At 62.3% G+C, this 56,555-nt stretch carries 57 protein-coding genes and 1 tRNA gene (2 of these 58 cut by a window edge); 20 read left to right on the top strand and 38 right to left on the bottom strand.

Annotated elements, in window-relative coordinates; translation table 11 throughout:
• The 5 genes from LOZ77_RS02815 to LOZ77_RS02835 form a co-directional block, all read left to right on the top strand.
• A protein-coding gene (locus LOZ77_RS02815) for a sterol desaturase family protein (protein ID WP_230280692.1) crosses the window boundary here: on the top strand, positions 1-427 show its 3' portion. 560 nt of this gene lie to the left of the window's left edge; only the last 427 of its 987 coding nucleotides appear in the window; its start codon lies beyond the left edge, outside the window; it ends in the stop codon at positions 425-427.
• 37 nt (positions 428-464) lie between these two features.
• Entirely contained in the window at positions 465-1,127 is a 663-nt protein-coding gene (locus LOZ77_RS02820; RefSeq protein WP_230280693.1) for a hypothetical protein, read from the top strand.
• Between the two features lie 175 nt (positions 1,128-1,302).
• Positions 1,303-2,249 (top strand): IS630 family transposase gene (locus LOZ77_RS02825; RefSeq protein ID WP_230279141.1). Its coding sequence is split into 2 segments (ribosomal slippage): positions 1,303-1,639 and positions 1,639-2,249, totalling 948 coding nucleotides; the frame shifts between segments, so codons are not numbered across the junction.
• Between the two features lie 104 nt (positions 2,250-2,353).
• The gene (locus tag LOZ77_RS02830) at positions 2,354-5,041 is read left to right on the top strand and encodes a hypothetical protein (RefSeq protein WP_230280694.1); all 2,688 of its coding nucleotides are present in this window, start codon (positions 2,354-2,356) and stop codon (positions 5,039-5,041) included.
• Positions 5,038-5,913: a mechanosensitive ion channel family protein gene (locus tag LOZ77_RS02835; RefSeq protein ID WP_230280695.1), complete on the top strand. Its 876-nt coding sequence runs from the start codon at positions 5,038-5,040 to the stop codon at positions 5,911-5,913. Before LOZ77_RS02830 ends, LOZ77_RS02835 begins: the two co-directional genes overlap by 4 nt.
• A 49-nt stretch (positions 5,914-5,962) precedes the next feature.
• Here the strand turns inward: LOZ77_RS02835 and LOZ77_RS02840 are convergent, their stop codons facing one another.
• A complete protein-coding gene (locus LOZ77_RS02840) occupies positions 5,963-6,775 on the bottom strand; it encodes a ferredoxin--NADP reductase (RefSeq protein ID WP_304506007.1) in 813 nt (270 codons plus the stop codon).
• Between the two features lie 470 nt (positions 6,776-7,245).
• Between LOZ77_RS02840 and LOZ77_RS02845 the strand changes: the two genes are divergently transcribed.
• Both LOZ77_RS02845 and LOZ77_RS02850 read left to right on the top strand, forming a co-directional pair.
• A complete protein-coding gene (locus LOZ77_RS02845) occupies positions 7,246-7,737 on the top strand; it encodes a (2Fe-2S)-binding protein (protein ID WP_230280696.1) in 492 nt (163 codons plus the stop codon).
• Positions 7,734-9,911 carry a xanthine dehydrogenase family protein molybdopterin-binding subunit gene (locus tag LOZ77_RS02850; protein WP_230280697.1) on the top strand — a complete coding sequence of 726 codons (2,178 nt, stop codon included), beginning with the start codon at positions 7,734-7,736 and terminating at the stop codon, positions 9,909-9,911. Before LOZ77_RS02845 ends, LOZ77_RS02850 begins: the two co-directional genes overlap by 4 nt.
• Positions 9,912-10,266: 355 nt before the next feature.
• On the opposite strand, the gene LOZ77_RS02855 is transcribed toward LOZ77_RS02850, so the two are convergent.
• Positions 10,267-11,511 (bottom strand): multidrug effflux MFS transporter, encoded by a 1,245-nt coding sequence (locus tag LOZ77_RS02855; protein WP_230280698.1) that lies wholly within the window; start codon positions 11,509-11,511, stop codon positions 10,267-10,269.
• Positions 11,512-11,633: 122 nt separating this feature from the next.
• On the opposite strand from LOZ77_RS02855, the gene dinB reads away from it, so the two are divergent.
• On the top strand, positions 11,634-12,764 hold the full coding sequence (dinB, locus tag LOZ77_RS02860) for a DNA polymerase IV (protein WP_230280699.1): 1,131 nt from the start codon (positions 11,634-11,636) through the stop codon (positions 12,762-12,764).
• On the opposite strand, the gene LOZ77_RS02865 is transcribed toward dinB, so the two are convergent.
• From LOZ77_RS02865 to typA, 5 genes are all read right to left on the bottom strand, one after another.
• Complete coding sequence (locus LOZ77_RS02865; RefSeq protein WP_230280700.1) at positions 12,746-13,249, bottom strand: NUDIX domain-containing protein; 504 nt, start codon at positions 13,247-13,249, stop codon at positions 12,746-12,748. The two genes, dinB and LOZ77_RS02865, sit on opposite strands and share 19 nt — an antisense overlap.
• Positions 13,250-13,873: a 6-phosphogluconolactonase gene (locus tag LOZ77_RS02870; RefSeq protein WP_370638039.1), complete on the bottom strand. Its 624-nt coding sequence runs from the start codon at positions 13,871-13,873 to the stop codon at positions 13,250-13,252.
• An 82-nt stretch (positions 13,874-13,955) separates the two neighbouring features.
• On the bottom strand, positions 13,956-14,348 hold the full coding sequence (locus LOZ77_RS02875) for a VOC family protein (RefSeq protein WP_230280701.1): 393 nt from the start codon (positions 14,346-14,348) through the stop codon (positions 13,956-13,958).
• A gap of 111 nt (positions 14,349-14,459) precedes the next feature.
• Positions 14,460-15,938 (bottom strand): sodium/proline symporter PutP, encoded by a 1,479-nt coding sequence (gene putP, locus LOZ77_RS02880; RefSeq protein WP_230280702.1) that lies wholly within the window; start codon positions 15,936-15,938, stop codon positions 14,460-14,462.
• A gap of 113 nt (positions 15,939-16,051) precedes the next feature.
• Positions 16,052-17,875 carry a translational GTPase TypA gene (typA, locus tag LOZ77_RS02885; protein ID WP_230280703.1) on the bottom strand — a complete coding sequence of 608 codons (1,824 nt, stop codon included), beginning with the start codon at positions 17,873-17,875 and terminating at the stop codon, positions 16,052-16,054.
• Positions 17,876-18,194: 319 nt separating this feature from the next.
• Between typA and LOZ77_RS02890 the strand changes: the two genes are divergently transcribed.
• Entirely contained in the window at positions 18,195-20,912 is a 2,718-nt protein-coding gene (locus tag LOZ77_RS02890; protein WP_230280704.1) for a TonB-dependent receptor, read from the top strand.
• 269 nt (positions 20,913-21,181) lie between these two features.
• A complete protein-coding gene (locus LOZ77_RS02895; protein WP_230280705.1) occupies positions 21,182-21,592 on the top strand; it encodes a DUF805 domain-containing protein in 411 nt (136 codons plus the stop codon).
• 81 nt (positions 21,593-21,673) lie between these two features.
• On the opposite strand, the gene LOZ77_RS02900 is transcribed toward LOZ77_RS02895, so the two are convergent.
• Complete coding sequence (locus LOZ77_RS02900; RefSeq protein ID WP_230280706.1) at positions 21,674-24,217, bottom strand: ABC transporter permease; 2,544 nt, start codon at positions 24,215-24,217, stop codon at positions 21,674-21,676.
• Positions 24,214-24,957 (bottom strand): ABC transporter ATP-binding protein, encoded by a 744-nt coding sequence (locus LOZ77_RS02905; RefSeq protein WP_370638040.1) that lies wholly within the window; start codon positions 24,955-24,957, stop codon positions 24,214-24,216. The genes LOZ77_RS02900 and LOZ77_RS02905 overlap by 4 nt, the downstream gene beginning before the upstream one ends.
• Before the next feature lie 60 nt (positions 24,958-25,017).
• Between LOZ77_RS02905 and LOZ77_RS02910 the strand changes: the two genes are divergently transcribed.
• Positions 25,018-25,689 carry an arylesterase gene (locus LOZ77_RS02910; RefSeq protein WP_230280707.1) on the top strand — a complete coding sequence of 224 codons (672 nt, stop codon included), beginning with the start codon at positions 25,018-25,020 and terminating at the stop codon, positions 25,687-25,689.
• A gap of 11 nt (positions 25,690-25,700) precedes the next feature.
• Here the strand turns inward: LOZ77_RS02910 and recF are convergent, their stop codons facing one another.
• Positions 25,701-26,792, bottom strand: coding sequence for a DNA replication/repair protein RecF (gene recF, locus LOZ77_RS02915; RefSeq protein ID WP_230280708.1), 1,092 nt, complete (start codon positions 26,790-26,792; stop codon positions 25,701-25,703).
• A 58-nt stretch (positions 26,793-26,850) separates the two neighbouring features.
• On the opposite strand from recF, the gene LOZ77_RS02920 reads away from it, so the two are divergent.
• Genes LOZ77_RS02920 through LOZ77_RS02930 form a run of 3 tightly spaced genes read left to right on the top strand, consistent with a single transcriptional unit; the run spans position 26,851 to position 27,542 of the window.
• The gene (locus LOZ77_RS02920) at positions 26,851-27,162 is read left to right on the top strand and encodes a hypothetical protein (RefSeq protein WP_230280709.1); all 312 of its coding nucleotides are present in this window, start codon (positions 26,851-26,853) and stop codon (positions 27,160-27,162) included.
• Positions 27,163-27,195: 33 nt separating this feature from the next.
• Positions 27,196-27,336: a hypothetical protein gene (locus tag LOZ77_RS02925; protein ID WP_230280710.1), complete on the top strand. Its 141-nt coding sequence runs from the start codon at positions 27,196-27,198 to the stop codon at positions 27,334-27,336.
• On the top strand, positions 27,333-27,542 hold the full coding sequence (locus tag LOZ77_RS02930; protein ID WP_230280711.1) for a PspC domain-containing protein: 210 nt from the start codon (positions 27,333-27,335) through the stop codon (positions 27,540-27,542). The genes LOZ77_RS02925 and LOZ77_RS02930 overlap by 4 nt, the downstream gene beginning before the upstream one ends.
• A gap of 8 nt (positions 27,543-27,550) precedes the next feature.
• Here LOZ77_RS02930 and LOZ77_RS02935 read toward each other — a convergent pair whose 3' ends face one another.
• On the bottom strand, positions 27,551-28,360 hold the full coding sequence (locus LOZ77_RS02935) for a queuosine precursor transporter (RefSeq protein ID WP_230280712.1): 810 nt from the start codon (positions 28,358-28,360) through the stop codon (positions 27,551-27,553).
• Positions 28,361-28,421: 61 nt separating this feature from the next.
• Between LOZ77_RS02935 and LOZ77_RS02940 the strand changes: the two genes are divergently transcribed.
• Together LOZ77_RS02940 and LOZ77_RS17915 are read left to right on the top strand one after the other, a co-directional pair.
• A tRNA-Arg gene (locus LOZ77_RS02940) sits at positions 28,422-28,498 on the top strand.
• Positions 28,499-28,717: 219 nt separating this feature from the next.
• A complete protein-coding gene (locus LOZ77_RS17915) occupies positions 28,718-29,080 on the top strand; it encodes a PilZ domain-containing protein (protein WP_370638095.1) in 363 nt (120 codons plus the stop codon).
• On the opposite strand, the gene LOZ77_RS02945 is transcribed toward LOZ77_RS17915, so the two are convergent.
• The 10 genes from LOZ77_RS02945 to LOZ77_RS02990 all read right to left on the bottom strand — a co-directional run bounded on the left by LOZ77_RS02945 (position 29,077) and on the right by LOZ77_RS02990 (position 36,928).
• Entirely contained in the window at positions 29,077-29,304 is a 228-nt protein-coding gene (locus LOZ77_RS02945) for a hypothetical protein (protein ID WP_230280713.1), read from the bottom strand. The genes LOZ77_RS17915 and LOZ77_RS02945 overlap by 4 nt on opposite strands.
• A 339-nt stretch (positions 29,305-29,643) precedes the next feature.
• Complete coding sequence (locus tag LOZ77_RS02950) at positions 29,644-30,228, bottom strand: hypothetical protein (protein ID WP_230280714.1); 585 nt, start codon at positions 30,226-30,228, stop codon at positions 29,644-29,646.
• Between the two features lie 24 nt (positions 30,229-30,252).
• Positions 30,253-32,898: a phage tail length tape measure family protein gene (locus LOZ77_RS02955; protein ID WP_230280715.1), complete on the bottom strand. Its 2,646-nt coding sequence runs from the start codon at positions 32,896-32,898 to the stop codon at positions 30,253-30,255.
• Between the two features lie 255 nt (positions 32,899-33,153).
• Positions 33,154-34,251, bottom strand: a complete 1,098-nt coding sequence (locus LOZ77_RS02960; RefSeq protein WP_230280716.1) for a phage major capsid protein — start codon at positions 34,249-34,251, stop codon at positions 33,154-33,156.
• 244 nt (positions 34,252-34,495) lie between these two features.
• Entirely contained in the window at positions 34,496-34,735 is a 240-nt protein-coding gene (locus LOZ77_RS02965) for a hypothetical protein (protein ID WP_230280717.1), read from the bottom strand.
• A gap of 131 nt (positions 34,736-34,866) precedes the next feature.
• Positions 34,867-35,550 carry a hypothetical protein gene (locus LOZ77_RS02970; RefSeq protein WP_230280718.1) on the bottom strand — a complete coding sequence of 228 codons (684 nt, stop codon included), beginning with the start codon at positions 35,548-35,550 and terminating at the stop codon, positions 34,867-34,869.
• A gap of 135 nt (positions 35,551-35,685) precedes the next feature.
• Positions 35,686-35,994, bottom strand: a complete 309-nt coding sequence (locus LOZ77_RS02975; RefSeq protein ID WP_230280719.1) for a hypothetical protein — start codon at positions 35,992-35,994, stop codon at positions 35,686-35,688.
• Positions 35,987-36,214, bottom strand: a complete 228-nt coding sequence (locus tag LOZ77_RS02980; protein WP_230280720.1) for a hypothetical protein — start codon at positions 36,212-36,214, stop codon at positions 35,987-35,989. Before LOZ77_RS02980 ends, LOZ77_RS02975 begins: the two co-directional genes overlap by 8 nt.
• On the bottom strand, positions 36,211-36,462 hold the full coding sequence (locus tag LOZ77_RS02985; protein WP_230280721.1) for a hypothetical protein: 252 nt from the start codon (positions 36,460-36,462) through the stop codon (positions 36,211-36,213). Before LOZ77_RS02985 ends, LOZ77_RS02980 begins: the two co-directional genes overlap by 4 nt.
• A 289-nt stretch (positions 36,463-36,751) precedes the next feature.
• Positions 36,752-36,928, bottom strand: a complete 177-nt coding sequence (locus LOZ77_RS02990; protein WP_230280722.1) for a helix-turn-helix domain-containing protein — start codon at positions 36,926-36,928, stop codon at positions 36,752-36,754.
• A 111-nt stretch (positions 36,929-37,039) separates the two neighbouring features.
• On the opposite strand from LOZ77_RS02990, the gene LOZ77_RS02995 reads away from it, so the two are divergent.
• Together LOZ77_RS02995 and LOZ77_RS03000 are read left to right on the top strand one after the other, a co-directional pair.
• Positions 37,040-37,624: a hypothetical protein gene (locus tag LOZ77_RS02995; RefSeq protein ID WP_230280723.1), complete on the top strand. Its 585-nt coding sequence runs from the start codon at positions 37,040-37,042 to the stop codon at positions 37,622-37,624.
• Positions 37,611-38,750 carry a site-specific integrase gene (locus LOZ77_RS03000; protein ID WP_230280724.1) on the top strand — a complete coding sequence of 380 codons (1,140 nt, stop codon included), beginning with the start codon at positions 37,611-37,613 and terminating at the stop codon, positions 38,748-38,750. The genes LOZ77_RS02995 and LOZ77_RS03000 overlap by 14 nt, the downstream gene beginning before the upstream one ends.
• Positions 38,751-38,955: 205 nt before the next feature.
• Here the strand turns inward: LOZ77_RS03000 and LOZ77_RS03005 are convergent, their stop codons facing one another.
• The 4 genes from LOZ77_RS03005 to LOZ77_RS03020 all read right to left on the bottom strand — a co-directional run bounded on the left by LOZ77_RS03005 (position 38,956) and on the right by LOZ77_RS03020 (position 42,480).
• On the bottom strand, positions 38,956-39,129 hold the full coding sequence (locus LOZ77_RS03005; RefSeq protein WP_230280725.1) for a hypothetical protein: 174 nt from the start codon (positions 39,127-39,129) through the stop codon (positions 38,956-38,958).
• A 124-nt stretch (positions 39,130-39,253) separates the two neighbouring features.
• Positions 39,254-40,738, bottom strand: coding sequence for a glycerol kinase GlpK (locus LOZ77_RS03010; protein ID WP_230280726.1), 1,485 nt, complete (start codon positions 40,736-40,738; stop codon positions 39,254-39,256).
• Between the two features lie 12 nt (positions 40,739-40,750).
• A complete protein-coding gene (locus LOZ77_RS03015) occupies positions 40,751-40,981 on the bottom strand; it encodes a 3,4-dihydroxy-2-butanone-4-phosphate synthase (RefSeq protein WP_230280727.1) in 231 nt (76 codons plus the stop codon).
• On the bottom strand, positions 40,963-42,480 hold the full coding sequence (locus LOZ77_RS03020; protein WP_230280728.1) for a glycerol-3-phosphate dehydrogenase: 1,518 nt from the start codon (positions 42,478-42,480) through the stop codon (positions 40,963-40,965). Before LOZ77_RS03020 ends, LOZ77_RS03015 begins: the two co-directional genes overlap by 19 nt.
• A 384-nt stretch (positions 42,481-42,864) precedes the next feature.
• Between LOZ77_RS03020 and LOZ77_RS03025 the strand changes: the two genes are divergently transcribed.
• Entirely contained in the window at positions 42,865-43,773 is a 909-nt protein-coding gene (locus LOZ77_RS03025; RefSeq protein WP_230280729.1) for a YdiY family protein, read from the top strand.
• On the opposite strand, the gene LOZ77_RS03030 is transcribed toward LOZ77_RS03025, so the two are convergent.
• The 6 genes from LOZ77_RS03030 to LOZ77_RS03055 are packed head-to-tail and all read right to left on the bottom strand — an operon-like array spanning position 43,751 to position 49,724.
• Positions 43,751-44,179, bottom strand: coding sequence for a Na+/H+ antiporter subunit G (locus LOZ77_RS03030; protein ID WP_230280730.1), 429 nt, complete (start codon positions 44,177-44,179; stop codon positions 43,751-43,753). The two genes, LOZ77_RS03025 and LOZ77_RS03030, sit on opposite strands and share 23 nt — an antisense overlap.
• Positions 44,180-44,184: 5 nt before the next feature.
• Positions 44,185-44,463: a K+/H+ antiporter subunit F gene (locus tag LOZ77_RS03035; RefSeq protein WP_230280731.1), complete on the bottom strand. Its 279-nt coding sequence runs from the start codon at positions 44,461-44,463 to the stop codon at positions 44,185-44,187.
• Positions 44,460-44,951 (bottom strand): Na+/H+ antiporter subunit E, encoded by a 492-nt coding sequence (locus LOZ77_RS03040; protein ID WP_230280732.1) that lies wholly within the window; start codon positions 44,949-44,951, stop codon positions 44,460-44,462. Before LOZ77_RS03040 ends, LOZ77_RS03035 begins: the two co-directional genes overlap by 4 nt.
• The gene (locus tag LOZ77_RS03045) at positions 44,948-46,477 is read right to left on the bottom strand and encodes a monovalent cation/H+ antiporter subunit D (protein WP_230280733.1); all 1,530 of its coding nucleotides are present in this window, start codon (positions 46,475-46,477) and stop codon (positions 44,948-44,950) included. The genes LOZ77_RS03040 and LOZ77_RS03045 overlap by 4 nt, the downstream gene beginning before the upstream one ends.
• Entirely contained in the window at positions 46,477-46,833 is a 357-nt protein-coding gene (locus tag LOZ77_RS03050) for a Na+/H+ antiporter subunit C (protein WP_370638096.1), read from the bottom strand. The genes LOZ77_RS03045 and LOZ77_RS03050 overlap by 1 nt, the downstream gene beginning before the upstream one ends.
• Before the next feature lie 2 nt (positions 46,834-46,835).
• Entirely contained in the window at positions 46,836-49,724 is a 2,889-nt protein-coding gene (locus LOZ77_RS03055; protein ID WP_230280735.1) for a monovalent cation/H+ antiporter subunit A, read from the bottom strand.
• Positions 49,725-50,174: 450 nt separating this feature from the next.
• On the opposite strand from LOZ77_RS03055, the gene LOZ77_RS03060 reads away from it, so the two are divergent.
• Entirely contained in the window at positions 50,175-50,324 is a 150-nt protein-coding gene (locus tag LOZ77_RS03060) for a hypothetical protein (protein WP_230280736.1), read from the top strand.
• Between the two features lie 133 nt (positions 50,325-50,457).
• Here LOZ77_RS03060 and LOZ77_RS03065 read toward each other — a convergent pair whose 3' ends face one another.
• The 7 genes from LOZ77_RS03065 to leuD form a co-directional block, all read right to left on the bottom strand.
• Positions 50,458-51,525 carry a phytase gene (locus LOZ77_RS03065; protein ID WP_230280737.1) on the bottom strand — a complete coding sequence of 356 codons (1,068 nt, stop codon included), beginning with the start codon at positions 51,523-51,525 and terminating at the stop codon, positions 50,458-50,460.
• A gap of 29 nt (positions 51,526-51,554) precedes the next feature.
• The gene (locus tag LOZ77_RS03070; protein WP_230280738.1) at positions 51,555-54,440 is read right to left on the bottom strand and encodes a TonB-dependent receptor; all 2,886 of its coding nucleotides are present in this window, start codon (positions 54,438-54,440) and stop codon (positions 51,555-51,557) included.
• Positions 54,441-54,619: 179 nt separating this feature from the next.
• Entirely contained in the window at positions 54,620-55,420 is an 801-nt protein-coding gene (locus LOZ77_RS03075) for an NUDIX domain-containing protein (protein ID WP_230280739.1), read from the bottom strand.
• 14 nt (positions 55,421-55,434) lie between these two features.
• Positions 55,435-55,764, bottom strand: a complete 330-nt coding sequence (grxD, locus tag LOZ77_RS03080; protein WP_230280740.1) for a Grx4 family monothiol glutaredoxin — start codon at positions 55,762-55,764, stop codon at positions 55,435-55,437.
• A 36-nt stretch (positions 55,765-55,800) separates the two neighbouring features.
• Positions 55,801-56,034, bottom strand: a complete 234-nt coding sequence (locus tag LOZ77_RS03085) for a BolA family protein (RefSeq protein ID WP_230280741.1) — start codon at positions 56,032-56,034, stop codon at positions 55,801-55,803.
• 6 nt (positions 56,035-56,040) lie between these two features.
• A complete protein-coding gene (locus tag LOZ77_RS03090) occupies positions 56,041-56,364 on the bottom strand; it encodes a DUF1476 domain-containing protein (RefSeq protein WP_230280742.1) in 324 nt (107 codons plus the stop codon).
• A gap of 44 nt (positions 56,365-56,408) precedes the next feature.
• Positions 56,409-56,555, bottom strand: partial view of a 3-isopropylmalate dehydratase small subunit gene (gene leuD, locus LOZ77_RS03095; RefSeq protein ID WP_230280743.1) — the 3' end only. Its footprint extends 456 nt past the window's final position; the window shows 147 of its 603 coding nt (coding positions 457-603); its start codon lies beyond the right edge, outside the window; its stop codon occupies positions 56,409-56,411.

Consider the following 56,555-nt stretch of genomic DNA (forward strand, 5'->3'; position numbering starts at 1 on the left):
CAAGGGCGCCGTCGGCAATCCGATCGAGCTGTTCCTGATCGGCCTTGGCATCGGCGGTTTCTTCGACTTCCTGCCGCGCGCCTTCCTGCTGGCGGGTACGCTGGGTGTCGCGGTGTCGATCTATCAGCATATCAATGTGCGGTTCAACACGCCCAACTGGTGGCGCTTCGTGTTCAACACGACCGAACATCACAGCGTCCATCATTCGCAGGATTACGAAGCGAGCCGCAGCAATTATTCGGGCACGTGGATCATCATCGACCGCATGTTCGGCACCTGCGTCGACGGAGAGGCAGAGCTGCTGGGCATGGAAGGCGGCCGCGCCATGTCGATCAAGGAAACGATGGTCTTTCCGTTCAAGGATGCGTGGGCGTCGATGAAGATGCGTTTCCAGCGCCGCCTGCCGCCTGCGGTTCCTGCCGAGTGATCGGGCCGGACATGAATCTGATTTCGGGGTGCATAGAGTGATCAAGAACTACTTCGACTGGATCTGGCATGTGCGCGACAGCGTGGAGCTTCCGGCCGGCCAGTCCCCGAAAGAAGCGCTCGACCGGTTGGAGCCGCTGTTCCACGAACGCGGCACCAGTTTCGAACGGCATGGCAATACGATCAGCTTTGGCAAGAAGGGGCAGCCCGCGCAGGACCGCATGTCGGTCTTCGACCGCGGCGAGCTGGTCGTCGAAAGCGACGGCACGGCATCGCGCCTGAGCTATCATCTGGTCAGCCGCGCCTTCCTCTACTGCTTTTTCGCGCCGCTGCTGTTTCTGGCCTTTGCCCAGATGAACACGCTGGTCCGCGATTACGAGCGCGCATCGGCTGCGGCCGAAATGGCGGCAGAGGGCGATAAGGCGAAAGAGGAGAAGGAAGACAAGATCCTTCCCCAAAGCCCGATCGACAAGTTTCTTGGCGCGCCCACGCCTGAAATGCCGGACAAGGACAAGGAAAAGGATCTCGACAAGATCGGCCCTTCGCCTACGCCCGCCTATGTTTTCGCGTGCATTTTCGTCGTGCTCTATATCGGCGGGCGCATTCTGGAAACGCGGCTGGTAAAGCGCCTGTTCCGGCGGCGCATGCGCGGTGAGGACCGCGAACCGGTCGGCCCCGCGCAGGTTGTGGCTTCGGTCTGAAAGGCCGGTCCGGCCCTATCTCCCTATAAGTCCGCATCATTATCAGCATTAACCGCGAGTGTCCGTTGACACGCGCCGGTCTAGAGCGGTTTTCGACCGATTTGAATCGATGAGGGATTCCCACCAGGTGTGATTTCTGATTCAGAATCCGTGCTGGTGAAGGAGGCCAGCATGGATGGGCCAACCTCTTTCGATGGATTTGCGTTCTCGGCTTCTGGCGGCAGTGGATGGCGGTATGAGTTGCCGCGCTGCTGCGGCCCGGTTTGGCGTTGCGCCTTCGACGGCGATCCGCTGGCGGGTGCAGCGGCGCGAGACGGGCGCCTTCGCGCCGAAGCCGCAGGGTGGCGACATGCGATCTCGCCGGGTCGAAGAGCGTGCGGGGGACATCCTCGCCATCTGGGAAGAGCGTAAGGACATCTCGCTTGAGGAACTTCGCCTGGCGCTGACCGAAGTTGGCCTGACCGTCTCCGTGGCCGGGCTGCATCGCTTCTTCGCGCGCAGGGGGATAACGCGCAAAAAAAGACTGGCCATGCAATCGAGCAGGACCGGCCCGACGTCCTGAAGCAGCGCCGGGAATGGTTCGAGAGCCAGATCGATCTGGAACCCGAACGCCTCGTGTTCATCGACGAGACGTGGACCGCCACCAACATGACCCGCAGCCATGGCCGCTGCCCGAAAGGCGAACGGCTGCGGATGGGTTTCCCGCACGGCCACCGCAAGACCACGACGCTCGTCGCCGGTCTACGCTTGACCGGCATGGTCGCGCCGATGGTGCTGGACGGTCCGATCAATGGCGACTGGTTCGAAGCCTATGTCACTCAGGTGCTCATTCCCGAACTGCGTCCCGGCGACATCGTCGTCATGGACAACCTGTCGAGCCACAAACGTGCGGCGGTGCGGGAAAAGATCGAGGCGGCAGGCGCGACACTGCGCTTCCTCCCGCCCTACAGCCCGGACTTCAATCCGATCGAGAAGGCCTTCTCACGCCTCAAGGCCATGCTCCGCAAAATCGGCGAGCGAACCGTCAGTGGCCTCTGGGACCTGATCGGCAAACTCGTCGATATCTTCCAGCCCGGCGAATGCGCCAACTACTTCAGCTCGTGCGGTTATGACCCGGAATGATCGAAAACCGCTCTAGTGTAAACGCTCTGCACATTGGTGAATTTCCGAATCCGGCGTAGCGAACTGCCGGACGGGATCGCCCTGAACGCGGGGGGAATTGCACTATGCATCGGGGCAGTCGGGCAGGCCGGGCAACGCCGCATGACATGATCATGCGGGCGATGGCCGTGCTGTGCCTGTTGGTGCTTGCCGCCCTTTCCCCCGCATGGGCACAGACGCCGGATGCAGCCCCCGGCGACGTCACCCTGGCAGAGCCCCCGCCAGACGAAGCATCGCTGGAAGAAGAGGCCCGCCTGCAACTGGCCGAGGCGGAAGCGGCGAGGGCAGAGGCGGAGGCGGAACGTCGCAGCCTGCTGATCGCCGAATACACCCGTCTGAAAACCGCCCAAACCGCGGTGGCGGCAGAAGCGGCGCGGCTGGAGAACGAGGCTGCCGCCATCGGGTTGATCGAAACCGACGCGCTGGCATGGCGCCGCAAGGCGGAGGCGGTCGCGGGATCGCCGGGCAGCAACGCAGCCGCCGACGCGCTTTACGGCGATCTGATCGTTGCGTTGCGCGGTATCAGGGGCGAACTGGGGGATGCGCTGGGCGGCGCGACCGGCGCCAAAAACCCGCGCCTGCACATTCCGCCCGTCGATCCTGCACTGATCACGTCCGAAGGGATCGGAGAGCGGCTGATCGCCTATCAGCAGGCTCTGGCAAGTCAGGCGGTGCTGTTATCGTCCTATCAGCAAGTGCTGCTGCGCGAGCGGCGCGATGCGCTGTATGATGCGATGATCACCATGAACGAGGCGCGGCTGGCGCTCTTACCCTCGCTCTCGTCGGGGCTCCGGTCGCGGGTCACCGGTTTCGGGGCCGAGGGTCTGGATCAGGTCGGGCGCGAAGTGAAGCAGATCGTGCTGACCGTGCGCTATAATGTGGCGACGGGCTTCGCGGGGCTAAAGGCTTTCACCACCGGCCTGATGGAGTTCAGGGCCAGCTATTTCCTCGTCATATTCGAATTGCTGCTGGCAGTGATGGTGTTCCGTTTCTGGCGCGGCGTGGGCGATACAGTCGTCGGCGATCTGGAACGCACGCAAGGCAGCCGAAAGCCGCCGACCCTGTGGTCTTCGCTCTCCGCCTATCTGCTGCGCCTGTTGCGCCATGCGCTGAAGCCGCTCGACTGGCTTGTGTTATTGCTGGTGCTGAAATGGCTGTTTCCGGTGTTCTTTTCGCCCGCGCCGATCCGGCTGGTCTGGTTGCTGGCATGCTGGATATTTGGCGGGGCGGCATTGGTGCAGGTGATCGACGCGATGGCGCGCGGCCGCGGCGGAGAGGATCCGCGCGCTGCCCTTCGCAAACGCTCGCTGCGGCTGGTCGCGACCGTGGTGATCGGTGTCGGGCTGTTGCTGACCATGACGGCGGGCGTCGTCGGCCATGGCGCGATCTATAGCTGGATACTCACCTTCTGCTGGCTGCTGGCGATACCGGTGCTGTTCGTGATCACCACATGGTGGCGCGAAAGGATCGAGACTCTGGCCCGTTTGGGTGCGCCCAAAAGCACCGTTCTGCGCTGGGTCTCGAACAATCCAAACGGCATCAGCGGCGCGCTGGGGCGCGTGGCGGGCGGTTTCGTGCTGATGGCGCAGGGCGCGCGCGTGATCGTCGCGCGCCGTATCCGCCAGCTGTCGCTGATCCGCGAGATATTGGGCCAGCGCGCGCGCGAAAAGGCGAGCGAGAGGGTTATCGCGGACGAGGAAAGCGGCCGCTATGACCCGCTGAGCGACGCGGAAATGCACCTTCTGGCGCCGCACGGGCGCCCGTTGGCGGATGCGACGGTGCCTGCCGCCGCCGATGCGAAATCGGGCTTTCCGCTGCCGGGCCATGTGCTGGCGGTGGTCGGCGATCGCGGCCATGGCAAGACCACCATCGTCAATCGTCTGGTCGAAGCATCGGGCCTGCCGCCGTTGCAGGTGGAGGCGAAGGCGGGGCCGGACGACGGATTGCTGGCCGCCATGGCCGACGCGCTTGGCTGCGCGGCCGAACCGCGGGCCGTGATCGATGCATTGCAGGCCGCGCCGCACTGCGTGGCCATCGACGATGTCCAGCGCATGATCGTTCCGGCCATCGGCGGGCTGGCGCGGTTTGATGCCTTGCTGGAAGTCGCGCGCCACACGCCGGGGCGCACCAGCTGGATCTTTGCCGTGGGCGGGGCGGCATGGCCGTTTCTGGAACGGGCGAGGGGGGACAGGCCCCTGTTCGATGATGAAATCATGCTGCGCCCGTGGTCGGTAAAGCAAATCCGCGAGCTGATCGAAAGGCGCACTGCCAATGCGGGGATCGATCCCGAATTCGAATATGCTGGCGACGATACGGGCAGCATGTTGTTCGAGGACGAGGTCGCGCCGGAGGAACGCGCGCGGCGCGCGTTTTACGCCGCGCTGACCGAGGAATCGGGCGGCAATCCGGCAGTGGCGCTGGAGCGCTGGCGGCGCAGCCTGTTCCGTGACAGGGAAACGGGGCAGGTTTGCGTCCGCACGTTCAAAGCGCCCGATATCGCGCGACTGGCCGCCATGCCGCCCATGACATTGTTCGTCCTGCGCACCATATTGCAGATGGACATCGCGAGTGCCGCCGATATCGCCAGTGCCACCGATCTGCCGCTCGCCCGCGTGCGCGAAACCTTGCGATCGTGCGAATTGCTGGGCGTGACCGTTCCGCAGGATGGCGGCTATCGCCTGAGCCTGTACTGGTTCGAGGAAGTCAAACGCCTGTTGCGGGCCCAGAACCTTATCGCGGGAGCAAAGCCATGATCGCGGCCCATTCGCGCAGGATCGCCTTGCTGCTGGCGGCGGTTTCGACCGCCACGCCCGCCGCGGCGCAGGCGCCCGATATTGATGTCGCGCAGCTGGGCGATTTCGTGCGGTGGAGCGGGGTGGTCACCTCGTTCTTCGTGCTGGCGGGGGCGTGGTTCCTGCTGAAAGTGCTGACCGGCTTCGTCAACCGGTTCAGCACGCAATTCGCCGCCCGCCGCCTGACGATGCAGAAAGTGGCGACCTTCGCCAAGTTCTTCATCTTTATCGCCACCGCCGTGATCGTGACCGCGCTGTCGTTCAAGATCGACAGCACATTGCTGGCACTGATGGGCGGCACCGCGGCGGTCGCGGTCGGCTTTGCGCTGAAAGACCTTGTCGCGTCGTTCGTGGCGGGCGTGATGATTATCGTCGACCGCCCGTTCCAGGTGGGCGACCGCGTCAGCTTTGGCGGGTTTTACGGCGATATCACGGCGATCGGCCTGCGTTCGGTGAGGCTGCAGACGCTGGACGACAATACGATCACCATTCCGAACAACAAGTTCCTGAGCGACATTACGTCGTCGGGCAATTACGGCGCGCTCGACATGCAGGTGGTGGTCGATTTCCTGATCGGCGCGGGCGAGGATATCGATCAGGCGCGCGAGATCGTGACCGAAGCTGCGCTGTCGAGCCGCTATATCTATCTGCCCAAGCCCATCGTTGTGCTGGTGTCGCAAGTGCCGATGCAGAATTTCGTGGCAGTGCGGTTACGGCTGAAAGCCTATGTCCTAGACACCAAGCACGAAAAACAGTTCGAGACCGATATTACCGTCCGCACATTGCGCGCGTTTCGCGCCAATCGCATCATGCCGCCCGCAGCGGCGGCCTGATCGCGGGTATTTCGACCCGCGCCGGACCTGCTCGGAATGCCGGTCGGGATCAGCCGACGAAGGCGCGCTCGATCACGAAATGGCCGGGCTTGGAATTGCTGCCCTCGATAAAGCCGCGCGCTTCCAGATCGGCGGCGTGATCCTTGATCATCGCCATGCTGCCGCACAGCATCACGCGGTCGTTTTCGGGATCGAACGTCTTGGGCCCGCTGACGGTTTCGAACAGCTTGCCGTTTTCGATCAGCGTGCTGATGCGGCCGGTGTTGCGGAACTCCTCACGCGTGACGGTGGGGACATAGTGGAACTGCAGCAGTGCTTCGTCCTGCACCAGCGGGTCGCCCGCCAGCTGCGATTCCAGCAGGTCGCGATAGGCCAGATCGCTGACCTTGCGCACTGAATGGACCAGCACGATTTCCGAGAACATCGAATAGACGTCGGGATCGCGCGCAAGGCTCATGAAAGGGGCAAGGCCCGTGCCGGTCGACAGCATGAACAGGCGGCGGCCCGGGATCAGCGCGTCGGTGACCAGCGTGCCGGTCGGCTTTTTGCCCAGATAGACGGGATCGCCCACCTGAATATGCTGAAGCCGCGAGGTCAGCGGCCCGTCCTGGATCTTGACCGACAGAAACTCCAGCTCGTCGGCATAGCTGGGGCTGGCGATCGAATAAGCGCGCAGCAGCGGCTTGCCGTTATTGGGCAGGCCGACCATCACGAATTCGCCCGAACGGAAACGGAAGCTGGCCGGACGCGAGATCGAGAAGCTGAACAGACCGTCGTTCAGATGATGTACGCGCTTCACCGTTTCCACTTCGAGAGCGGCGGAGGGGGTGAATTCTTCGCGGGCAATAGGCTGATGGGTCAAGGCTTGGTCCATGTTTCGTCGTCAGGGTCGGGAACGCCTTGGCGCCTTTGATGGCATGCGGCTGCAATTGCAACCTTGGCATGCGCAAAATCGGTACCGTCGGCAGTGCGTTCCTTCTACTCGTCAAAAACTCTAATGCAAGTCATTCGCATTAATTTCGCTACAATCCTGCTTCTGCCGATGTCGCGCGTAAAAGCCAAAGCAGGATATGTTTCACCCCTGTTATGTCAGCTTAGGTCTGGGTTTTTCGGGGGGGGCGGTCCTTTCTGCCCGATGATAGGCGCCAATGGTCTGCACGGGCTCGGCCTGTCAATTCGCAAATCGGGCCCTTTGACTATTCTTTTGCGGCGGCTAGGTTTTCGTTGCGTGCAATCGGCAACGCAGACATTTCTTTCAACGCGCCGACCGTTCGGGTCGGCAGACTATCCTTACCGGACATAGCGGACCGGACAATCCTGACAGGGGGCAGCATGGCGATCGAACTGACCGTCAACCGGCAAAAGCGCACGATCACCGCGGATCCCGAAAAGCCGCTGTTGTGGGCGTTGCGAGAGGATATGAAGCTGCCCGGCACGAAATTCGGTTGCGGAGCGGGCCTGTGCGGTGCGTGCACCGTGCTGATGGACGGGCAGCCGATCCGTGCCTGCCAGACCCCGATCGGATCGGTGGGCGAGGCCGCGATCACCACGATCGAGGATGTCGCATCGCAGCCGGCGGGCCCCGCCGTGCTGGCGGCATGGGGCGATCTGGACGTGCCGCAATGCGGCTATTGCCAGGCGGGCCAGATCATGACCGCGACATGGATGCTGGGCGAATTTCCCGACCCGTCGGACGAGGATGCCGAAGCGATGATGAGCGGGAATATCTGCCGCTGTTCGACCTATCTGCGGATCAGGCAGGCGATCCGGCAGGCCGCCGATGGACGGCCTTCCGCCGCAAACGGGACGGAGGCAGGCGCATGACCATGCTGGATGTATCGCGCCGGTCGTTCCTGACCGCGTCGCTGGCGGGCGGCGTTGCCGTGACCTTTACCGCGCGTTTGGCGCTGGCCGGCGAAGAACAGGATGGGGCGGGCGGGCTGACCGCATTCGTCACTATTCATCCCGACAATTCGGTCACCATCGGTTCGCGCAATCCCGAAATCGGGCAGGGGGTAAAAACCATGCTGCCCATGCTGATTGCCGAGGAGCTGGATGTCGACTGGGATCAGGTGAAGGTGGAACAATTGCCGCTGAATACCGATCTGTATGGTCCGCAATTCGCTGGCGGCAGCCGTGCGACGCCGATGGCATGGCTGCCCATGCGACGGGCGGGCGCGGCGGCGCGGCACATGCTGGTCGCCGCGGCGGCCAGCCAATGGGGCGTGGGCGCCGATAGCCTGACGACCGCGGGCGGCAAGGTGACACATGCGGCTTCGGGACGGACGGCCAGCTATGCCTCGCTCGCAGCGGGGGCAGCGGCACAGACCGCGCCCGATCCGGACAGCCTGACGTTGAAGGACGAAGACAGCTTCAAGATCATCGGCAAGTCCAAGCGCGGTGTCGATACGCCCGCGATCCTGAAGGGCCAGCCCTTATACGGCATCGATACCGACCTGCCCGGCATGGTCTATGCCGCGATCGAGATTTGCCCCGTGTTCAAAGGCACCATCGCATCGTTCGACGATGCGGCGGTCAAGGCACTGGCTGGCGTAATCGCGGTGGTGCCGCTGAACAGCGGCCTGGTGGCCAAGGGTAAGAACGATGCTCTGGCCATTGTGGCGGACAGTTGGTGGACCGCGCAAAAAGCGCGCGAGAAGCTGGCAGTGGAATGGAATACGGAAGGTTTCGACGGATTTTCGACCGAGGGGTATGCGACGGGCGCAGCCGAAGCGTTGAAGGGCGCGCCGCAAGGCGAGATCGTAAAGAAGGGCGATGTCGATGCCGCCATGGCGGGCGCGGCGAAAATCGTCAGCGCGCAATATGATTATCCGACGCTGGCCCATGCCACGCTGGAGCCGCAAAATTGCACGGCCCTGTTTCAGGGCGGCAAGCTGACCTTGTGGGCGCCGTCGCAAAGCCCTGCGGGCGGGGTAACGCAATTATCCGACATTACCGGCATCGCGCCCGAAGACGTCACCGTGAACCTGACCCGCATCGGTGGCGGTTTCGGCCGCCGGTTGATGAGCGATTATATGGTGCAGGCGGCCCAGATCGCGCAGGCGCTTCCCGGAAAGCCGGTGAAGATGATCTATGCGCGGGCCGATGATATGCGGCACGATTTCTATCGCCCCGCGGGCTGGCATGCATTGTCCGCCGCGATCGACGACAAGGGCGCGTTGACGGCGATCCGCGACCATTTCGTCACTTTTGGCGAGGATGGCCAGCCGATCCGCGCGGCGGGCATGGATGCTGACGAGTTTCCTGCTGAGTTGCTCGCCAATGTCGATTTCGGCGCAAGCTATCTGGCGACGAATATGCCCACCGGCTGGCTGCGGGCGCCGACGTCGAACGCAATGGCCTTTGTCTTCCAGTCCTTCCTTGACGAGGTGGCCGAAGCCGCAGGCACCGATCTGCCCACGCTGATGCTGCAGATTCTGGGCGAAGGGCGGCAGTTGCCGCAAACGGGCCGCGATCCCGGTTTTCATACGGGCCGCGCACGCAAGGTGATCGAGGAGGTGGTGAAGCTGTCAGGCTGGGACGGCAAACGTCCCGCCGCGCCCGTCGGCAAGGGGCGCGGCTTTGCCTTCTATTTCAGCCACATGGGCTATTTCGCCGAGGTGGTGGACGTATCCGCCCCGCAGGATGCCAGGCTGTGGATCGACAAGATCTGGGTGGTCGGCGATGTCGGCAGCCATATCATCAATCCCGTCAACGCGCTGCATCAGGCGCAGGGATCGGCCATCGACGGGCTGTCGCAAGCGATGATCGGTCAAAGGATCGATCAGGTGGATGGCGCGATCGTGCAGGAGAATTTCGATACGTTCCCGCTGATGCGGATGGATTCGATTCCGCGCGATATAGAGGTGAAGTTCATCACCACCCCGTTCCCGCCGACCGGTATGGGCGAACCCGCCCTGCCGCCGGTTATTCCGGCGCTGACCAATGCGATCTATGCCGCCACCGGTCGGCGCATCCGTTCGCTGGGTAAAGGATAATTCGAAGGGGGCGGGGTAAGCGCGGGTCTGTTTATTCGCGGGACCGAGGCCTTGCCCAATTGCTTGCTGCGAACGGAATAGCGCGACAGACCGGTTCCGCCGTTTCGCTATCAAATACGGCGGTGATTGAGCGGGTCTCTGCCGGTCCCCTCTGCCTCTACCGTAAGGCTATGGCACAACGGGCAAGAAAGCGCAGCGCTTTTGTTTACACTAAACCATACGGCTTGGAAGGCATGGGGCTTTGAACGACATTAAACGCCGTCATCGAACGCTGGCCGATGGCGGGGGTGGCTGACATGCGTTCCCGATGCCGACCTTGTGATCGCAATGGCACAGCTTGCTCGCGGCCCGTCGTCTATTTGACGATCTGCGGAATCGTGCCCTTGCGCCGTTGGAACAATTTGCCCCTCTCGCTATAAAGAATAAGCAGCAGGCCGCCTAGCGACAGGACGAACAAGGCCATGCCCAAGGGCCGGGCGGTGCCGTCATAGGCTCCGCCCACTATTGCGCCCAAAACCGCACCGCCGCCCACGCGCATCGCCGATTGTAGCGAGGACGCCGAACCGGCAAAATGCTGAAACGGCTGCAATGCGATCGAGCTGAAATTCGCGCCGAGAAAACCGATCAGCGCCAGATTGACCGTCATCAACGGGGCGAATAGCAAGAAATTGTCCGGCTGGAACGTCGCGGCTGCCCATTGCAGCGCGCCGGTCACCACGAACATCAGCAGCGCCGTATGGCTAACCCGCCGAGCGCCATGTTTTTCCACGATGCGCGAATTCACGAAATTGCTGGCCGCCATGCACATCGCCATGCCGCCGAACACATAGGCGAATTTTTCGTGCAGGCCGAAATGCACGGCCACCAGCTGTTCGGAACAATTGATATAACCGTACAGCCCCCCGAACACCAATGTCGCGCCGAATACATAGCCGATGGCGTCGCGGTTGGTGACGATTACGCGAAAATTATGCCCGATGCGCTTTGCGCTTAATGCCTGACGGTTTTCCGGTGCCATGGTTTCCGCCAAGCGGAAATAGACCCACAGGAACATGATGATGCCCATGCCGAACATAACGCCGAAAATCGATCGCCAGTCCGCGAACAACAGGATCGTCTGCCCGATTGTCGGCGCCAGCACAGGTACCACCATGAAAACCGTGGCGATCATGGACACGATGCGGGCCATGGCGTCGCCTTCGTATTTATCGCGTACGATGGCATTGGCGATCACGCCGCCTGCCGACGCAACGATCCCATTGGCGAACCGGAACGCGATCATCGCGGGAAAGCTGGTGATGATCATGCACAGGAAGTCGAACACGCAATAGATTGCAATACCGCCCAGCAGCACGCGGCGGCGGCCGAAACGGTCGGCCAGAAATCCGAAGATCAGCGATCCCACGCCCATGCCGATCAGATAGCTGCCCACGACCAGCTGACGATCGTTCGGGTCCTTCGCGCCCAGATCGGCCGCGATATCGCCCAGCGCGGGCAGCATCGTATCGATGCCCAGCGCTTGCAGCGACATCAGGAAGGCCAGCATGGCGGTGAATTCCGCCCGGCCAAGTTCCCGGGGCGGCGTGGGAAGTTTCAGCATGATGCAGTTCCCTTGCGCCTATTTGCAGGCCCGCTCAATCCCTAATCTTGCTGCAACTGCGAAAACTTTGGTGAACCGACAGCCCCTGCCCAAGCGTGTTGCGGGCGGCTAGAACGCATGGCGTGACTCAGGCAGGCGATCATGACAGCGCAACTGACGGCGGGGGTGAGGCGGCAGGGCTGCGCAAGATCATCCATGTCGACATGGATGCATTCTTTGCCAGCGTCGAACAGCGCGACAATCCGGCCTTGCGCGGCAAACCGGTCGCCGTGGGCGGTGCATCAGGGCGTGGCGTTGTCGCGGCGGCAAGTTACGAGGCGCGCCGGTTCGGCGTGCGGTCCGCGATGCCGTCGGTCACTGCCAAGCGGCTGTGCCCCGATCTGGTGTTCTGCAAATCGCGCTTTGACGTCTATCGCGAGGTCAGCGGCCAGATCCGCGCCATATTCCGCGATTATACCGATCTGGTCGAGCCGCTGTCGTTGGACGAGGCATATCTCGATGTGACCGAGGACCGGCATAATCTCGGCTCTGCCACGCGCATCGCGCAAGCCATCCGCCGCCGCATCCGCGAGGATACGCGTCTGACGGCAAGTGCGGGGGTCAGCTATAACAAGTTTCTTGCCAAGCTGGCGTCGGACCAGAACAAGCCCGACGGACTTTGCGTGATCCGCCCGGGCGAGGGGGCGGCATTCGTCGCGGGATTGCCGGTATCGCGCTTTCACGGCGTCGGCCCCAAGGGCGCGGAAAAAATGAAGCGTCTGGGCATCGCCACCGGTGCCGATCTGGCGGAGCGCGACCTGCCGTTCCTGCGCGCCCATTTCGGCAGTTTCGCAGATTACCTCTATCGCGCGGCGCGGGGTGTGGACCTGCGCGAGGTGCGCGCGCATCGCATCCGCAAATCGCTGGGCGGCGAACGCACGTTTCACGAGGATCTGTCCGCCCCCGATGCGCTGCGCGAGGCGATGGACAATATCGTCGATATCGTCTGGGACCGGATCGAAAAGGGCGAGGTGCGCGGGCGGACCGTGACGCTGAAGCTGAAATACAACGATTTCCAGATCGCCAGCCGCGCGCGGTCGATCCCCCATTTCGTCAGCGGCAAGACGGAGTTCGCGGCAATAGGCCACGCCCTTCTGGCCGAGATGATGCCCCTGCCGCGACCGATCCGTCTGATGGGGCTGACGCTATCGAAGCTGGAAGGGGTGGAGGAAGCGAAGACGCGCGGGCAGGACCGTCAGCTCGACCTGCTCTGACCCGCATGGTCCAGAGCCGCCGCGACATAGCGGCGGGCCCAGTGCGACATCGGGGCGGGCAGCGCGTCGGGCGCGAAAAAGCGTGCCTCGGCAATCTCGCGCATGTCGATCTGCGGTTCGCCGTCGACCTTGGCGATAAAGACGATCACGTCGTTCAGCGCCCCGTGCATCGGCACCGGTTCGCGCAATACGGGCGTCAGTACCTGTGCGGTCAGGCCCACTTCCTCGGCCAGTTCGCGATGCGCGGCCTGTTCGTGGGTTTCGCCCCTGTCCACACCGCCCGTCACCAATTGCCATTCATCCTGCGCGCGATAGGAATGGCGCACCATCAGCACGGCCCCTTGCGCGTTCACGGGCACCAGCGCGCAGCCGCGCAGATCGGGCTTGCGCAGCCGCCACCAGATGCGCCGCGCCCGCTCACCCAGTTTGAGCGCCGCGCGATGCATGGCGGGCGGCATCAGTCCAGTCAGCGGAATGTTCGGCATTTACGAGAAACAGGCGATCCGCATCCGCGCCGCGCCCAGAAGGCGGGCGACGGGCAAATCGTTTTCGCCCCGCGCGGCAGCCTCGAACAGCGCCAGCTTGTCCGCGCCGCGCACCACGAACATCAGCGTTTCGGATGCCAGCAATTTCGACAGGGTCAGCGTCACGCGGTCGAACGGCGCTTCGGGCGGTAGCGGATCGGGGGTGAGGCGCCTGACCTGCGCCGGATCGTCCACCTGCGGGTCGGTATTGGGAAACAGCGAGGCGACATGCCCGTCGAGCCCCATGCCCAGCCATGCCAGCGCGAAATGGGGCGGGTGCTTGTCTTCGGTCAGTTCGACCACTGTCGCGCCCGTTTCGGCCAGCGCGGCGGCCAGTCGTCCGTAATTGCTTGCCTCGTGATCGGCGGGGACGCAGCGGTCGTCGCCCGGCCAGATTTCCAGCCGGTCCCACGCCAGATCGTGCTTTGCCAGTTCCGCAAATATGGGAAAGGGCGTCGATCCGCCCGGCACGGTGATGGCGACGGTGCCCTCCCGCTCGGCCAAAGCCTGTTTCAGCCGGTCCGCCAGCCATGCGGCGATATCGGCATCGCTCCAGCCCTTTTCATAATCGATTTCGGTCAGCACGGGGGGCAGGCTCCTGTTATCTGCGATGATGGGCAGGTGGCGACGCAGCCCGATCTGCGCAAGGGGCCGTAAACCGGCAGCCCTAATCAGCCGGCGGCGCCTCGCATTGTTGCCACAGCTCGATCTTTACCCCGTCGGGGTCGAGCAGCCATGCGAACTTGCCGTAACCCTCGTCCACGCTGTCCAGCACATCGACACCCTTGGCCTTCAGCCCTGCGACGAACCCGTCGAGATCGTCGACCCTGAGGTTGATCATGAAGCTGGCCGTGCCGGGCTTCATATATTGATCGTCCTTGAAATGGCTGATCAGCGAATAGGGCGCATCGCCGGTTTCTTCCGACCAGCGCAGCATCGGTCCGTATTCGCCGTCGATCCCCAGCGTGTCGCGATACCATGCCCGCGTCGCTTCGGGGTCTTTCACGACGTAAAAGACGCCGCCCAGTCCTGTAATCTTAGGTCCGGTAATTCTCGCCATGCCAACCTCCTGCCAGAAGGCGGCAGACTGCCACGCGGCGCCGCCTCTGGCCAGAGAGCTGTTCGGCCCGCTCCGCTTAGTCGGTCCTCTCCCCTAAGTCGGCCCGCCCCCTTATTGAACAGGGCGCGGGACGGGCGCGCTCGACCCCATGCGGCTGACCAGCACGATCGCGCCCCATGCGGCGATGAAGCCGGGGATGATTTCATATACGCCGGGGCCGCCAAGGAAGCTGTCGCCGAAACCGGCGGCGATCCATGCGACCACCACGACCGCGCCGGTCACCAGACCTGCGACCGCGCCCGAACCGGTCATGCGGTCCCACGTCAGCGACAGAACGATCAGCGGGCCGAACGCCGCGCCGAACCCTGCCCATGCGTTGGAGACGAGGCCCAGAACCTCGCTTTCGGGATCGGCAGCAATCGCGATGGCGGCCAGCGCCACCAGCAGCACGCAGATGCGCGATACGTTCACCGTCTCCCGCTCCGACGCGTTCTTGCGCAGGAACAGGCGATAGAAATCCTCGGTCAGAGAGGAAGAGGCGACCAGCAGCTGCGAGCTGATCGTCGACATGATCGCGGCTAGCAATGCGGCCAGCAGGAAGCCGGTGATCAGCGGGTGGAACAGCGTGTCGGCCAGCAGGATGAAGATCGTTTCGGGATCCTCCAGTGTGAGGCCGTTCAGCTCGACATGCGCGCGGCCCAGAATGCCCACACCCAGCGCGCCGATCAGCGAGACGAACATCCAGCTCATCCCGATATTGCGCGCTGTTTTTACGCCGCCTTCCTTCACCGCCATGAAACGCACGATGATATGCGGCTGCCCGAAATAGCCCAGCCCCCATGTCACCGCCGACAGGAAGCCGATGAAGCTAAGCCCCGAGAACAGCGACAGGAAATTCGGGTCCACATTGCGCACAGCCTCTGCCACCGTGGCGCTGCCGCCGTCGCTGGTCAGCACGACGATGGGCATCAGGATCAGCGCGACCACCATGATGCAGCCCTGCACGAAATCGGTCAGCGACACGGCAAGGAACCCGCCCACCATCGTATAGGCCAGCACGACGCCCGCCGTCAGCCAGATGCCGGTCATGTAATCGGACAGGCCCGTATCGCCGAACAGCCCGGCAAAGCTTGACACGAACAGCTTGCCGCCGCCGACAAGGCCCGCCGCGGTATAGACGGTGAAGAACAGCACGATGATGATGGCGGAAACGACACGCAGCGCGATGGCGCGGTCGGGAAAACGGTTGGCCAGGAATTCGGGGATCGTCAGCGCATTGCCATAGGCGACGGTCTGGTCGCGCAGGCGGGGGGCGACGATGATCCAGTTCGCCAGCGCGCCGACGAACAGGCCGATGCCGATCCATGCCTCGACAAGGCCGGTGGCATAAAGCGCGCCGGGAAGACCCAGCAGCAGCCAGCCCGACATGTCCGACGCGCCCGCGGACAGCGCCGCGACGGCCGGGGGCAGGTTACGCCCGCCGAGGAGATAGCCTTCCGAACTGTCGGTCGACTTTTTCCACGCGAACAGGCCGATGCCCAGCATCAGCACGAAATAGAGGGTGAGCGATATGAGTGTTCCAGTAGCCATGGGGCCGCGACATATCGTCGCAGGCCCCGTTTGGCCACCGTCCGGCCCGAATTAGACCGATTTCACCGCTGGTTGCGCAATTTTTCCTTGGATTATTGCGCGGGGTTCACGGCTTACGCGTCAACCTTGCGCTTCGCCTTCTTGCGCTCGTGCGGGTCGAGCAGCGCCTTGCGCAGGCGGATGTTCTGCGGGGTCACCTCGACCATTTCATCGTCGTCGATATAGGCGATGGCCTGTTCGAGCGTCATGCGGGTCGGCGGGGTCAGGCGCAGTGCATCATCCTTGCCGGTCGAACGGAAGTTGGTCAGCTGCTTCGACTTCAGCGGATTGACTTCCAGATCGTCGGGCTTGGCATTTTCGCCGATGATCATGCCTTCATACAGCTTTTCCTGCGGGGACACGAACAATATGCCGCGCTCCTCAAGCCCGCCCAGTGCATAGCCGACAGCCTCGCCCGTGGCGTTCGAGATCAGGACTCCGTTCTGGCGGCCTTCGATCGGGCCCTTGTAGGGGCCGTATTTCTCGAACAGGCGGTTCATGATGCCGGTGCCGCGCGTGTCGGACAGGAATTCGCCGTGGTAACCGATCAGCCCGCGCGAAGGGGCGCTGAACGCGATACGCGTCTTGCCCACGCCCGACGGGCGCATTTCGGTCAGGTCGGCCTTGCGGCGCTGCATCTTTTCCACGACCGTGCCCGAATATTCGTCGTCCACGTCGATCACGACGGTTTCATACGGTTCGGTGCGATTGCCGTCTTCGTCGGTGGCAAAGATCACGCGCGGACGCGAAATGCCGAGTTCGAAGCCTTCGCGGCGCATGGTCTCGATCAGAACGCCCAGCTGCAATTCGCCGCGACCGGCGACTTCAAAGCTGTCCTTGTCGGCCGATTCGGTGACGCGGATGGCGACATTGGTCTCCGCCTCGCGGTTCAGGCGGTCGCGGATCATGCGGCTGGTGACCTTGTCGCCCTCGCGCCCCGCATAGGGGCTGTCGTTCACCGAAAAACGCATGGCCAGCGTCGGCGGATCGATCGGCTGGGCGGCGATGGGTTCGGTCACGGCAGGGTCGGCGATGGTGTTCGACACGGTCGCCTTTTCCATGCCGGCCAGCGCGATGATATCGCCGGCGCGGGCCTCTTCCACCGGAACGCGTTCAAGGCCGCGGAACGACAGCAGCTTGGACGCGCGGCCGGTTTCGATCACCTTGCCGTCGGCATCCAGCGCGCGGATCGGGTCGTTGACCTTGATCGTGCCCGATTGCACGCGGCCCGTCAGCACGCGGCCCATGAAATTGTCGCGGTCCAGCAGCGTGGCAAGGAACGAGAAGGGTGCTTCCTCGTCCAGACCGGGCGAGGGGACGTGATCGCGGATCAGTTCGAACATCGCGGTCAGATCGCCCGAGCGCGCCTCGATATCGGTGCTGGCATAGCCATTGCGGCCCGAGGCATAGAGCGTGGGGAAGTCGAGCTGTTCGTCATTGGCGTCGAGCGATACGAACAGGTCGAAAATCTCGTCCAGCACTTCGTCGGCGCGGCCGTCGGGACGGTCGATCTTGTTGACGACGACAATGGGCTTCAGGCCCAGTGCCAGCGCCTTGCCGGTCACGAACTTGGTCTGCGGCATCGCGCCTTCGGCACTGTCGACCAGCAGGATCACGCCGTCGACCATCGACAGGATACGCTCCACCTCGGCGCCGAAGTCGGCGTGGCCCGGAGTGTCGACGATATTGATGCGCAGGCCTTCCCACACGATCGAGGTCGGCTTGGCGAGAATGGTGATCCCGCGTTCCTTTTCCAGATCGTTCGAATCCATCGCGCGTTCCTCGACGCGCTGGTTGTCGCGGAACGTGCCGGACTGGCGGAAAAGCTGGTCGACAAGCGTGGTCTTGCCATGGTCGACGTGCGCGATAATCGCGATATTGCGAAGGTCGGCGGACATTGGTCCCTCTTCAATAAATCATCTGTCTGCTGGTCGAGGGAAGGCCGGTTGCCCTGCAATATGCCGCGCGCCTTGCCGGTAAAAGCAAGGCCGCGCCCCTAATCACGCGCGCCCCTATAACAGAGTGTGCATTGCAGCAAGTCTTTTACCTGTTGCCGGGGCGACACAGCGTCGTGAACAGGCAGTGGGTATCTCTCTAACAATTATTGCCTGTAACCCGTAGTGTTTCTAGCATTCCGGCATCGTTAGACCCGATCCCCACGGGAAATGCGAAGACGCATGGGGCGGGCGAAATGGTGGAGAGTGGAAGGAATCTCGCATGAAATGCATGGGTCGTGGCCTTATGGCCGTGCGTAGTATCGTGTTGTCCGGCGGCAGCCTTGCCGCCATTGCGGCCAGCCCTGCCATGGCTCAGGATGCCCAAGGCGATATGGCAGACCCCGCCTTTGCCGAGCCTGCCTTTGCCGAACCGGCGTTCGATGAACAGGCGGCGTCCGCCAATGACGAAGGGGCCTATCGGGGCAATGACATCGTGGTCACCGCGACCAAGCGGGCGCAAAGCCTGCAGGATGTGCCCGTTGCGGTCAGCGTGACCACCGAAACCCAGCTGGAACGCGCCGAAATCCGCGATCTGAAGGATCTGACGACCGAGGTGCCGACCCTGCGCGTCACCCAGCTGCAGTCGAGCGCGAATACCAATTTCATCATCCGCGGGTTCGGCAATGGCGCGAATAACGCCGGGATCGAACCTTCGGTCGGCGTGTTCGTCGACAATGTCTATCGCTCGCGCAGCGCCGCGCGCATCAACGATCTGCCCGATCTGGAGCGGATCGAGGTATTGTCCGGCCCGCAATCGACCCTGTTCGGCAAGAACGCCAGCGCGGGCGTGATCTCTGTCACCACGGCAGAACCGAAGTTCCAGTTCGGCGGTCAGGCCGAGGTCAGCTATGGCAATTACGACGCCATGGTCGCCAAGGGCATTATCACCGGCCCGATCACCGACACCATCGCCGCATCGATCGCGGGCGGGATCAACAAGCGCGACGGCTATATCCAGGACGAGGCGCTGGATCAGGACACGAACGAGCGCAATCGCTGGTTCACGCGCGGCCAGTTGCTGTTCGAACCCAATAATCTGTTCAAAATCCGCCTGATCGGCGATTATGAAAAAACGGACGAGGATTGCTGCGCCACCGTGCTGTTGCAGAACGGCTTTACCGGCGCGGCGGTGAATGCGGTGGGCGGACAGTTCACCGACCCGGCCGATCCCTATGCCGATGTGTCCTATTCCAATTTCGCCTCGACGAACGAGATCGAGAACTGGGGTTTCTCGGGCCAGATCGATTACGGCTATGGCCCCTTCGGCATTACCTCGATCACGGCCTATCGCGGGGTCGATGCGGTGACCAATCAGGATTCCGATTTCACCAGCGCCGATCTGATTTCCGAAAACTCGCAGGATCTGGCGATCCGCACCTTTACGCAGGAGCTGCGGCTGACGGGCGAATTCGGCCCCGCCAATATCCTGCTGGGCGCGTTCTATTTCAACGAATCGATCGACCAGACCAATAATGTCCTGTTGGGCAGCGATTTCCGCGGATATGCGGATCTGCTGATCCGGGGCCAGACGGCAGGCGCGTTCACGGCCGACACCGTCGAACAGACCGTCGGCGCGCTGCTGGGCGATCCCACCCAGTTCATCGGCGAATTCTTCGGCGACGGGCAGGGGCTGGACGAAGCCTATACGCTGGATAACGAGGCGATCAGCATTTTCGGGCAGGTCGATTTCGAAGTGACCGACCGGCTGACGCTGACGGCGGGGCTGAACTATACCAAGGATAACAAGAAGTTCACCACCGACACCTATACCAGCGACACTTTTTCGACCATCGATCTGGTCGAAGTGGGCGGTATCGGCATTTACCAGCAGGCCCTGTCCACCACCATCGGCGATGCGCTGATGCTGGGCCGTCCGGCGACGGCGGCTGAAATCGGCGCGTTCGCGGGTGCCAATCCGGCGGCATTCGGGCTGATTTCGGCGGGATCGCAGGCCTATGCCGATGCCAATGCGGCAAACCCCGATGTGAACCCGCTGCTGGCCTTGCAGGCGCTGCAATTCCTGCCGCCGTTCCAGAACGTGCCCAATTCGGTCGAAAGCGGCAAGATCAAGGACGACGACCTCGCCTTTACCCTGCGTGCGGCATATGACCTGTCGGACAGCGTCAATCTCTATGTCTCATACGCCACCGGCTATAAGCCGCCGTCGGTGAACCTGTCGCGCGACAGCCGTCCGACCGCGGCCGACCGGCAGGCGCTGATCGCATCGGGAGAGGCTGTGCCGAACCTGACCGCGGGCGGCCGCTATGCCAATGCCGAGGAGTCGGAGGTTTTCGAATTCGGGATCAAGGGCAACTGGGGGCTTGCGCAGGTCAATTTCGCGGCCTTCCGCCAGTCGATCAAGGATTTCCAGTCGAATATCTTCACCGGCACCGGCTTTCTGCTGGCCAATGCGGGCGAGCAGCGGGTGACGGGTTTCGAATTTGACGGCACCATGTTCCCCGTCGAACCGCTGATGCTGCGCCTCGCGCTCACCTATCTCGATGCCGAATATGTCGATTTCCCCGTTTCGGGCGTGGGCGATCTGTCGGGCACGCAGGTGGCGGGCGTTCCGCCGATTTCGCTGACGGCATCGGCGCAATATACGCATGAATTCGGCAACGGTTCGCAGCTGATCGCGCGCGGCGCCTATCACTACGAATCCGAAGTGCAGGTGGTCGAAGGGCTGCCGGGCTTTATCGATCTGGGTCAGGAAGCCGCCATCGGTGCGGTGCGCCCGTTCCCGCGTCAGGTCGACGATGTCTCTGCCTCGCTGACATGGGTAAGCGACATGGGCCTCGAAATGTCGGTCTGGGGACGCAATCTTTTGAACGACCGCTATCTGCTGTCGATCTTCGACACGCCGATCCAGCCGCTAAGCTTTTCGGGTTATCCCAATCAGCCGCGAACCTATGGTATCACCGCGCGGTACAAATTCTGATTCTTTTGCAGGTCGATTCGGCAAGAAGGATCATCACGATATCTGACCGTGAGTGTCAGGGGAGAGGAAGGGGTCGTATGCCAGTGGCGTGCGGCCCCTTTTCATTACAGCCTATACATTCGCCGCGCGGGCATTCATGTTGCCCGCGACGCTGTCATCATGGCGCCGTCAGGACATACAAGTAATAATCCGGTCGGGAGAGGCCGGTTATGACGAAAACCGGGTCATGCAGGCAATCGGGCCATGCAGATATAAGGGGGAATGCCGATATGGATTATATGCTGATGCCGCTGCGCCGCTATTTCGATTTCGAAGGCAGGTCGCGGCGCAAGGAATTCTGGATGTTCTTCCTGCTCAACACGATCGTCGTGTTCGTGCTGGGCGGCATGCTGCTGGCGACGGGCTTTTCGATGGATCCCTATGGCGGATCGTCGGGCGGGCCGTTCGCATGGCTGCTGATGGCAGTGCTGGGGCTTTACTGGCTGGCGATCCTGATCCCGTCGATCGCGGTGCAGGTGCGCCGTTTTCACGATCAGGACAAATCGGGCTGGTTCGTGCTGATCAATTTCGTGCCCTATGTCGGCGGGTTGATCGTGCTGGTCTTCATGCTGATGGAAGGAACGCGCGGACCCAACAGATACGGTCCCGACCCCAAGGAAGGCGAAGCACGCGGCGTTTGATGCCGGACCGCGCCCTACTGGAGCGAGCGCAGCGCGCTCCAGTATTCGTCTAAAGCGAGCGCAAGGCACTCGCGCATTCGTCTAAAGCGAGCGCAGCGCGCTCGCGGGGCGGGCGCGTAATACAGGGATAGAGGCGGCGGTGGCGGCAATGATCACCAGCGCCGCCCCGCCCAGCAATACCGACAGCACCAATGCCCAGTCGGGCCGGAACGGCAAGTCGAACAGGCCGGTCATCACGCCCCAGCCGACCACACTGCCCAGCGCCAGCGCCACCAGCGCCAGCAATCCCGCCAGCAAAGCATATCGCACCGCCAGCGCGCCCAGAACCTGCGCCCGGCTGGCACCCAGCACGCGCAGCACCACGGTTTCATAGGTTTCGCGCGCCCGCGCCGCTGCGATCGCGCCCAGCAATACGGCCAGCCCCGCCAGCACCGTCACCGATGCGGCCGCCAGGATCGCCGCCGCCATGCTGCCCAGAATATCGCGCGCCTGCGTCAGCACCGCGCCAACCTCTATCACCGCGCTGCCGGGGAATTCGCGCACCATCGACGACAGCAATGCGCGCCGGTCCGCGCCATCGGCCAAGGAAATGGTGGCGGCGAAATTATGCGGCGCATCGGCAATCGCGCCCGGGCTGAACACCAGCACATGGTTAAAGCCCAGATCGTCCCATTCGATGGTGCGGATCGACGCGACGACGGCCTCCCGCTCTGTGCCCAGCACGCTATAGCGCAGCCGGTCTCCGATCTTCAGCCCGATGGGCCGCGCCAGTTCCTCGTCCACCGAGACAAGCGCCTGCGTCGCGCCGTCCTGTTCGTTCCACCATGCGCCGTCGACGATGGTATTGCCCTGCGGAACCGCGCTGGCATAGGTCACCCCGCGCTCTCCGCGCAGGGCCCATGCGCCTTCGGGAATATCCTCGACATCCTCGACAGATGTCATGGCGTCCTGCGGGCCATAGGCGATAATCGTGGCGCGCAGATTGGGCACCGCGCGGGTGGCGGAGCCGGGCGCGATCCGCTGGACCAGATCGCCGAACCGGGCCACGTCTGCGCTGGGCAGGTCGATCACGAAATAATCGGGCGCAACCTCGGGCACGCTGCTTTCGACATAGCGGTCGAGCGCGGACTGGATCGATGCGATCGCGGCAAAGGCGGCCAGCCCGAAACCCAGCGCCGTCGCCAGCGCCACGGTGGGCGCGCCGGGCCGGTCGAGCGAGGATATGCCCATGCGGACGGCAAGCGATGCCTTGGCACGGGGCAGGCGGCGGGCAAGGCGCCTGATCGCGAAGCCGATCAGGGCCAGCAGGCCCAGCACCGCCGCCGCGCCGACCATGAACCACAAATTGAGCAGCGGATCGCGCGCGCCCAGCAGGACCAGCGCCACCAGCAGCGCCAGCCCGATTCCCACCGGCAGCGCTGCCGCGCGCCACACCGCCGCCCGCCCGTTCGCGCCCGACCGGAACAGCGCCATCGCGGTCACTTCACGCGCCGCGATCAGCGGCGGGGCGGCAAAGATCAGCGCCACCAGCAGCGCGAAACAGGCTGCGCGCAGCAATGCCAGCGGGTCGAAGCTGAACCGCGCTTCGACCGGCAGCATCCCTTCCAGCATCGACGCCAGAAAGGGCACCGCCAAATAGCCCAGCACCAACCCCGCGATCACGCCGACCAGCGCGGCGGCGACGACCTGCACCACATGGATGCGCATCACATCCCCGCTCGATGCGCCCAGCACTTTCAGCGTGGCGATAGAGGTGCGGCGGCTTTCCAGCCACGAGGTGACCGCGCCCGCAATGCCGATCCCCGCGATAAACAGCGCCGCCAGCCCGACAAGGGTAAGGAACTGGCCCATATTCGCCATCAGCCTGTCCGCCCCCGGCGAAGCGCGGTCGCGTGTGCGGAAATCCCAGCCGGCAATCGGGAATTGCGCGGTGAATTCCTCTGCCAGCGTGTCGACATCGGCATCGGCGGGCAATTTGACGCGATATTTGAACCGCGCCATCGACCCCGTCTGCACCAGCCCCGCATCCTCCAGCGTTTCTTGCGAAATCAGCATCGGCGGGCCAAGCGAGAACCCTTCGGAAAGCCGGTCGGGTTCGCTGGCGATCAGGCCCGTCAGCCGGACCTGCGTTTCGCCAAGGCGGACCGTCGCGTCCTCATCAATATCCAGCCGGTCGAGCAGGCCGGGATCGACCCATGCCTCGCCGCGCGGCGGCGCGCCGACACTGCGCCCGTCTTTCAGCTTCAGTTCGCCATAAAGCGGATAGGCGCCGTCGATCGCCTTCAACTGCACCGGCGCGCCGACCACATCGTCGCCGCTGCCGACCGAGGCGATGGCCTGCATCCGCACACCGCCCGATACGGTACCCAGCCTTTGCATCGCGGCCAGTTCGTCGGGCGTGGCGGGCTGGCCATAGCGGCGCAGTTCGATGTCGCCGCCCAGAATATCCTGCCCGCGCGTCGCCAGCTCGCCGCGGATCGCGCCTTCCAGCGTGCCGATGGCCGACAGCGCCGCGGCCCCCAGAAACAGGCATACGATCAGCAGGCGCAGGCCGCGAAACCGCCATGAAAAATCGCGCCGCGCCAGCCGCAAGGCCAGCGCCCAGCGCGCCCATGTCCGGTTCATAGCGGGTTGGCGCCCGCACGGTCGGACACGATGCGCCCGTCGGCCAGTTCCAGCACGCGCTGGCAGCGTTCGGCCAGCGCGGGATCATGGGTGATCAGGAACAGGGTCGCGCCGCTCGATGCGCGGCGGGCGAACAGCAGGTCGATGATGTCGGCCCCCGTCGCACTGTCGAGATTGCCGGTCGGCTCGTCCGCGAAGATCAGGGCGGGGCGGGGCGCGAGGGCGCGGGCGATGGCCACGCGCTGCTGCTCGCCGCCCGACAGCTGCGCGGGATAATGGTCAAGCCGGTGGCCCAGCCCCACCGCTTCCAGCTCTGCCCGCGCGCGGACAAAGGCATCGTCCATCCCCGCCAGTTCCAGCGGAGTGGCGACGTTTTCCAGCGCGGTCATGGTGGGAAGCAAATGAAACGCCTGAAGCACGATGCCGATGCGGCCCCGCCGCGCGGCGGCCAGCTCGTCCTCGCTCATCGCGGCGGCGCCTTCGCGGGCGAATTGCGCGCCCGCCACGTCCAGCGTGCCGCCCGTCGCGCGTTCCAGCCCCGACAGCACGGCCATCAAAGAGCTTTTGCCCGATCCCGACGGCCCCAGCAGCGCCACCGTCTGCCCCGTGGGCACGGTCAGGTCGATGCCTTTCAGGATCGGCACCTCGACCCGCCCGTTCATGAAAGCCAGCATCAGCCCGCTGGCGGCGATGGCAGGCTGTTCGTCGGCGGTTGCGGGAGAGGGGTAGGCAGCGGTCATTGTGTCAAGCATGATGTATGACATAGGGACGGGGGCGTAACAAAGAAGGTGTTGTAACAAGTGGTCGCAAGATTTTTGGCACTCGGCGTGGCATTTCTGCTGGCAGCATGCGGTTCGGCAGAGGAAACCGGCGAAGCGGCGGCGGGCGAACCGGTTACCGTGTCGGGGCCCGCCATCGACGTGCTGGCGTTCGGCGACAGCCTGTTCGCGGGCTATCGGCTGGACCGAAACGAATCCTATCCCGCGAAGCTGCAGGATGCTTTGCGGGCACGCGGGCTGAACGTAACAGTCACCAATGCGGGCGTGTCGGGCGATACCACGGCGGCAGGGCTTCAGCGGATCGACTTCGTGCTCGATTCCATGGCGGGCCAGCCCGATCTGGTGCTGGTCGAACTGGGCGCGAACGACATGCTGCGCGGTCTGCCCGCCGGTCAGGCGCGCGAAAATCTGGATGCGATCCTGCGCACGCTCGACCAGCGGGGCATTCCCGTCATGGTCTATGGTATGCGTGCCGCGCCCAATCTGGGCGGCGATTACGGCCGGAACTTCGAAGCGATCTTCCCCGATCTGGCCGAGAAATACGATGCCGGACTGGTGCCGTTCTTTATCGAACCGCTGATTTTCGACCGCTCGCTGGTGCAACAGGACCAGCTTCACCCAACGGCCGAGGGGGTCGATGCGATGGTCGACAAGACGGTGGAGCAGATCGAGGAGCGGATCGAGGCGCTTTAGGCTTTTCCGACTCAGGCTTTCTCGGCCACGCCGCCAGCCACGCGCCACACGGCGGCCTTGCCCTCAAGCCCGGCGAACAGCGCCAGCTCGGTGCCCGTCATCCAGACCTGCGCGCCGCTTTCGTCCAGCCTTTCGAAAAGCGCGGCACGGCGGACGGGGTCGAGATGGGCGGCCACCTCGTCAAGCAACAGGACCAGCGGGCGGCCCCCGTCGGCACCTTGCGATTTCGAAAGCGTGGCATGGGCAAGGGTCATCGCGATCAGCAGCGCCTTTTGCTCTCCGGTCGAACAATCGGCGGCGGGGCGGCCGGTGCCTGCCATCACCACCGCCAGATCGTCGCGATGCGGGCCCGACAGGGTGCGCCCCGCGCCGCGCTCTGCCGCGCGCGATGCGCGCCATGTGTCGGCCAGCCGGTCCGCATCGGCGGGCGAGGCGGGATCGACCGCGATTTCCGGCCGCGCAAACGGCGCTTCGGGCAGGGTGGCAAGGCGGGCGGACAGTTCCCCGACTACGGCGGCGCGATTGGCGGCGATGACGGCGCCCGCCTCGGCCATTTCCTTTTCCAGCGCGTCCAGCCACGCAGGATCGGGGGCGCGATCGGCAGACAGCAACCGGTTGCGTTCGCGCAGCGCCTTTTCATAACGGCCCGAATGCATCGCATGTTCGGGCCGGATCGCCAGCACCATGCGGTCCAGAAACCGCCTGCGGCCCGATGCGCTATCGGTGAACAGCCGGTCCATCGCGGGGGTCAGCCACGCGACCGACAGCCATTCGGCCAGCCGCGATGCGGGCAGGGGCGCGCCGCTGGCCTGCACGATGCGCCGGTTGGGGGCGTCTGCCTGTAACGCGGTGCCCAGCCGGACCGGCGTGACCCCGCTGACCAGATCGGCCCCGATGGCGAAGCCCGCCGCATCGTCGCGCGCCATTTCCGACAATTGCGCCCGCCGCAGCCCGCGTCCCGGCGTGAACAGCGACAGCGCCTCCAGCACATTGGTCTTGCCCGCGCCATTCGCGCCCACCAGCAGGTTGAAACGCGCCGAACCGTCCAGCCGCGTGGCGCGGTGGTTGCGAAAATCGGCAAGCTGGATGCGGTCGAATGCCATAACCGCCGCGCTAGTCTTTCTGGCCTGTCGCCGCCAAGCGAAATCCGGTTCCCAAACATTGGTGAAATTTCCCGAATATCGGCAGACGTTCATCTGCGGGAAAGATTTCGGAAGTTCTATTCTATTGAAATACAGCATTTTTCCAAACTGGCACGATGTCTGCAATGTGTTTGGCATGGAGGCCAAGGGGGCCCGCCAGACACACAGAAACGAATATCAGAAAGGAAATACCACCATGTCGAACTCGAACTTTGCATCGCAGGCCTTTGCCTTCGCACTCGCTCTGCTCGTCTCTGTCAGCGCTTTCGGCGTGACGGTTGCACCCGACCATAACGATGAAGCCGCACCCGTCGCCGCGCAGATCGCCTGATCGCCTCGCACACGAAAAAAAGGACAAGAACTCATGTTAAAGAATTCCAATTTCGCCGCGCAGGCCTTTGCCTTCGTGCTCGCCCTTGCAGTCTCGGCCGGTGCGTTCGGCGTGACCGTTGCACCCGACCATGATAACGCCGACCGCACCATCAGTTCGGAGATCGTAGCGTGAGCAATCTGACCAAGGGCAACAATAATTCCCCGCGCAAGTTCCATTTGAACAAGCAGAGCGGCAAGCTGATGGGTGTCAGCGCGGGGATGGCCGATTATTTCGGCGTCGATGTCACGCTGGTCCGGATCGCCTGGGTTCTGGGAACCCTGCTGGGCTTCGGCTCGCTGATCCTGATCTATCTTGCCATCGGCCTTATCGCAGATTGAAGGGCGCGCTAGTCGCGCCCTTCGGTCGCATCCGCCGCTTTCCTGATATGCGCAAAGGGTGAGAAATCGGTGTCCGTGTCGAACACATCCACGCCTTCGCGCCGTTTGAGCCAGCCGACCACCGCATAGGTCACCGGCGTCAACACCACTTCCCAACCCGTTTTCAGCACCCATTGGGTCAGCGCGACCCAGAACACCAGCTCGCCCGTCCAGCCCGCCGCGCCCAGAAACGCCAGCGGATAGAAAATGGCGCTGTCCACGCCCTGTCCCACCACGGTCGATCCGATGGTGCGCGTCCACAGCATGCGGCCCTTGGTCCAGATCTTCATTTTGGCCATGACAAAGGCATTCACGAATTCGCCCGCCCAGAACGCGGTGATCGATGCCAGCACGATGCGCGGCACTTGCCCGAACACAGCCTCGTAAGCGGCCTGGTTGCCCCATTCGGGCGCGGGCGGCATGGCGACCACCACAAAGCTCATGAACGCCATAAAGGCCAGCGCGCCGAACCCCGCCCAGATACAGCGCCGCGCCGCGCCGTAACCGTATACTTCGGTCAGCACGTCGCCGATCACATAGGATACGGGAAAGAACAGCAGCCCCGCGCCGAACGGCCACAGCCCGACGACGGGCAGGTCCACCACCGCGACTTTCCCCGCGCCGATCACATTCGACAGCAGCAGCACGGTGACGAAGCCCGCCATGACGAAATCGTAATAGCGGAAATTGCTCGGGGAAGGGCTGGACGCCGGGGGAGGGCCGGCGGCTGCGGAAGGGGCGCGATCGGCGGTTTCGCTGCGTTGCGGCGTGGGATCCATGAAAACAACCGATAGCGGCAATTGCAGCCGCGTCAAACCGCCGCTATGCGAAGCGCAGCGCGCGCCCTTAGCTCAGCTGGATAGAGCACGAGACTTCTAATCTTGAGGCCGCAGGTTCGACTCCTGCAGGGCGCGCCAATTTTATTTCTAAAATACAGTTATTTAGAAAAATTCCGGCGCACTCAATCGGCCTTTCTGATGTTGCGCGCGTGTTGTACTGAAACCCTTGCTTTTCCGCCATTTCCCCGCGAGTCACGGCGGCTCCATGCAACATAGATGGAACATAGGTGTGGGCTTCCTCAGCGGACGCCAAGGCCACTTAACGTTTCGTTAGCCTTGGAAGTTTACCAAGGCGAAATGTCAGAGTCGCACCAAGTTCCTTCCCGTCAGTTGGATCGTGTCGCAGTCAAAGCGCCGTGCAATTATCGCATTGGTGCAGGGATTGCTTACCCCGCACATTTGGTCGACCTGACGGCTGAGGGAGCGCGTCTGGAAGGTATCTCTAGGGGACTCAATGTTGGAGACCGCCTGACAGTTCGCTTCGGTGGCCTGGCGCCGATCGACGCTAAGATCCAATGGGTAGAGCGGGGAAGAGAAGCTGGTGTCCGGTTTCTTCAACCTCTCTACCCCTCAGTCTATTTGCATGTCCTTGCGTCTATGCAGCGAGGCAAGGTGCCTCAGTTAGAGGTCGCGAGGGCTATCCCGCTCCGGGCTTGCTAAAACTGCTCCACCGGCTGGATCACAGCCCGCTTCTTCCCGCAGGCGTTGCATTTCATCAACGGTTCGACAGCCTCCACGCGCAGCGGCTTCCTGCGGCGCTGCAATTCTATCGCCAATTCGATAGCATTCCAATGCGTTACCTTGCCGCAAGCCTCGCAGGTGACGCGGGCGTCATATCCCCGCCGCGCAAAGTCGGTGATCGTGCCTAGCTTGATTCGGCCCATGTCCGTTTAGAACAGGACGGGAACAGTTCATGCAAGGGCGCGCCCGGGGTATCGACCGCAAGGCCTGTTTGTTCTGTTATTTGGCGGGAGATTCCGGTGAACCAACTACTACCGCATCAGCCAGCGCCGTGCCGAGCGGCATCTTTGATGGCATTCCCGCCTTTCGTCGGGCATTTTCCCACCGTGCGCGGCACTTGCGGATTGTGGTCGCGCTCATGTGGTCCACATTGCCGCAAGAGGGGCAGGAAATTCGGGTGCTAGGCGCAAGGCCCACCATATCGATAAAGAAGCTTGTGCCGCACTTGCACGTAGTCTCAAGAGCGGTTTGTTTCACGGTAATCATGCACTCACCTCCTGAACGTAGATCGGGTTATCCTCGTCGAAGCGGATCGGCATGCCGTCGCCTTCCCACCGCTTCATGATCCGTTCCGAACTCTCGGCAAGATCCACCATGCGGGTTTGCATCGCGGCCATTTCGCTGCGCATCTTGTCGAGAATTTCGGAGTTGTAGTTGATCGCGTCGATCTGCATTTGCGCGTATTCGACCTGACTATCCGCCGCGAAGATACCGGCATCGACAGAGCCAAGAACTTCACCCACCGCCCGCTGATAATCCAGCGACGAAGATGCATTTTCCTTTGCGGCTTCAAGGTATGCGGTCGAAACCTCTTGCAGCTTCGAAAGCGCTTCAAGGTCGCCATCGCGGGCCAGTGCTGAAGTCGTGCGGAATTGCGCATCGATCTGGGCGAAGCTGTTTCCGGTGCTGGTGGTCAGCAGTTCCTGTTTGAATTCGCGCAGACTATCGGCCAGCGGCGCGAACTGATCGATGATCGCATGCGCGTCCTGCAACTGGTAGATCATCTTTTGCAGGGGCTTTAGCGTGTCCTTGATGCCCAGCAATTCGCTTTCGCGGGCCAGTGCCAAAGCCTCTTGTTCGCGGCCAAGCAGTTAGAGGATTTGTGCCTCCATATCCGCCCGCTCTTGGAAGTCGGCAATCAGATCGTCGGTCGCGCTCTCGATTGCCTCCTTGCGCTTGATCGCAAGCAGTTCCTCTAGTTGAGCATATTCCTCTGCACTTGCGCCCGCCTCTGCGAAGATGTCCTCCAGCTGCGCGAATTCCTTTTGCAGCATGTCGAGCGCATAGCCGAGCGGGTCTTGCAGCGATTGCAGTTCCGAAAAGACGCTTTCGAATTTGAGCGCCTTCTGAAGCTGTGCCTGCACATCGTCGCCAAACTCAATCAGGCGCTTCGTGCTTTCGCGGATGCCGATGATCGCACCGTCTGCAATCGCGTCCGCAATGGCATATGCAATTGCCGCCTCGGCATCGTCGTTAAAGTCGATTGCGCCCTTTTTCTTTTTCAGGCTGGTGCCCGAAGTGTTGACGCGGAAGTCACCGCCACGAACGCCGATGGTCGTGTTGAAGTTGCCAATCTCACCGCCGAACAGATCGGCAATTTCCGACAGGCCAGCAAGCACCGAACCGGCAAGGCTGTCCGCAGCGCCGTAGCCGCTCGAATCCTTGCCCGCGATGGTGTAGCTATCCGCGCCAGTGATATTCGCCCGCGCCGTGCGGTTTCCGCCGAACAGGCCACCCACCAAACCGCCGAGAACAGAACCGAGCGCGCTACCGATTGCGCCGCCGATAGGTCCGCCGATGGTCGTGCCGATTACCTGACCGGCAGCGCCGCCAATCACCGAACCGAGTTGTTCAGTCTGGCTTTGATTGCCGAAGATCGCCTGCCCGACCAGAAGCCCGGTGCCGCCGCCCTGCAACAGGTTCTGCATGGTCCTGCCGAACTGGCCATCCATCTTGAAAATGTCAGAAAGTTCAGAGCCAATGGTGCGAGCGAGTTCTTTGCCCGTCTTTTTGCCATCCGGTCCAATTTCATCGTAGAAGCCGCCAACTTTGGTTTTGAGCAATTCGCCCAACGGCCCGCTAACTGCGGCGGTGTTGCCGGTGAAAATACCAAGCAGCGCACCGATGCCGGAACCCAGCGAGCCGAGACTTTCCAGCATGCCGATCATGCGGGCCAGTTCGTCATTCAGCAGCCGCGCCGCATCTGCCTCTTGCTCAAGCGCGCTTTCGCCCTTGATGATTTCGGTGCGCAGCTTCAGGTAATCTTCCCAAGCCTTGTTTACGTCCGCAATGCCATCACGCGCAGCCATTGCCTTAAACGCCTGCTCTTCCAGCGCCAGCGCAGCCAGTTCGCGCTCCGGCCCTACCTTGCCAAGTAATGCCAATTCATCGCGCAGAGGCTGAAGGATATTGCTCTCGAAATCGGCCTGCGCCTGTGCGCGGGTGGCAGTTTCCCATGCCTGACCCGCCGCCAGAATGCGCTGGCGCAATTCTTCGGTCGGCGCTGCCGCTGCATTGGCCGCAACTTCCATCTTCTTGATCTCGATGGCCGTCTTGCCGATGCGAGCCGTTTCCTGCTCAAGCGCCTCTGCGTAGCGGGTGGATGCCTCAATGGCCCGCTGCAAAGCCCGCGCTTCTTCGTCGATTGCCTTCTTGCGTGCGGAACCGCCGCCCTTGCGGTCTGCAATCATTTCGTCGGCCTGTGCGCGAAGGCGTTCATTGCGCCGATTGATCGCGGCGTCCGTAATGGCCCCGCCCAACTCACCAATATAGTCGCGGCCAAGAGCCTTCTGCATTTCAGACTGCCACGCGCCAGCAGCCTTTTGCGCGGCCCCTGCATAACTGTTTTCAATGGCGGCAATCTGGGGCGCGTCAAGTGTCGGGATAGACAGGCCAAGCGCATTATTGACGGCGCTGGTGAAGCTGTTGATCGCCCCCGTCGCCAATTGGATCAGCCGGTTAATCGCGCTGATGCTGGCGTTAACACCGGAAATGAAAACGTCACCGATAACCGCAGGGAATTGCCGCCACGTTTCCTTGATGGCATTGAACGCGCCGACCATATTGCCGATCAGCCGGTTCGCGCTTTCACGCCCCTGCTTGTCGCTTTCCCAGAACCATTCTTCGAATGATGTTTGTGCGCCGGTTACGGCGGGGCCGACCACATTCCAAAGCCCGTCCGCGATAACATCCCAAGTCCCCAGAAGGGTATCGCCCATCGTAACGGCGGTGCCTTCAAGGTTCTTCATTTCATCGGCGGTCAGGCCAAGCGACTTTATGAAAGCATCGCTATCAGCGGCCTCGTTCATCTTGTCAGTATATTGATCAAGAACGAAAGCGGCCCCACCTGCGGCAATGATGAACGGCGCGAAGCGGGCGGCAAGAACGCCAACGTCCTTGGCGAAGCCCGCAACGCCCAGTCCCGCCTGCTGCATGATACCGCCAATCTGTGTGCCCTGCTGCATGAACACGGTTAGAGGCTTCTGGCCCGAAGCCAGACCAACCGCTATATCCTGCAACTGGAAAGACAGGTTCTGGACATGATGTGCGGCAAGGCCGGACTGCCTGCCCACACCCTGCACGCCGCGCCCGAAGGCCCCAAAATTATCATTGGCGGCTTTGGTCTTTTTACCAACGCCATCAGCCATCTTGCCGACTTCGCGTTCGACCTTCTGCAAATCCTGCTGAAGTTTGGCGATCTCGGCCACGATCTCGATATTCAGCGTGCCAGAGTTCATTTTGGCGGTCCTAGTTTAGCGATTGTATTGCCCATGATCTGAATTGCAGATGTGTGTGAAAGGGTCCGGGGTCGGTACTATGCCGAAAGGACCTGTAGTTTCGAAGCTGCCCCCCAAGGTTCCGGCTGGCAGGCCATTGAACAACCTGCCAGCCTTCCCCTCGACTGACGGGCGATGCGGCAAGGAATAGTCCGCATCGCCTCCCTTTCCCGGCGCGGCCAAGTGGTGCTTGGGTGAGGCTCGCGCCGAAACTCATTAGGCGACGTTACCGAAGTCACCGTAGATCAGTGCCTCGGGACGCTTCACAGCCATGCCGATACGCTCTTCGCCACGGATGGCGACGAGGTTGCGGGTGAAAAAGTCGTCATGCTCGGTGCTGATCTCGATGCGCGTCCGGTGACGATCATAGAGCGTTTGCGACTTGAAGCTGCCGACCAGGAACTTGTCCACGGTCTGCGCCTGTGTCGGGACTACCGGCAGGCCGAACAGCATCGGGGTCACGTTCGCGCCCGGATCACCAAGGATGTATTTGCCGTCGCCATCCTTCAGCAGTCGCATCCGCCACCAATCGGACGGATGAATGACAATGCCATCAGGCGGAACATCGGTCAGCGAACACTGCAGGATGGCAGCGCCGATCATGTCAATCATGTTCGGGCTGGCGAGGCTCATCGGATCGCTGAAGGCGGTGGCATTCGTGACCATGCCATCAAGGTTCTGGCCGGTGCCATCGCCTGCCAAAAGCTGCGCCTCTTCCTTCAAAGCCACGCCATAGGTCAGTTCCTCGTCGATGAGGGACTGAAGCTGCGGCACGTCTTCCAGCACCTGCACAGATGCGGGGATCCAGTGCGCAATGGTGCGGATCGGTGCAGTCGCCAGATCGAACGTGAGAGCGCTTTCCGGCTTGAGGGTGCCTTCCGCCACCATTTCGGCTGCATTCGTGCGAGCGGTAAGCTGGGGGTATTCCACGCTGCCGGTCGAGACGTTCACCGTCGTCATCAGAGAACGAATGGTAAGCCGGCGCTTGGGTAGCCCAACGATCTGTTCGCGCTTCGGGACGATAAGGCTGTCACCGGTTGCGCTGGTAATCGTGGTCTTCAGCTCAAGGCCGATATGCCCACGGTTCTGCATCAGGCCTTTAACCTCGTGGCCAACTTCACGAGTGAACTCATGGCCCCAGCTATCGCCGCCGCCATTGAAATCACCGCCATGCCGCACGCCTTTCTGCTCGGCCTCGTCCATACGCGCTGAAAGGGTGCGCACTGCCTCTTCGACCGAGAGCACGCCACTTTTGATCGCTTCTGCGACCTCGCCAACGGTTTTTGCGTCCCTGAGTTTGGTTTCGATGTTCATTACTCAAATCCCGAATCTTGGATCGTTCGGGCATGAGAAAGGGTGCGCACGAAACGATCTCGACAAAACAAAGCCCACGCGTTTCTGCGCGGTATCTCGGTTGTCGCTGATCGCCCCAGCCTCCCGCTGGGCAAACGGTCTGCGCGATGTTGGAAAACCCCAGCGTCCCGTTGGGCATGATTTCCAACCCTCTTGACCGGACCCCAGCCAAGCACGGGTCTCTTGGCATAAAATTGAACAGGTGTCAATTCTTGAACATCCGGAGCAGCTCGTCGCCGTGAACATCGATCTGCATTGCTTGATTGCGCAGCCAGTTCGCGGTTTTCTTGGAACCGCCTTGCAGCAGGGCGCGCTCGACCAACGCCTGCATTGCACCGATCACAGCGGCCTGTTCGCTGATACCGGCTGCCACCATGGTGTTTACCCAGTTATGGGCCTTTTCTCGGACCTCGTGCGCATCCTGCAGTTTCTCGTCATTGCTCATCGATAGTCTCCTTGGTTGATTAGCCTCGCGCGCGCCCGCGCGCGTGCAAATTCCTGTATTAGCGATATCGCGCGGGTATCGGGTCGGTACTATGCCGAGCGGCGCTAGGCTTTGCAGGTGCCCCCCGCCCATTAGAACACCATGACCGCATCGGTTAGCGGCTCCCTGTATTTGTCAGGCAGGCCGCCGCCGTTGATGAACTTCGACAGGGTTGCTGCCGGTATGGGGACAGCCTTTGCCAGCCGCGATTGCTCGCCCGATTCGCTGCGCTTCAGGTGGTCGACCGTCCATTGCCAAAGTTCGGCCAAATCGCCCGTTTTGGGGTCATGTTCTAATTCAGGTGTTTCAGAGCCGGTTTTTCCCGCCTTGGGATGGCTATTATATAAGCGCTGAGACGTGGTCAGCAGATTGGCCGGAACAGATTTGACGGATTTCTGCGATTTTGCCTGTTTCACTGCTGACAATGCCTCAGCAGACATATTCCCTCCTGCTGAGGCGTGGTCAGCAGAATTGTTCCCATCTGCTGAGACGTGGTCAGCGGCCTTTTTTTCTGACCAGCCGAGATATTCGTTGGTCGCCTTGGCGGTGAAGGGCGGTTTGCCGCTCATGATCCACGTTAGGCGATACTGGCGGGAATGGCGCTCTTTCCACACGGCCTCATGCGCAATATCGAGCAAGCCGCGCTCCATGCAGTCAGCGACTGCGCGGGCAATGCGGGTGAAGTTTTTGTTACCGAGACCCTCGGCTATTTCACGATAGCTGCAACCGATCTGGCCGTTGTTGTAGCCGTTGAAGCGGTCGAGAATTTCTATCAAGACAGCCCGAGCGTAAAGGTCGAGACTTCGATAAGCCTCGCTGTGTTTGACGCACTTGGGGAGGCCAATAAGGCCTTCCCCTCGCGTGTCTGCGCGGTGATCCGCTTTCCATTTCTTCCTGCCCACGGATGCACCTCAGCCCTCATGCTCAGGCTCGCGCCCGTCATGTTCGTCGCCCCCGGGGTCGGCAATTGGGCAACCGGGCCCACCGCCCCACATGCCCGGTCGATGGATGCAAAAGTCATCCTCGGACAGATTGCCGTCTTGTTCGTCTCCGTTCGGTTCAATGTCCGGGTCACCATCCACACGGTCCAACGCGGCGGTCAGGATCAATGCCATCTCGCCGGTCACCGTTTGCATGGCGACAACCGATTCCAGCATTGCTTCGATGTCCTGACGTGCGAGCGGGATGGCGCTGTTCGAAAGGTGATGGAGATTACCCATTGTCCACCTCCCGCCGCATAGTCACTTCGGCCTCAAGCGCGTCTGCCTCAGCAAGAGCAAGCAGGGCGCGGCGCTCCATCTCAACCTGTGCGGCCCGCATTTCGACATCCGAAAGATCTCGATAGAAGCGAAACTCGGAGCGGGTATGGAACGGCGGCGACGGTGGAATTGTATCCAGCCAATCGCAAAACGCGGTGACGCGGTGTTCTCGGATGCTCATTGCGCTGTCTCCCGATAAGAGCCGGACAACGCCGCGAATTCATCTTGGCACTTTACGGATTCTTCGCGGCAGGCATCGACCAGATCGGCCAAGCCTTCGATTGCGTCTGCACTGCTTTCTGAAACGCATTGCGAGCAGGCAAGGAGGCGCATCAGGCGTTCGATGCGGCAAAGGCGGTTCGTCAGTTCTTCGAAGCGAAGGACCGCGCCCCAGATGTCGCTGCTAGGGTCTTTCTTAACAGTGTTCATTTTCCGCCTCCCGTTTCGTCGTGAATCGCCCAGCGATGAACGAGACGCAGCCCGCCAGCGTAACCGCGCGCCCTGCGATACTCGTTGAAAATCATCGGGGGATGGTTCGGCAGGGAAGGCGAAACTGTCACCAAATAGGTGCTGTCCGCGCCCTTACCGATTACGACATGGCGGTCGATTACGATTGCAGGCTGGGGCAGGGCAGTGCTAAAGGCCTTCGAGTTGTTTGCCGCAACATTCGAAGCCCTCAGTTCGCACCCCGCGTTCTGGGGGTTTTTCGTTGGTTCCATCACTGCACCTCACTGGTAAAAGCGCGGTCCAACTCGGATTTGCGAAAATACAAGCGCTTGCCCTTACGGATGCAGGGGAGGGATCCGGTTTCACACAGGTGGTAAACGATGCGTGGAGTGGCCCCGATATATTCGGCGGCTGCTTTGGCACCGGACAACAGGTCGTTCGACAGCATTGCATTGCTCCTTCTAACGCAACAATATGTTTGCGCTGGAAACACCTCTTGCCACGGGTTCCGCCTGCTGGCAAGAGGCTACAACAATTTTGCGTTAGAAAGTCTCGACCCTTGGAATTTGGCTTATCTCGGGCGCAGCTGCTGGAACTGCTCGCGAACGCGATGTTCATCGCGCCTGATCGTCGTTCTGCATTGCTAGGACGATTCCAGCATCTGCAACGTCTAGCAATTGTGGGTGGCGTAAATCCGGGTCGAGGCAAAGCGGCGAAATACTCTTCCCAACAGGTCCTAGTAATAGCTTTCGCTTTCCAGTTGCTGCAGGTCGGCATGACCCCGGAGCGGGCCGTTCAAATAGTCAAAGAGAACTTATCGAGCTTCGACACCGCTATCGATCTCTTGCTTGCAGGCGAGGGTGCTTATGCAACCTTTGATCCGTGTGTTCTTTCGGCGTCAAATAACGGCTCGAATACAGACGTAGCTTTGCAGTCATTCGTCATAATGACGCGGGAAACCCTACCGGATGCCATCGACATCTACTTTGGCGGTCATGATGTCGAATTTCCTCGAATTGTGATCATCAGTCTAACCAGCATTTTTGAACTCATTTGCCAATTCCTCGACCACGGGTCGGGAATGCCTTCGAGTTTGGCCTTCAAAGTCGCTCTTGAAGAAAGGGGTAATCTTGGCGATTCGTAAGCGCCAATGGACCGCCCCCGATGGCACCGCCAAGCAGGCGTGGTTGGTCGATTACCGCGATCAGGAAGGCAAGCGGCGCTTCAAGCAATTCGCCCGCAAGAAGGATGCGGATGCTTGGTCTACGCAAACCGGTTGGGAAGTATCGAAAGGCGTCCACACACCTGACAGCCAATCGATTACCGTTGCCGCTGCAGCCGATCTGTGGATTACCAAGGCCGAGGCTGAGGGAAGGGAGCGCGGCACGGTCGATCAATACCGCCGCCTGTCCCGCCTGCATGTGACGCCGCTGATAGGCGCTGAGAAGCTATCTAGGCTTACCCGGCCCGCCGTGGAGGCATACCGCGACGAGCTGCTTAAATCCCGCTCCAGAGTAATGGCAGGCAAGGCTTTGCGGGCGCTATCCAGCATACTCGGGGAAGCGGAGAGGCGTGGTCTGGTCGCGCAGAACGTGGCGCGCAATGTGAAGGTGGCTAAGGTCAATCGCGACAAGAAGAAGGTTACGATTCCTACCCGCTCTGAACTGAAGGCGCTGCTGGATCATGCGAGCAATGACATGCGCCCGCTGGTCATGCTTGCCATCTTTACCGGCCTGCGGTCGTCCGAGTTTCGCGGTCTGCGCTGGCAGGATGTGGATCTGAAGGCAGGGACGGTTACGGTCGAACAGCGGGCGGACCGTTACCGGGAGATAGGCCCACCGAAGTCTGAAGCTGGATACCGGACGATTCCCATCGCGCCCGCGCTGGTGAAGGAACTGAAGGCATGGAAGCTGCGCTGTCCGAACGGGGAACTCGGTCTGGTCTTTCCGAACACGCAAGGCGGGGTCTGGGAATATGTCCACCTGTTGCGCCGTCAGTTTTTCCCGCTCCAGATTGCAGCCGGTGTCTGTGACAAGGTGGGCGAGAATGAAGAGGGCGAGCCGATTCTGAAGGCCCGCTATGGTTTCCACGATCTACGCCACGCCGCCGCCAGCGCATGGATTAAACAGCGCATCGATCTGAAGCGCCTGCAGGTCTGGATGGGGCATTCATCCATTCAAATCACGCTCGACACCTACGGCCATCTGTTGGCCGATGCCGAGGGCGATGCTGCCCTGATCGCCGCAGCACAGGCGGACCTGCTAAATTAGATGGAACACGGATGGAACATAGACCGATCCAGTCCGCAGAAATCCTAGCCTAGATAAAGACTTCTAATCTTGAGGCCGCAGGTTCGACTCCTGCAGGGCGCGCCAATTTTCCGGATAATCGAACTGCCATGGCTTCAGCCAGCGCCATGCCCATCGGCGGTTCCGCATTGATGAAACTGCCTTCCGGCCTTTTGCCGCGTCACTCTTAAATGATCGTGCTGAGGCCGTAGATGAAGGCAGCCCAGAACGGGGTCGAGAGCGCGGTAGCGATTGCGAGGCCACGAAGGGCGTTGCCACCATCATCTGCATTGAGCAAAAGCTGCGCATCAATTGGCGTCTCGCATTCAACGCCTTCCAGCGCTTTGAAATCAATAAACATTTGGAGTCCTGTGTTCTTGCAGGCCCACAATTGAAGCAAAATCCTTAACGAAGGTTTCCCGCCACCCTAGGTTCGTGCGAACTCATCCATAATTTCCGCCCGCCCCGCTAAATTAAGACTCTTGCTAGGGCAGATCGTCGATGCCCAGATGCTCGGCCAGCATGCGGTGCCACCTCGACAGCCTCTCTGCGCGGCGTGACGGGGCCATTTGCGGGGTGAAGCGCGCGATATCGGGGCGCATGACGGCTGCCTCGGCGATCGTGCCATGCATGCCGCAACCGACGCTTGCCAGCATCGCCGCGCCCAGGGCGGTGGTTTCGACATCGTGCGGACGTTCGACCGGCAGGTCCAGAATATCGGCCAGATCCTGCACGATCCATTCGTTCGCGCTCATCCCTCCGTCGATGCGCAAGGTCTGCCATTGCGAACCGTCGCGCTGATAGGCAGTTTGCAGATCGTGCATCTGATGGGCGATCGTTTCCAAAGTGGCCCGCACGATATGCGCGCGGCTGGTCCCGTGGGTTAGCCCGTCGATCATGCCGCGCGCTTCGGGGCGCCAATAGGGCGCGCCAAGGCCGGACAGTGCCGGAATCATGCAAACGCCGCCGTTGTCAGGCACCGAACGGGCCAAAGACTCGGTCTCGCCGGATGTGCCGATCATGCAAAGCTCGTCACGCAGCCATTTGACAAGACTGCCTGCGGCAAAGATCGACCCCTCCAGCGCATAGCTGCGCACGCCCCCCGTTTGCGCTATCACCGTGCCCAGCAGGCGATGGTCCGAATGCGGCAGGCGGGTGCCTGTGCTGGCAAGGACGAATGCTCCGGTGCCCAAGGTCAGCTTTACGTCGCCCGGCGCGATGCAGTTCTGTCCGATCATGGCCGATTGCTGATCGCCTGCAAGGCCGCAAACGGGAACCGGCGCGCCCAGCCATTCGGGCAAGGCATTGCCGAACAGACCCGAATTATCGGCAATTTCGGGCAGGCAATTGCGCGGCACGCCATGCAGCGCCAGCAGATTATCGTCCCAATCATGGCCGTCCAGCGCCATCAACATGGTGCGGCTGGCATTGCTGGCATCCGAAATATGCAGCCCGCCGGTCAGCTTCCAGACCAGCCAGCTTTCGATTGTGCCCATCGCCAGCCTGTCGCCCAAAGCGCGCGCATCTGGCACGTTATCGAGTATCCAGCGCATCTTGGTCGCCGAAAAATACGGGTCCAGCACCAATCCGGTCTTGTCGCGGATCATGGCCTCGTGTCCGGCTAGGGCCAGTTCGCGGCAGCGATCCGCGGTTCGGCGGTCCTGCCAAACGATGGCGCGGCAAACGGGTTCGCCCGTCTCGCGGTCCCATGCGACCACGGTTTCGCGCTGGTTGGTGATCCCGATGGCGGCGATCCCGTCCGCACTGCCCGCGCGTTCGATGACGGTGCGGGCGCAATCCAGAGTTTTGGTCCAGATTTCGGCCGCGTCATGTTCGACCCTCCCCGGTTGCGGGTAATACTGGGTCAATTCGGCCTGGCAGATTCCCAGCGTCTCGCCGGTTCTGGAATACAGGATGGCGCGTGTGGATGTCGTCCCTTCGTCAAGGACAAGCAGGCTGCGCTGGGGCATATTCACTCTCCGTCAGTCCTGCACCGGTCGCGCGGTCGCGTCGCCCATCCGGTATAGCAATGCGACGATGTCTGCCACGGCAAGCCCGTGGCGTTCGACAGGACGGGGCACGTCGGGTGTGCGGGCCATTTCGCCGTCGTCACGCAAGATCGAACAGATCACTGCGGAATTACCCATGCCCGCTTTGGCTGCGTCCGACATGGCGCCGGTCGATCCGCTGGTCGCTATGACATTGGGCGCCATGTCCTGTTCTCCCGCTCCATAAAATTCTTGATCTTCTGTTTCTGCACGTCGGTCATGCGCAGGCCCAGCTTGGACCGGCGCCATAATATATCGTCCGCATCGCGCGCCCATTCGCGTTCGATCAGATAGCGGACTTCCCGTTCGGTCAGGCCGTGGCCGAAATGCTCACCGCAGTCGGACAGGCTGTGGGCATCGCCCGGAATTGTCCGGGCCAGCGTGCCATAGGCGCGAACCATGCGCAGTGCCCAGCCGTCCTCCAGAAACGGGAATTCAGCCTGCAATCCGAGAACCAGAGCGGCGGCACCATCGGTCGGAAAATCGCCGCCCGGCAGGGGGGCATGCGCCGTCCACGGCTTGCCCGACAAGGCTTGTACGCGCGTTGCCATCATGTCGATGGCGTCCTGCGCCAGATGGCGGAACGTGGTAATCTTGCCGCCGAACACCGACAACAGGGGCGGCCCATCGCTTTCGGGCGACAATTGCAAATGGTATCCGCGTGTCGCGGCCTCGGGCTTGCCAGATCCGTCGTCAAGCAACGGGCGCACCCCGGAATAGGTCCACACCACATCGTGCGGCGTGACGGCTGTTTTAAAATAACGGCTGGCGCCGTCGCACAGATAGGCGATTTCTTCGTCGCTGGCATGGATATCGTCCAGCGTGCCGTGATGGTCGCGGTCGGTAGTGCCGATCAGGGTGTAGTCGCCCTCGTAAGGAATGGCGAAAAATATCCGTCCGTCGGGGAGCTGGAAGAAATAGGCGAAATCGTGATCGAACAGGCGCGGAACCACGATATGCGAACCGCGCACGAGCCGCATGCGCTGGTTCGTCTGCTCGCCCGCTCGGCCGATCAAATCCAATACCGACGGTCCTGCGGCATTCACCACTGCACGTGCACGGAATGTTTCGCCACCTGCTTCGATCTTCCAGTGGTCGCCGTCGCGCTCCATGCGGGTGACAGGGCTGCGGGTGCGAATGTCGGCCCCCCTGTCGGCCGCGTCGCGCGCATTCAGCGCCACCAGCCGCGCATCGTCGACCCAGCAATCCGAATAGACGAAAGCACGGTCGAATTCGGTCTTCAGCGGTTTGCCGCCGGGATGACGGCGCAGACGCACGCTGCTGGTCGGCGGCAGCTTGCGGCGACCGCCGATGTGGTCATAAACGAACAGTCCCAACCGCAGCAGCCATCGCGGACGCAGTCCGTCGACATAGGGCAGCACGAAACGCATCGGCCAGATGATATGCGGCGCGATGCACCACAATGTCTCCCGCTCTGTCAGGGCTTCACGCACCAGCGCGAATTCGTAATGTTCCAGATATCGCAGGCCGCCATGGATAAGCTTGGTCGATGCCGAAGATGTTCCGCTGGCAAGGTCGCGCGCCTCCAGCAACAGCACGCGCGCACCGCGGCCCGCCGCATCGCGGGCGATGCCGCTGCCGTTCACGCCGCCGCCGATGACCGCGATATCGAACAGGTTCTTGTCCTTGGCGTCGTCGGTCATAGTCCTTCCGGTGGCGCAGTCTGGCCACCGTGTCATGCCACATCGGATTGACTTCGCAACCCTTGGCCGCGCGCGCGCTTCGTTGCTCAACCCGCCGAAACAATGCGCAGGCCATCAACGGGACAGTGTGAAAATGGCTGCGGTTCAGGGTCGAACTGATAGAGTTCTACCTTGTGGTCCGGTTATTGGCCGTTCGGCGCAAGGCACATGATCCACTATCAGCTTTGCCGCCTCGCTTGCCTTTGTCTTGCTGGCCTGAACGCCCGGTCGGGCCTGCCGCCTAGGCGGTTTCCCCCGCGAACATCGGGGCAAGGCCCTATGGCAGCACGGCGTAATTGTCTGCACCCCTTGGGTGTTCAAGTGACAGGCAACAGGGCGGGTGGCATGATTTCGGGCAGGTACGGACGTATTACGGGTGCAGTTCTGGCGGGGGGCTGCTTTGTGCTGGCCATGCCCGCCATGGCGCAGGATGCCGCGTCGGGCGTGCCCGCCGAACTGGCCAATATCTACCGCGAGGCAAAACCGTCGGAGCGCGAGAGCATCGAACATATCGCCAAGCGGCTCTATCCCGACCAGCGCGACAAGATCGACGACATCATCGACGCGATCGAGGACGAGGAAAAGGCCGCAGTGGACGAGGCCCGTTATCTGAAGGGCTGGGAAGGGGAAGGCAGTTTCGGCGCCAGCCTGGATACCGGCAATACCGAGGAATGGGGCGTCAGCGCGGGCGTGGAACTGACGCGCAAGGACAATCTGTGGGAACACCGGTTCAAGGGCGACATCAATATCCGCGAAGTCGACAGCGAACGGACCGAGGAACGCTTTGGCGCATCCTATCGCGCGCGCCGCGATTTTGCCGATTCCCCGATCTTCGCCTTCGGCACGCTCAGCTATGAACGCAACCGGTTTCAGGGCATTTCCCGCCGTTTTACCGAAGTGGTGGGCGTCGGTTACCAGATCATCGACAGCGACGATGTCGATTGGGAAGCATCGGCGGGCCCCGCGCTGCGCCAGACGCGCTTTACTTCGGGCGAGAGCGAGAACCGGCTGGGCGCCTTTGCCAATACCGATTTCAAATGGGACATCACCGACACGCTGGCCTTCAGCGAGAGCATTGCCTTTGTGCTGGACGAGGCGAACAGCACGCTGACCACGTCGACGGCAGTGACCAGCGATCTTTACGGCAATCTGTCGGCGCGGCTGTCGTTCGACACGATCTACGAATCCGATCCGGCCCCCGGCACGGTATCGTGGGATACCAGCACGCGGCTCAGCGTCGTGCTGGGTCTGTAATCTCAGCCTCTGCGTCCGTGCCCCCCGCGGGCTGGTTCGCGCGGAACGTGGCCCAGATCTCGCTTTGCGGCAGGCCTTCCTGAATATCGTCGGCAGGGTTGGGATCGATCCGCGTGCCCTGACGGTGCAGATGCGCCTTGGCGATCATATTCGCGGTGATCGGGGCCGAAATGAACAGGAACAGCGTGATCAGCAGCTCGTGCGCCGAGAAATGGCCGTGATAGACGGGGAAATAGATCATGCTGGCCACCAGCACCCCGCCCACGCCCAGCGTGGTCGCCTTGGTCGGCCCGTGCAGCCGCGTCATCAGCGAGGGGAGGCGTACCAGCCCCCACGATCCGATCAGCGCAAACGCACCTCCGCCAAGGATCAGCACGGCGATCAGAATATCGGCGATCAGCGTCATGCCGGTTACTCCACGATATCGCCGCGTAGCAGGAACTTGGCATAGGCCACCGTTCCCACGAAACCGACCATGGCGAACAGCAGGGCGGATTCGAAATACATGGTCGTGCCTTCCCTGATCCCGAACAGCACGATCAATGCGATGGCATTGATGACCATGGTGTCGAGCGCGAGGATGCGGTCCCCCCGCGTCGGCCCCGCGAATAGGCGCCACACATTCAGCAGGATCGCAAGGCCGATCATGAAATAACCGGCCAGAATGGCGTAATGGATGATCGGGCTCATCGGAAAATCCTTTTTAACCGGCTTTCGTAACGCGCCTTGATCTTGGCGATCTCTGCCTCGGGATCGCTGGCGTCCAGCGCGTGGACCAGCAATGCGTGGCCATCGGCGGACACGTCGGCCGAAACCGTGCCCGGCGTCAGGCTGATGGTGCCCGCCAGCGTGGTAATCGCCTCGGGCTTGCGAATGTCGAGCGGGATGACCAGCCAGCAACTGTTGAGATCGCGGTTGCGGCGGAACAGGATCAGCCACGCCACCTGGAAATTGGCGACCACGATGTCCCAAATGACCAGCGCGATATAGCCTGCCAGCGGCCAACCCAGATGGATCAGCGGCTTGTCCCGCCAATAGGGCGCGGTGAACAGCGGCACGAAGAACCCGACCAGCAGCGCCATCACGACCGTCCCGGCCGAGATATCGTTGACCAGCAGCACCCAGACCAGCACCAGCAACCCGCTGAGCGCGGGGTGGGGGAACAAGCGGCGCATCATCGGCTGCCCTCCTGTTTCGGGGCATCGGGCTGGTCGACCAGAACCGCCTCGATATAATTGCCCACCGCGAAGATCTGCGCGCTTGTCGCCTGTGCGTTGCGGGTGACGGGACCGGCAAACACGGTCAGCGCGGCCAGCAGGGCGATCAGCACGAATGCGGGCGCGCTGGCCAACAGGCCGTCGCGGGGCGGCAATGCCTCTTCCCCGTTGCGCGACTTCCAGAACAGAATGCTGCCCGCGCGGGCAAGGCCGAGGATGGCGATAAAGGTCCCGCCCAGTATCGCGGCCCAGATCCACCATGCGAAACGCGCATCGGCACTGGCCGACAGGATCAGCAGCTTGCCGATAAAGCCCGACAGCGGCGGCAGGCCGGCGAGCGCGATCGCCGCCAGCATGAACATCGCGCCATATTGCCCCATGCGCGCAAAGGGCCGTTCGGGCACCAGCGCGTCGTCCGCCTCGCCCCGCGCGCGGGCGACCAGATCGGCGACAAGGAACATCAACGCGCCCGACAGCACCGAATGCGGCAGGTAATACAGCGCCGCCGCCACGCTGGCCGGTTCGAACAGCGATACCGCCGCCAGCAGCGTGCCGGTCGATCCGATCACGCCAAAGGCCGCCATCAGACGCATGTTCCGGGCCGCCAGCACGCCGACAAAGCCCGCCAGAATGGTCAGCAGCGATGCGGGCAGCATCCAGCCCGACGGCGCAAACGCCACCGCGCCCGCATCCGCGCCAAAGATCAGCACGGTGGTGCGCAGGATCGAATAGACGCCCACCTTGGTCAGAATCGCGAACAGCGCCGCGACCGGCGCAGAGGTATTGGAATAGGCGCGCGGCAGCCATAATTGCAGCGGCAGCAAGGCGGCCTTTAGCGCAAAGACCACGATCAGGATCTGCGCCCCCATACGGATCAGCGGCTGGTCCCCCGCAGGCGCCAGTGCGATGCGCATGCCCATATCGGCCATGTTGAGCGTGCCCGTCATGCCATATAATATGCCCAGCGCGATCAGGAACAACGTCGATCCGACAAGGTTCACCACCACATATTGCACGCCTGCCTGCAGCCGCGCCGCGCCCTGACCGTGCAGGATCAGCCCATAGCTGGCGATCAGCAGCACTTCGAAAAACACAAACAGGTTGAACAGGTCGCCCGTCAGGAATGCGCCGTTCAGGCCCAGCAACTGGAACTGGAACATCGGGTGGAAATGCCAGCCGCGCCGGTCAAGCTGCGTCACCACCGCATGCACCAGCACGCACAGCGCCAGCACATTGGTCAGCAGAACCATCATGGTCGACAACCGGTCCAGCACCAGCACGATTCCGAACGGCGCGGGCCAGTCGCCCAGCCGGTAGACGCGGATCACCCCGTCCGAAGCCTCGGCAAACAGGGCGATGGCCACGGCCAGCAGCGCGGCAGAGGACGCCAGCGACAATATCGCCGCCAGACGCGTCGTGCGGACCACGCGGATCAGCGTGATTGCGGCGATCATCGCGGGCAACAGGATGGGAACGATGGTCAGCATCAGTGATTGGCCTCGCCATCGGTCAGGTCGATATCCTCGGGCGTGCCGTCGACATGGTCGGTGCCGCTTTCCAGAAAGCTGCGCAGCGCCAGCACCACGACCAGCGCGGTCATGCCGAACGAGATGACGATCGCCGTCAGCACCAGCGCCTGTGGCAGCGGATCGGTATAGTCCGCGCCCTTGGCATAGATCGGCGGCTTGTCCACCACCAGACGGCCCACCGAAAACAGGAAGGCATTGATCGCATAGGACAGCATGGCGATGCCCAGCACCACCGGAAAGGTGCGCCCGCGAAGGCACAGATAGATGCCCGCCGCTGTCAGAACGCCGATGGCGCTGGCGACAAGGAATTCCACGCTCATTGCGAAGCCTCCGCTGCCAGATCCTCTTCCCTGCTTGGATCGATGTCCATCGCATGGTCGGAATGTTCGACCTCTGCCCGCCGGGTCGCATTGGCCAGCTGCGCCAGCGCCAGCATCACCGCGCCCACTACCGTCAGCGCGACGCCGGTATCGAACAGCATGGCGGTGGCCAGCTCGATCTCTCCCACCAGCGGGATATGGAAATAGCCATAGGAGCTGGTCAGGAACGGCTTGCCGAATGCCAGCGCGCCCGCGCCCGTCGCCGCCGCGGTCAGTACGCCGACCGCGATCAGCGCGTGCCGTTCGGTGCGCCGCCGTTCCTCGGCCCATTCAAAGCCCGATGCCATATACTGGATCAGCATCGCGATGGAAAAGACCAGACCCGCGATAAACCCGCCGCCCGGCATGTTGTGGCCGCGCAGGAAGATATAGATGCCCACCACCATCGCCATGGGCAGGATCACGCGGCCCGCGACCACCAGCATCATCGGATGGCGTTCGGGCGAGCGGACGATACCATCCATCAGCGCCAGCAGACGCCGCCCCGATTCCCCGCGCACCGCCGGTTGCAACAGCGCGAAGATCGCCAGCGCCGCGATGCCCAGCACGATAATCTCGCCAAAAGTGTCGAAGCCGCGGAAATCGACCAGGATCACATTGACCACATTGGTGCCGCCGCCGCCGCTTTTCGCCATGGCCCAGTGATAGGCGGAAATCGTCTCGCCCTGCGGGCGCGTCATGATCGCCCATGCCGCCCAGCCGACGCCCGCGCCGCCCATGATGCCCAGCAATCCGTCGCGGATATGGCGTGCGGTCGAACTGCTGGTCGGCGGATTGCGCGGCAGCAGATGCAGCGCCAGCAGCAGGAGCAGGATCGTCACCGTCTCGACCGAAATCTGCGTCAGCGCCAGATCGGGGGCGGACAGGAAGATAAAGCCCAAAGAGACGACAAGGCCGATCACGCTGATATAGACGAGGGAAAGGAACCGCTGCCGCTGTGACAAGACGACCGCGCCCGTGCCAGCCAGCAGCGCCAGCCAGGCGAGAATCGCGACTGGCGGCGCGGGCATGGTCGGCCGCCCGCCTGCCGCGAAGCCGCCCGCAAGATGGCTGCCCAGCGACATCCCCTCAAGCCCCAGCACCAGTGCAAAGGCGAACAGCACGAACAGCGTGCGCTGCAACGATCCGTTGTGAAAGCCATAGGAAATGACGCGCGCCGCATGGACCGCGCCGTGGATGCCGCGATCGAACATGTCCTTGGCCACCGGCACCGGCAGCGCGTTCCACACGCGGTCCAGCGCGCCATAGCGCCACAGCATGATCAGGCCGCCCGCGACCGCGATCCCGCTCATCAACAGGGCAGGGGTTAACCCGTGCCACAGCGACAGGTGGAATTCGGGCAACGCAGCGATCCGGTCCGGACCGCCGATCACCGCGCCCGCCACCGCCTCGACCAGATGTTGCGCCATCAGCGCGGGCAGCAGGCCGATCAGCACGACCAGCACCACCAGAACGGCGGGCGGGCCCCACAGGCCGATGCCCGGATCGTGCGGCGGCTTGGGATAATCGTCGCGCTTCGGCCCGAAATAGACATGGGCGATAAAGCGGAAGGAATAGGCCGCCGACAGCAGCGCGGCGATGGTCGCCACCACCGGCACCAGCCAGCCCGTGCCCGCCCATGCGGTATGCGCTGCTTCCTCCAGCATCATTTCCTTGGACAGAAAGCCGTTGAAGGGCGGTATCCCCGCCATCGACAGGGCCGCGATCGTGCCAAGGGTGGCGGTCACCGGCATCAGCGCGGCCAGCCCGCCCAGCCGCCGCGCATCGCGCGTGCCGACCTCGTGATCGACGATGCCCGCGTTCATGAACAGCGCTGCCTTGAATGTAGCATGGTTCAGAATGTGGAACACGCCCGCCACGGCGGCCAGCTTTGTTCCAAAGCCGAACAGCATCGTCAAAAGGCCCAGATGGCTGACCGTCGAATAGGCCAGCAGCCCTTTCAGATCGTTCTTGAACAGCGCGACGCCCGCGCCGACCAGCATGGTGACCAGCCCCGTGGTGGCGACGAGGTAGAACCAAAGCTCCGTGCCCGCCAGCACCGGCCACAGCCGCGCCATCAGGAATACGCCCGCCTTTACCATGGTGGCGCTGTGCAGATAGGCGCTGACCGGCGTGGGCGCGGCCATCGCGTGCGGCAGCCAGAAATGGAACGGGAATTGCGCCGATTTGGTAAAGCAGCCCAGCAGGATCAGCACCAGCGCCACGGGATACAGCTGCGATGCCTGAATGACATCCCTGGCCAGCAATATCTGCGTCAGATCATACGATCCCGCGATCCGCCCCAGCAGCACCAGTCCCGCGATTAGCGCAAGCCCGCCGCCGCCCGTCACCGCCAGCGCCATGCGCGCGCCTTGCCGCCCTTCGGCCAGATGGCCCCAGAAACCGATCAGCAGGAACGAAGACAGGCTGGTCATTTCCCAGAACACCAGCAGCATCAGCACATTGTCGGACAGCACGATGCCCAGCATCGCGCCCTGAAACAGCATCAGGAAAGTCAGGAACTTGGCCGAACTGTCCGATGCGGACAGGTAGCTGGCCGCATAGATCACGATCAACAGGCCGATGCCCAATATCAGCCCCGCGAACATCAGGCCCAGCGGGTCCATGAAATAATTGGCGTTAAGGCCGATGGTGGGCACCCAGTCGATCCGCGTGGTCACCACCTGTCCGGCCAGCACGGCGGGCGCCTTGACCAGCACCAGTGCCAGTGCGGTCAGGGTGAATAGTCCCGCGATGACCGCGTGCATGATGCGCGGTGCCCGGGCTGCCAGACCGATGGCGATGGCGCCAAGGAACGGCAGGGCGGAAATGAGCAGCAAGTCCAAAGGGAACTCCGGCTATCGAACGTCTGGCCTGTGCGGGCCGCCGGAACGACCCTGTTTGATGCCCGCAGGGCAGGCTTGTCCCGCGTGAAAACGGCGCAGCAGCGATACAGCATCGACAGCCTATGTCCATGGCTGGTCGGGCGAAAACCGTGGGGCGAAACGATTTGTCGCAGGGGAAACCGATGCGCGGCGCAATCGATGGGGCGATTCGGGTCGCTTCCTGTCGTTAACCCTGATTACCCGCTGTCCCGTTACGGGATAGAGATTTTTTCCGGGAAATTCTTAACGCGCCGGTTAACTGTGCTGCATGGCGGAAAACAGGGGTTTTATACCGCAGTGCAGCGATGCAAGTCTTTTACGGGCATGGTTAACCGGTTCGACACGGGAACCGACCTGTGACCTTAGGGGTTTCTAGCGACAAGACACAATCTGCATGAGGTAACCCGAGCCATGTATACGCCCAGCTACCATAAAAGTGCGCCCGACCGTTGGACCCTGCCGCGCCCTTATTCCGATGCTTCACAGCGGTTTATGAAATTCGGCGCATTGCAGCCGATGCACGAACCCACGCTTTGGCAAAAGCTGTTCCGCGTCAACTGATCGCGGACAGGCATGCGGCGGGATCGTCGCGCAGTGCCGTTTACAAAAATTAACGGCCAGCACCCTTTCCGGGCGCTGGCCGTTTGCGCGTTAAGAATTCGCCGTCTGCGAAAAGGGCCGCTTATTGGGCCCCTTATTCGCCTCTCAATGCCGCGATCAGCGCGTCGCCGCGCACCAGCTTGAAGTTCTGGGTCGCATTGCCGTCGGCATCGGCGCCGTTGTCCCCGTCCTGCGCGATGAAAATGCCGTCGGGAAAGGCGGGGCCGAAATCGCCCGCGGCGAATTCGATGCCATCGGTTTCCGACGTGCCGTCGATCTGCGCGCCATCGGCGATCCGCACACGGCCGACATAGGCCATGGAGGGCAGGGCAAAAGCCGTATAGGCATTATCGCCCTGGCTCGACGCGATCAGATAGCCCGCGTCCTCGCCCATGGGCGCGATGGCAAGGCCTTCGACATCGGGCACCAGCGCGGTGCCGTCTGCCACCGCGACCAGTTTGCCCGCCGGTGCGTCCTGCGACAGGTCGAAACGGTGGATGCCCGCCGCTTCCTCGCCCACATACAGCATGTTGGTGCGGCCATCGACGACGCAGCCTTCGCTCTGGCTGGGGATGTCGAACACGCGGCTGGACAGAACGGTCGGCGCCGCGACCGTGCCGCCGATCACCGCCTCGATCACGGGGCCTTCCTTGGTCACGATATAGGCGCGGGCCAGTTGCCCTTCTTCATTGGTATGCGCCATGCAAAAGCCATAGGCTTCGCCCGTGCCGACCGACAGGCGTGCGCCCTTGGTCAGCTTGCCGTCGGTCGCCAGCGTGAAAAAGGCGATGGCGGGCTTTACCCCGTCGGTCCGGTCGCTGGCCGCGACCAGAACCGTGCCATCGGCCAAAGAGACCAGATCGACATTGTTGAGCAGGCCCGCGGGCACGAAATCGATGACCGTGCCATCCATCGCATAGGAATAGAGGCCGGCCTTTTTATCGGTGCCGAGCAGGATGCTTTTTGACGAATCCACCGGATTGCGCCAGATCGCCGGATCGTCGGCGGCATCGGCATTGGCAGTGCCGACAGGCACGGTCTCGACCGCGGCCTCGACACTGCCCGTGGGCCATGGCGAAGGCGGCCAGACCTTTTCCGATGCGCAAGCCGCCAGCAGGATGGCCGGGGCGATAACGGCCCCGACCTTGATTGCATTTTTCATGGATAATCCCCTGTTTATATGCGGCAGGATCAGAAATTCAGGCGCGCGCCGAACTTCATCGTCCAGTTATATTCCTCATACTGGTACAGGTTCTTCTGGCCCATGTAATTGTTATAGGCGAAATATTTCGCGTTGTTGATGTTCACCCACTCGTAATACAGCTGGACGCCTTCGTTCAGACGCAGTTTCGCGCTGAAATCCAGCTGGAAGTGATCGTCGACATAGCGGTCTTCTTCCGCATCGCCCCCCACTTCGTCCAGATATTTGTCGCGATAGGTGCCCGCCAGACGCAGGCTGACGGGGCCCTTTTCGTAACCGAGCACGCCGTTGACCGTGTGCTTGGACGAAGAGGGGAGCATGATTTCGCGATAGGTGTCGATATTGTCGAGGTCGGTGAAGTCGCCGTCCGCGATCTCTCCCGTGGCGTCGGTATAGGTATAGTTCGCCTGCACCAGAAAGCCCGAGAGGAAGCCCGGCAGGAAGTCCAGCGCCTGCGAGGCCGAGAGTTCGACGCCCCAGACCTTGGCGCTGGGCCCGTTGAACGGGATGGTCGCCTCGTCAAAGGCGATGCCCGCGAACACGCCGGGTTCGTCGATATTCACATCGACGATATAGTTCTTGATATCCTTGTAGAATACCGCCGCGCTCAACCCGCCATTGCTCGACATGTAATATTCGAGGCTGGCGTCGAAGTTCCACGCTTCATAGGGATCGAGGTCGGGATTGCCGAAGCTGCCCTCGATCTCGTTCTCGTCGTTCACCTCGACTTCGAAACGCGGAGCCAGCGAACCCAGCTTGGGGCGCATAAGGCTCTTGTAACCGGCCACGCGGACCAGCAGTTCGGGCGAGAGTTCGTATTTCGCGTTCAGGCTGGGCAGCCACTGGTCATAGCTCTTGTCGAACTGCACCGGAGCGACGCAGACGTAATCGTCATCCGCCTCGACACCGTCGCCAAAACCGCATTCCGCGCCCAGCGTCGAGCCTTCTTCGTAAATCGTGGCGGTATTGCCGAACAGCCTGTTCTTGGTGTTCTCGTAACGGACGCCGCCGATCACCGACAGGCGGTCGGTTTCGAACTTGCCCAGCAGGTAACCGGCCAGAATATCCTCGTCGGCGCGGTAATCCTCGACCGAGGAATCGAACATGGTGTCGATCTCGTTCAGTTCGAAGCTGTCGAAATTGGCCTCGAAATAATCGCGCGCACCGTGATAGCTGGGAACCGGATCGATGCTGGTCAGGCGATAGGTGCTGGTGCCCAGCACGTCGGCCAGCGTCATGTCGCTGTTTTCCCAGAACTCGACATTCTTGTCATAGGTCTTTTCGCGCCAGCGGCCCTTGAAGCCCGCCTGCACGGTGAACGTGCCTGCATCCATGAAGAAGTCGCGGCCAAAGTCGAACTTCAGCGCATATTCCTCGTCCTGCGCGTCGGACAGGGCGGTATATTCGATCTCGTTCAGCTCATAGGAAGAGGCGTCGCGGAATTCGAACCCGTTGCCCACCACGTCATACATGGGCACGCGCGGATCGCTGTAATCCATCGCGATGGCGACATTCTCGCCCTCGAAGTCGCGGCGGAACTGGGCGGGGTCGATCGATCCGTCCTCGCGCTCGGTCGCCTTGGCATAGCTGGCCGAATATTCGGCGAACCAGCCGCTATCCAACTCGGTCTTGCCTCCGAAGACGACATTCCAGATGCGCTGGCGTTCGAAGCGGTCCTTGACGTCGCGCTCAACGCGCAGGCGGCCTTCGTCCTCGACCGCGTCATAGGCATCGCCGACGGTCACGACATTGCCCGAAGCCGAAACATCGATGGAATCGGCAAAGTCGAACACCAGGCGGCGGCGGTATTCCTGATCGTCGAACTGGCTGAAAACGCCCTTTACATACAGCTCGGTCGTATCGCCGACGCGGAAATCGGCACCCAGTGTGGCCGACAGACGCTCGCGCTCGACGTCATAGTCGCGATATTCGAATTCCTCGGCATAAGGTGTGCCGTCGACATCGGTCCAGCTGTCAGCCTCGATATTGTCGGTTTCGAACTTGCGCTTGTAATAGGATACGCCGCCCGAAATGCCGAAATCGTCGGTTATGCGCGTGGCGAAATCCAGGCTGCCCTTGGGCGTTACCTCGTTGGCGTAATCGTTATAGCTGCCTTCCAGACGCGCGCTCCACAGGTCCTTTTCGCGGTCGAAGGCGCTGGTGGTCTCGATCTCGACCGAACCGCCGATGGTATCGCCATCCATGTCGGGAGTCAGCGATTTCTTGACCGTGATCGATTCGATGATGTCGCTGCTGATCACGTCGAGCGCGACCGAACGCACATCGCTTTCGGGCGCGGGCAGGCGCACGCCGTTCAGCGAGGTCGAGTTGAGTTCGGGGTCAAGGCCGCGCACCGACACGAAACGGCCTTCGCCCTGATCGTTCAGCACGTTGATGCCGGGCAGGCGGCGCAGCGATTCCGCCACGTTCTGGTCGGGAAACTGGCCGATGGCGTCGCGGGTCAGCACGTCGGACACCGTCTCGCCCGCCCGCTTGCGCGACAGTGCGCTGGCCTGGTTCGCCAGTTGGCCGACCACCAGGATAGAGCTGTCGGCGCTGCCCAGCGCGACGGTTTGTATGACGGTGCCGGTTTCGGGCATGGTCACGCTGATCGTTTCGGTCGGCGCGCCGACATATTTCACTTCCAGCGTATAGGTGCCGGCGGGCACTTCGGGAAAGCGGAACGAACCGTCGCGTTCGGACGAAACCGTGCGGCCCAGTTCAAGGATGGTGACCTGCGCGGCCTGGAGGGCGCGGGTGCCGGTCGCGTCGACGACCGAACCGTCCAGTGTGCCCGCGGCAAAGGCCTGCGGCGAAGCGATAATAGCGGAAAGCGCGCTGCCGATTACCAGCGCGGTGCGGAATTTGCGGTTCATAAAGCCCCCTGAAGGATAGCGGTTCGCAGGGGACTTGGCGCCCCTGTTGGCGCCGCTGGCTAGGGGCTGTTTGCGACGGTTACGCGACAGTTGCGTTTCAATTGCGTTACATTCGTTTCTTTTCAGTGCATAAATATTGCGAGAGGGCCGCAATGCGGCATTTGGCCCGGTCTATCGGCTTAACGAATGCGGAAATCCACGTCGGGATAGCCATGGCCTGCGGGCACACCGGTCCAGCTTTCGCTACCTTCATGGCGCACCACGGGCAGGATTTCGCGCACGGGGAACTGTTCGGCACTGGCCTTCGCATCTGCAAAGCCGTGGCCCATGGCAAGCCGCATCAATGTCGCGCGCGTCGGGCCGACCATCTTGATCCGCCCTGCATCATTGTCGCCCACCAGCGTCGATGCGCGCGCCCAGAAGGCGGCGGCATTCTCGGTCCTGTCGGGCGAGACTTCGGCGCCTGCCAGCGCGCGCACGACGTAAAACCGTGCGTCGAAGCGGCGGGCAAGGGTGATGCCCGCAGGCGGGCACCAGCGGGCAAAGGGCAATAGCGCATGGGCGTCGATCGCCCAGCCGCGATCGGCCAGCAGCGCATCGAAAGGCGTGCCGTCCAGCATCTCGCGCCGGGCAGCGGCGATGTGATCGCAGGCGGCGGGGCCTGTCGTTTCGTCCGACCCTGCCAGCCCGCACAGCAGGCCGGTTTCCTCGAATGTCTCGCGTATCGCGGCAATGCGGGCGACCGCTTCGGCAGGCGGCAGGCTTGGCACTGCACTGGCGGCCAGCGCATGGTCCTGCGCCTCGACCCGCCCGCCGGGAAAGGCGATCATCCCGCCCGCAAAAGCCAGTTTCTCTGCCCGTTCGACCACGAGAATCTCGTCCGGTCCGCCATCGGGGGCAGGGCGCATCGCGATCAGCGTCGCGGCGGGGATCGCATCTTTCAGCCGGTCGGCAAGGTCGGGCCTGTCGTCAAGCTCCATCGACGGGCGGCCGTTTATTCCGCCTTTGCGCAGCCCTGTTCGGTCATCAGCTGCTGCAATTCGCCGGCTTCGAACATTTCCATCATGATGTCGCTGCCGCCCACGAATTCGCCCTTTACATAGAGCTGCGGGATCGTCGGCCATTCGGAATAGGCCTTGATGCCCTGGCGGATTTCCATGTCCTGCAGCACGTCGACCGAGCCATAGGCCACGCCGCAATGTTCAAGAATGGCGACCGCGCGGCTGGAAAATCCGCACTGGGGGAAAAGGGGCGTGCCCTTCATGAAAAGAACGACATCGTCCTTGGCGACGATATCCTGAATGCGGCTGTTGATGTCGGACATGTTCGATCCCGATAAAACTAGAATGTGTCGTGGCCCTCAGTTGGGAACCGCGGTCGTCAGTTGCAAGGCATGCAGTTCGCCGCCCATGCGCCCCCCAAGCGCATCGTAAACGGCCTTGTGCTGCTTTACCCGCGTCAACCCGGCGAAACTGGCGGATACGACATGGGCGGCATAATGATCGCCGTCGCCCGCCAGATCGCGGATCGTGACGTCCGCGTCGGGAATCGCGGCGCGGATCAGGGACTCGATATCTTCGGCCTTCATCGCCATGGCAAATCAGCTCTCGCTCATCAGCTGGCGGCGGGCCTCGACCATTTTTTCCTCAAGCGCGGCGCGCACCATCGCATCGTCGGCATCGACGCCCGCGCTGGTCAAATCGCCCAGCACCTTGCGGATCACGTCCTCGTCGCCCGCTTCCTCGAAATCGGCCTGCACGACCGCCTTGCGATAGGCCTCGGTCTCTACATCCGACAGGTTCATCAGTCCGGCGGCCCATTCGCCCACCAGACGGTTGCGCCGCGCGGTCACGCGGAACAGCATTTCCTCGTCCATGGCGGCCTTGGCTTCCTCGGCGCGGCGGCGGTCGTTGAAATCGGTCATCTGTCTAAGTCCCCTAAAAACCGTAATGTGAAAGCCGCTTGGGCCTAGGCCGCGATGTCGCGCGGGCCGGAAAGAAAGGAAAGTTCGCCCGCGGCCTTCGCCTCATACGCGGAAATCGCGTCCTGCCGCGCCATGGTCAGCCCCACCTCGTCCAGACCTTCCAGCAGGCAATGGCGGCGGAACGGATCGAT

The organism is Croceicoccus sp. Ery15, from assembly GCF_020985305.1.
Lineage (GTDB): Bacteria > Pseudomonadota > Alphaproteobacteria > Sphingomonadales > Sphingomonadaceae > Croceicoccus.

Coding starts and splice junctions, on each gene's coding strand:
- LOZ77_RS03015 (WP_230280727.1), bottom strand. CDS start 40,981: ATGGCGCCCAATGTCATAGCGACCAGCGGATCGACCGGCGCCATGTCG.
- LOZ77_RS03030 (WP_230280730.1), bottom strand. CDS start 44,179: ATGACGCTGATCGCCGATATTCTGATCGCCGTGCTGATCCTTGGCGGA.
- recF (WP_230280708.1), bottom strand. CDS start 26,792: ATGGCATTCGACCGCATCCAGCTTGCCGATTTTCGCAACCACCGCGCC.
- LOZ77_RS02895 (WP_230280705.1), top strand. CDS start 21,182: ATGGATTATATGCTGATGCCGCTGCGCCGCTATTTCGATTTCGAAGGC.
- LOZ77_RS02900 (WP_230280706.1), bottom strand. CDS start 24,217: ATGAACCGGACATGGGCGCGCTGGGCGCTGGCCTTGCGGCTGGCGCGG.
- LOZ77_RS02990 (WP_230280722.1), bottom strand. CDS start 36,928: ATGCTGTCGAACGACCTGTTGTCCGGTGCCAAAGCAGCCGCCGAATAT.
- LOZ77_RS03005 (WP_230280725.1), bottom strand. CDS start 39,129: ATGTTTATTGATTTCAAAGCGCTGGAAGGCGTTGAATGCGAGACGCCA.
- LOZ77_RS17915 (WP_370638095.1), top strand. CDS start 28,718: ATGTCAGAGTCGCACCAAGTTCCTTCCCGTCAGTTGGATCGTGTCGCA.
- LOZ77_RS03060 (WP_230280736.1), top strand. CDS start 50,175: ATGTATACGCCCAGCTACCATAAAAGTGCGCCCGACCGTTGGACCCTG.
- LOZ77_RS02835 (WP_230280695.1), top strand. CDS start 5,038: ATGATCGCGGCCCATTCGCGCAGGATCGCCTTGCTGCTGGCGGCGGTT.
- LOZ77_RS03045 (WP_230280733.1), bottom strand. CDS start 46,477: ATGCTGACCATCGTTCCCATCCTGTTGCCCGCGATGATCGCCGCAATC.
- LOZ77_RS02955 (WP_230280715.1), bottom strand. CDS start 32,898: ATGAACTCTGGCACGCTGAATATCGAGATCGTGGCCGAGATCGCCAAA.
- putP (WP_230280702.1), bottom strand. CDS start 15,938: ATGGCTACTGGAACACTCATATCGCTCACCCTCTATTTCGTGCTGATG.
- LOZ77_RS02845 (WP_230280696.1), top strand. CDS start 7,246: ATGGCGATCGAACTGACCGTCAACCGGCAAAAGCGCACGATCACCGCG.
- LOZ77_RS02985 (WP_230280721.1), bottom strand. CDS start 36,462: ATGAACACTGTTAAGAAAGACCCTAGCAGCGACATCTGGGGCGCGGTC.
- LOZ77_RS03020 (WP_230280728.1), bottom strand. CDS start 42,480: ATGACCGACGACGCCAAGGACAAGAACCTGTTCGATATCGCGGTCATC.
- LOZ77_RS02865 (WP_230280700.1), bottom strand. CDS start 13,249: ATGCCGAACATTCCGCTGACTGGACTGATGCCGCCCGCCATGCATCGC.
- LOZ77_RS02875 (WP_230280701.1), bottom strand. CDS start 14,348: ATGGCGAGAATTACCGGACCTAAGATTACAGGACTGGGCGGCGTCTTT.
- LOZ77_RS03025 (WP_230280729.1), top strand. CDS start 42,865: ATGATTTCGGGCAGGTACGGACGTATTACGGGTGCAGTTCTGGCGGGG.
- LOZ77_RS02855 (WP_230280698.1), bottom strand. CDS start 11,511: ATGCTGAAACTTCCCACGCCGCCCCGGGAACTTGGCCGGGCGGAATTC.
- LOZ77_RS02830 (WP_230280694.1), top strand. CDS start 2,354: ATGCATCGGGGCAGTCGGGCAGGCCGGGCAACGCCGCATGACATGATC.
- LOZ77_RS02935 (WP_230280712.1), bottom strand. CDS start 28,360: ATGGATCCCACGCCGCAACGCAGCGAAACCGCCGATCGCGCCCCTTCC.
- LOZ77_RS03035 (WP_230280731.1), bottom strand. CDS start 44,463: ATGAGCCCGATCATCCATTACGCCATTCTGGCCGGTTATTTCATGATC.
- LOZ77_RS03010 (WP_230280726.1), bottom strand. CDS start 40,738: ATGCCCCAGCGCAGCCTGCTTGTCCTTGACGAAGGGACGACATCCACA.
- LOZ77_RS02965 (WP_230280717.1), bottom strand. CDS start 34,735: ATGAGCAATGACGAGAAACTGCAGGATGCGCACGAGGTCCGAGAAAAG.
- typA (WP_230280703.1), bottom strand. CDS start 17,875: ATGTCCGCCGACCTTCGCAATATCGCGATTATCGCGCACGTCGACCAT.
- LOZ77_RS02905 (WP_370638040.1), bottom strand. CDS start 24,957: ATGACCGCTGCCTACCCCTCTCCCGCAACCGCCGACGAACAGCCTGCC.
- LOZ77_RS02980 (WP_230280720.1), bottom strand. CDS start 36,214: ATGAGCATCCGAGAACACCGCGTCACCGCGTTTTGCGATTGGCTGGAT.
- LOZ77_RS02890 (WP_230280704.1), top strand. CDS start 18,195: ATGAAATGCATGGGTCGTGGCCTTATGGCCGTGCGTAGTATCGTGTTG.
- LOZ77_RS02850 (WP_230280697.1), top strand. CDS start 7,734: ATGACCATGCTGGATGTATCGCGCCGGTCGTTCCTGACCGCGTCGCTG.
- LOZ77_RS03075 (WP_230280739.1), bottom strand. CDS start 55,420: ATGGAGCTTGACGACAGGCCCGACCTTGCCGACCGGCTGAAAGATGCG.
- LOZ77_RS03065 (WP_230280737.1), bottom strand. CDS start 51,525: ATGAAAAATGCAATCAAGGTCGGGGCCGTTATCGCCCCGGCCATCCTG.
- LOZ77_RS02945 (WP_230280713.1), bottom strand. CDS start 29,304: ATGGGCCGAATCAAGCTAGGCACGATCACCGACTTTGCGCGGCGGGGA.
- LOZ77_RS03070 (WP_230280738.1), bottom strand. CDS start 54,440: ATGAACCGCAAATTCCGCACCGCGCTGGTAATCGGCAGCGCGCTTTCC.
- LOZ77_RS03040 (WP_230280732.1), bottom strand. CDS start 44,951: ATGATGCGCCGCTTGTTCCCCCACCCCGCGCTCAGCGGGTTGCTGGTG.
- LOZ77_RS03085 (WP_230280741.1), bottom strand. CDS start 56,034: ATGGCGATGAAGGCCGAAGATATCGAGTCCCTGATCCGCGCCGCGATT.
- LOZ77_RS03090 (WP_230280742.1), bottom strand. CDS start 56,364: ATGACCGATTTCAACGACCGCCGCCGCGCCGAGGAAGCCAAGGCCGCC.
- LOZ77_RS02925 (WP_230280710.1), top strand. CDS start 27,196: ATGTTAAAGAATTCCAATTTCGCCGCGCAGGCCTTTGCCTTCGTGCTC.
- LOZ77_RS02960 (WP_230280716.1), bottom strand. CDS start 34,251: ATGAACATCGAAACCAAACTCAGGGACGCAAAAACCGTTGGCGAGGTC.
- grxD (WP_230280740.1), bottom strand. CDS start 55,764: ATGTCCGACATCAACAGCCGCATTCAGGATATCGTCGCCAAGGACGAT.
- LOZ77_RS02975 (WP_230280719.1), bottom strand. CDS start 35,994: ATGGGTAATCTCCATCACCTTTCGAACAGCGCCATCCCGCTCGCACGT.